The sequence below is a fragment of the Amycolatopsis sp. NPDC059027 genome (genome assembly GCF_042739735.1).
Taxonomy (GTDB): domain Bacteria; phylum Actinomycetota; class Actinomycetes; order Mycobacteriales; family Pseudonocardiaceae; genus Amycolatopsis.
The window spans coordinates 1-44,058 of record NZ_JBHYIK010000008.1 but is presented as its reverse complement, the minus strand read 5'-3'; the positions used below and the strand labels follow the sequence as shown (position 1 = coordinate 44,058).

Genomic DNA, 44,058 nt, shown 5'->3' with positions numbered 1-44,058 from the left:
GCCTTCGGTGCGCTCGATGCACCGAAGGCGTCCTTCAGCGCGGTCAATGCACTGAAAGCGTCCTTCAGCGCCCGGCCCGGCGCACTCGCCACAGCCAGGCGGTCAGCCCGACGGCCGCGACGGTGCAGCCGGTGAGCCAGGCGAAGGCCGTCCGGAACGCCGTCGCGGGGCCGTCGGGCAGCGCCTTGGCCAGCACCACCGCGAACAAGGCCGTCCCGACCGCGCCGCCGACGCGCATGACGATGTTGATCTGGGCCGTGACGTCGGGCAGCTGGGCGCGGGTCACCGCGGCGAAGGCGACCGTGCCGACCGGCATCATCAGGAACGCCGACGCCATTCCCCGCAGCACCAGCAGAACCTGGACGAACACCCCGTCGACCGGCAGGTCCGCCACCGCGAACGGCACCGTGACCGCGAGCATGGCCACACTCCCCCACAGCGCCACGAGGCCGCCGCCGTACCGGTCGGTGAGCCGCCCGGCGAACGGCAGCGCGATCGCCGCCCCGGCGCCGAGGCCGATCATCAGCAGCCCGGTGGTGACGACGTCGCTGCCGCCCAGCAACTGGAAGTACAGCGGCAGCAGGAACATCCCGCCGAACATCGCGGGCCCGGTGAAGAAGGTCGTCGCCGCGGCGACCGCGAACGCCCGGTTCCGGAACAGGCCGAGATCGAGCAACGGGTGCTCACGACGCCGGGTGCGCACGCAGAACGCCACGAGCAGGACGATCCCGGCCAGGGTGGGAACGGCCACGCGGGGCGCCACGAGCGTCCCGGTCTCACCCCACGCCGTAGCCGCGTAGATCACCGCGGGAATCCCGGTGCCGACCAGCAGGTAGCCGACGCCGTCCGGCCGATGCGCGGTCCCGCGCTCGCCCCGCGGTACGTACCGCAGGCCGAGCAGGATCCCGGCCAGTCCGATCGGGAGGTTGATCAGGAACAGCCACGGCCAGCTCAGCGAGTGCAGGATCAGGCCACCGGCGAGCGGGCCGATCGCCGGGCCGAGGCTCACGACAATGCCGAGCGTGGCCATCACCCTGCCCAGCCGCGCCGGTCCGGCGACCTCGCCGAGCACCGTCTGGCCCGCCGGGACCATCAGCCCGGCCGCGAGTCCCTGCAGTACCCGCAACGCGATGAGCCAGCCGACGTTCCCGGCGAGCGCGCACAGTCCCGACGCGACGGTGAACGCGCCCAGCGAGAGCAGCCACAGCCGTCCGGCCCCAAACCGCCGGGTGAGCCAGCCGCACACCGGCAGCGACACCGCGAGCGCGATGAGGTAGGCGGTGAACACCCACTGGACCTCGCCGAGCCCGGTGCCGAGATCGCGGACGAGCGTGTCGACGCCGACGTTGACCACGGTGGTGTCGAGCATGCCGGCGAAGGCGCCGAACACGATCACCCAGCAGACCCGCCACAGCTGGGGCGTCATCGCCGGTGTTTCTTCCGCCGTCACGACCACGGCGTTCTCCTTCCCCCTTGGTGTTTTCCGCCGCCGACGCTAAAACTTCAAGTACCCTTCAAGTCAAACCCCGGCCGCGAGAGGAGCCCGGATGCCCGAGGAGATCCGCGAACCGTGGGGTGCCTGGGACCCGGCGAGCCCGGCCGAGGCCGCGGACCTGTTCCGCGCGAGCGGTGTCCTGTGGTGGATCGCGGGCGGCTACGCGCTCGAACTGTTCGCCGGACGACGGCTGCGCGAACACGCCGATCTCGACGTGCTCCTGCTGCGCCGCGACCAGCTCGCCGTCCAGGCCGCGCTCGACGGCTGGCAGTGGTGGGCGGCCGATCCGCCCGGCGTGCTGCGCCCGTGGCGGCCGGGCGAGATCCTGCCCGCGGCCGTGCACGACGTCTGGTGCCGCCCCACCTCCACGAGTCCCTGGCGGCTCCAGATCATGTTCGACGAAAACGACGGTGACGACTGGGTTTCGCGGCGAAATCCCCTGCTACGCCGCCGAATCGGTGAGATCGGACTACTCGGAACCGACAGCGTGCCCTACCTGGTGCCGGAGATTCAACTCCTTTACAAGGCCGCGCACCCGCGTCCCAAGGACGAGACGGATTTCGCCGCCGTACTCCCGCTGCTCGACGACGTCCGCCGCCGCTGGCTCGACCAGGCCATTGCGACGACCTACGGCAAGACGCACCTGTGGCGGTCAGCTCTTCGCACCGCTCACCGGGGCGGTCGCGACGGCCTCGCCGCCGAACCGGATCCCCTTGGCCTCCTTGCCGAACGCGGTCAGGACCACCACCAGCAGCAGTGTGGGCACGACCGTCCACAGTAGAGCGGCGGAATAGCCCTGCGACTCGGCGATGGCCTGCTGGATCGGCAGGTTCAGCGCGGCGAGCAGGTTGCCCAGCTGGTACGTGACACCGGGATAGAATCCGCGGATCGCGTCCGGGGACATCTCGGTCAGATGGGCCGGGATCACGCCCCACGCGCCCTGGACCATGATCTGCATCAGGAACGAGCCGAGCGCGAGCATCCCGGCGCCGTGGTCGAACGCGAAGATCGGCACGATCGGCAGCGCCAGCAGCGAGGTGAGCACGATGGTGCGGCGCCTGCCGAGTCGTTCGGACAGCGCGCCGAACGTCACCCCGCCGATGATCGCGCCGATGTTGTACAGCACCGCGATCCACGTGCTGGTGGACGCGGCCAGCCCGGCACCGCCGTGTTCGTGTGCCTTGAGGAAGCTCGGGTAGACGTCCTGCGTACCGTGGCTCATCCAGTTGAACGCCGTCATCAGCAGGATGAGGTAGAAGAACCGGCGGATCACCTTCGGGTCGAGCAGGACGTCCTTCACCGACGTCCGCGTCACGCGCAGTTTCTCCCGCGTGGCCTCCCACACCTCCGATTCCCGCACCCGCGCCCGGATCAGCAGGCTGATCAGCGCGGGCAGGATGCTCAGCACGAAGATCCACCGCCAGTGCAGGTCCAGCGCCGAGTGGAACAGCAGATAGGCCAGCGCGGCCAGCAGATAGCCGAAGGAGTAGCCCACCTGGAGCAGTCCCGAGAAGAACCCGCGCCGCGCCACCGGGATCTTCTCCATCGCCAGCGCCGCGCCGAGCCCCCATTCCCCGCCCATGCCGACGCCGTAGACGAACCGCAGGAGCAGCAGCACGGTGTAGTTGGGCGCGATCGCGCACAGCACCCCGGCGACGGAGTAGAGCAGCACGTCCACGATGAGCGGGACGCGGCGGCCCACCCGATCGGCCCACAGCCCGAACAGCAGCGCCCCGACCGGCCGCATCACCAGTGTCGCGGTGGTGATGAACGCGAGCTGGGTCGCGCTCGCGCCGAACGAACGGTCCTTCGCGATGTCGGCCAGCACGAACACGACCAGGAAGTAGTCGAAGGAATCCATGCTCCAGCCGAGCAACGCGGCGAGGAAGGAGTTGCGCTGGTCCGGGGTCAACGGCCGCCGGGACGTCTCCGTCTTCGCCACGCCAGGCCCCCGTTCGCCGCCGGTTTCCCCCTGGCCTGGTCTACACCCGGTGCGAGCCGGGGGCAAGATCTTGCCCCCGACCGGAAATACCGGTAGGACAAGGCAAATCCGTCACAACGGGACGCGCGTGCGTACTCGCCTGCCGACGTCACGCGCCCATTCGCGGATGCGGTCCCAGTCCCGGAAGTCCCCGGCCCGGCGGCCGGAGGCGAACAACCGCGCCACCACACCCCGTGCCCGGCCGGGGTCGAGCCGGCCGCCGAACGTCGCCGTGCGCTCGGCGTCGATCCGCGCGGCGAGCAGCGCCACACGCGCGGGCAGGCTGACCCGGACGGTGCTCGCGCCGGGACCGCACGGCCCGCTGTGGAACAGCCACACCGGGCGCCGGGTGAGCGCCTCGACGTTGTTCTCCAGCAGCCGCACCGCCTCGGGACGCCAGCGGTGGAAGTACAGCGCGCTACCGAGCACGACCGCGGCGTACTCCTCCACTCCGGTGACGTCTGCGGCGTCCCGCACCCGCGCGTCGAGGCCGTGCTCGCGCAGCACGGCGGCGATCACCTCGGCGATTTCCCGGGTGCCGCCGGTCTTGCCGGCGTAGGCGACGAGGACCGCGGTCATACTCACAGTGTCCCTCGTGTGGTGCCTCGGCGCGTGACCCACACGAGTCAATCCGCCGATCGGACGCCCAGTTTCAGCCGGGCGGGACGAACGCGGGGCGCTGTGCCGGATCCGGTTCGTCGTAGTACCGGTGGAACACGGCGGTCTGGCCGCCGGACAACGGCGGGACGATCCAGCTCCAGTCGGCCCGGCAGCGGCGGCCCGCGCGTTCCTCCCGTGCCAGGTGGTCGAGGAACCGCCGCGACTCGGTGTGGTGGTCGGCGACGGTGACCCCGGCCGCGTCGAACGAGTGCTGGACCGCCAGGGTCAGTTCCACCAGTGCCCTGTCCCGCCACAGCGTGCGCTCCGACGCGGTGGACAGGCCCATCAGCTCCGCGATCACGGGCAAGAGGTCGTAGCGGCAGGCGTCGGCGAGGTTGCGCGCGCCGACCTCGGTGCCCAGGTACCAGCCGTTGAACGGGGCGGCCGGGTAGCGGACGCCGCCGATCACCAGCGGCATGTCGCTGATCGCGGGCACCGCGTGCCAGCGCAGGCCCAGGCCCGCGAACCACGCGTGGTCGGGATGGCTCAACGGCACCTCCAGCACCGCGTCCCGCGGCAGGGTGAACAGCCGCGGTTCGCCGGGTACCGACTCGACGAGCAGCGGCAGGACGTCGAACGCGCTCCGGCGCCGGGGCGGACGCCAGCCGAGCGAGCGGACCCGCTCGGTGAACGTCGCGTAGCGCGGGTCGCCGAGCACCGAGCCGTCGTCGAGTTCGTACCCGGCGTAGCGGATCAGCTGCTCGTTGCAGATTCGCGGGCCCGGCGCCGCCGGGGTGTCGGGGGCGAACACGGTCACGGTGGGCCGGATCCGCCCGCCGCGGGTGGCCTCGCGCAGGTGGAGTGCGCATTCCCGGGCGATCGCGGCGGTGCCGGAGACGTCTCGCCGGTCCCGGAGCCGCAGCCCGCGCCAGTACAGCCTGCCGATGCAGCGGGCCGCGTTGCGCCAGGCGACCCTGGCGCCGAAGGTCAGCTCGGCCGTGGTGTGCCGATAGGTCCCGGTCCGCTCGATCTCGGCGCGGATCCGGGCCAGCCGGCGCGCCGGCCGCTCGCCGGAGTACAGGCCCTCGGCGTGGCACTGCCGGACGAATTCCTCCGCCTCGGCGAATTCCACAGCGCGTTCGCCGTTTTTCCCCGGCCGGGCGATCGCCCGCTCGGTTGTCACCCGCATGGACGCCGTCGTCGTCACACCCGACCACTCTCCGATTCCGAGAACCCTTGGCACGCTGGGGAAATCCGGCCAGACGGCGAAGAGTACCCGCGAGCGCCGGCAACGGCACTCCGCCGAACGCGGTCACCACGAATTGTCGTTGAGCCGAATACAGCCCGGCGAAAAACAATCACTTTTCCGCGCCGGAAGGCGGTGATTCCCCGTTCGTGATCCGGTTCACCTTTCCGGTGGCACCCGGCGGGCCGCGAGCAGCCGATGGCCGTCCGCGACTAAAGTCGCCGCCACGGTGACGGCGACGCGAAAGGACGGCCGGTGAGTACACAGCGGATCCCCGTGGTCCTCGTCGCCGGTTTTCTCGGCGCGGGCAAGACGACCCTGCTCAACCATCTGCTCGCCAACCGCCAGGGCGTGCGGATCGGCGTCGTGGTCAACGACTTCGGCAGCGTCAACGTCGACGCGCTCGCGGTCGCCGGTCAGGTCGACACCATGGTCTCGCTCGGCAACGGCTGCCTGTGCTGCGCCGTCGACGCGAGCGGGCTCGACGCGATGCTCGGGCGGCTTTCCGGCGCCGAGGCCGGGATCGACGTCATCGTGGTGGAGGCCAGCGGGATCGCCGAGCCACGCGACCTGATCCGGCTGATGATCGCCAGCGAGAACCCCGGCATCCGCTACGGCGGGCTGGTCGAGGTCGTGGACGCCGCCGAGTTCGGGGCCGCCCGCGAACGGCATCCCGAGCTCGCCGACCACCTGCGCGTCGCCGATCTGGTGGTGCTCAACAAGGCCGACCGCGTCGGCGCCGGCGATCTCGCCAAGGTGACCGGCACCGTCGAGGAGCTGGCGCCGCGGATCCCGGTCCTGACCACCTCGCACGGGCGCGTCGACCCGACCTTGTTCTTCGACCCCGAACCCCGCGAACGCGCCGGGCAGCTGTCGTTCGACGACCTGCGCGCGATGGACGCGCACTCGCACGGCGACGATCATTCCGAGCACCTGCACGCGGCGTACCAGAGTGTCACGTTCACCAGCGGCCAACCGTTGGCGCCGCGGAAGTTCATCGAGTTCCTGGAACGGCGGCCCGCCGGGATCTACCGGATCAAGGGCCACCTCGACTTCGGGCCGAACGGCGCCCGCTCGCGGTTCGGCTTGCACACCGTCGGCGCTTTCGTGCGGTTCGACCGCTCGGGCTGGCCCGCGGATCGCCCGCGCCGCACCGAACTCGTGCTCATCGGGTCCGGAATGGACACCGAGACCGTCCACTCCGCACTCGCCGATTGCCGGGCCGAGGACGCGGACACCGTCGACGAGCGCGGCATGCTGCACGTCCTGCGCTACGTCGAAGAACCCTCCTGAGTCGTCAAGCCTGACACGCCGAAGCGGGGCAAACGCGCGGAAATCCGGAGTCCACGACGGACACTGGGACGCGGCGAACGACGTACGAGTCGAACCAGCCTCCCCGGAGGAGTTCCATGGCGAGTACCCGAACCCCGCTCACCGGCACGCCGCGCTGGTACCTCGTCGGCGCGCTGCCCGACGAGCACCCGGTCGCGCACCTGATGACCAGGTCCGAGGACCTGCGCTACCGGCGCTCGGCCTGCGGCGACCGCGAATCCCGCAGCTGGACGCCGGTGGACCTCACCGAGTCCGACGTGGCCCCGTGCCCCGCCTGCGTATCGACCCTGCCCGCTCCCCCGGCGTGCACGCGCGGGCAGGCCGGGCAGCTCTCGTTCGATCTGCCACTCGGCTAAGGGCTCACGAGTCCTTCTTCGCACGGCTCGGCGCCACGCGCGGCGGTTCGTTGGGCTGCTTGGGATACACCGGCGGCCACGGCGCGTCCATCAGCCCGTCGGCCATGTCCTTGCGTGACATCTCGAGCAGCGGTTCGATCGACTGTGGACGGTCACCGGCACCGGCCCAGGGATCGCCGCGCCCGGCCACCCGCGCGGGCACCGTGCTCAGCGTCAGCTCGTTCGGCTCGACGGTGTCCAGCTCGTCCCAGCCGATCGGCGTCGACACCTGCCCGCCGGCCCTCGGCCGCACGCACCACGCGCCGAAGACCGTCTTGTGCGGCGCGTTCTGGTTGAAGTCGACGAACACCCGCGCGCCGCGCTCCTCCTTCCACCACTGGGCGGTGATCCGCTCCGGATGGCGGCGCTCCAGCGCGCGGGCGAGCGCGACGGCGGCGGCGCGCACTTCATAGCTGTCCCACCGGGATTCGAGCATGACGTAGAGGTGCAGACCACGCGAACCCGACGTCTTGATCCGCGCCTCGATCCCCAGCTCGTCGAGGAACTCCCTGGTCAGCCCGGCCGCCTCGCGCAGCTGCTCGAAACCGATGCCCGGCGACGGGTCGAGGTCGACACGCAGTTCGTCGGTCACCTCCGGCGTGCTCGCGTGGAACGGCCATACGTGGAAACCGAGGCAGCCCAGGTTGACCGCCCAGAGGATGTGCGCCAGATCCTTCGCGACCAGCGCGTCGCTCGTCGTGCCGTTCGGCGTCGAGACGACCGTGGTGCTCAGCCAGGACGGCGCGCCCTTGGGCACGCGCTTCTGGAACCAGTTCTTGCCGCCCGCGCCGTCCGGATAGCGCTCCAGCAGCAGCGGGCGATCGCGGAGCCGATCCAGCAGCGGGCCCGCGACGGCCTGGTAGTAGCGGACGAGATCCAGCTTCGTCTCGCCGCGCTGCGGAAAATACACCTTGTCCGGACTGGTGATCTTCACCTCGACGCCGTCGACGTCGAGCATCAACGCGTCACTCATCGCGGGCCTCCCCGAACAGTTTCGCCAGCTCGGCGGGTGGCGCCTCGTCCAGCTGGGCGTAGGTACACGACGCGGGTTCACGGTCCGGCCGGAACCGGACCAGCCGCCCGCCGTGCCGGAACCGGCCGCCCTGCAGGTGTTCGTAGCGCACCTCGGCCACCCATTCGGGCCGCAGCGGTTCCCAGGACAGGTCCTTCTGCGGGGCCCAGCGGCTCATCGCGCCGGGTTTGCGGCCCGGATCCGGCTCGTATTCGGCCCACGTCCGCCAGGGATGCCCTTCGAGGGCGTTCTCCCGCAACGGTTTCAGCTCGTCGACCAGCTCGCGGCGCCGCGCCGCGGTGAAACTGCTGGCGACGCCGACGTGGTGCAGTGTGCCCGCGTCGTCGAACAGGCCCAGCAGCAGCGAGCCGACGCTCTCGCCGTCCTTGTGCCAGCGGAATCCGGCCACCACGCAGTCCGCGGTGCGTTCGTGCTTGACCTTCCACATGACCCGTTTGTCCTGCTCGTACGGCAGATCGGCCGGCTTGGCCATCACGCCGTCGAACCCCGCGCCCTCGAAACGGGTGAACCAGTCCTGCGCGAGATCGGCGTCGTCGGTGAGCGGGGTCAGGTGGACCCGCTGGAGTTCGCCGTCCGGATCGTGGGCGAGGACGCCTTCCAGCGCGCGGCGGCGTTCGCGGAACGGCTCCGCGGTCAGGTCCCGGTCCCCGAGCGCCAGCAGGTCGAACGCGATGAAACTCGCCGGTGTCTCCGCCGCCAGCTTCCGCACCCGCGACGCGGCCGGATGCAACCGCAGCTGCAACGCCTCGAAGTCCAGCCCGCCCGGCGTCACCACGACGACCTCGCCGTCGACGACGCAGCGAGGCGGGAGCGCCGCGGCCAGCAGCTCCACCAGCTCCGGGAAGTACCGCGTGAGCGGCCGGTCGTTGCGGGACCCCAGCTCGATCTCGTCGCCGTCGCGGAACACGACGCAGCGGAAACCGTCCCATTTGGGCTCGTAGCTGAGCCCGGCCGCACGCGGCACCTCGTGCACGGCCTTGGCCAGCATCGGCCGCACCGGCGGCATGACGGGCAGATCCACGCCCCGATCGTAAGCCGCCGCACGCCCCTGCGCTGGGACTTCCGCTCCGGGCCGTGCTCACCTCCGGCGCCGCTCCGGCCGTGAAGGCCTCCTTACCGGCACTCAGCGCCGGTAAGGAGGCCTTCACGGCGTAGGTTGCACACTCGGGGCGGCCGTGGTGTGACAAGGGCGTCCCGCGGCACCTCCGGCTCGCGGCCCCACGTCGCGAACGCTCCGTTCGGGACACGCTGAAGGAATGAACGGAAGATTCAGGACACCCTGAGGCCCCCTACCCAACACAGTACGGACGGGGACCGACGGAAACCGGCCAGCCCGCTCCGCGGCACCCGAGCCGCCCCGCGACACCCCGGCCCCGGACACACCCGAGGACCCACCGGGCACGCAGCCATCCCGGTCACGTACTCCAGGGGACGTGCCGTTAAGGACTCCTTACGGGCGTCTGACGCCCGTGAGGTGGCCTTGACGGCATCCGGGGCGGGGAGGGCTCAGAGGTCGGCGAGGACTAGGCCGCTGCGGGGTTTCGGGGTGAAGTAGGTGGCCTTGCGGGGCATCCGGCGGTTGGCGGCGTGCACGGCGAGGACGTCGGCGAAGGGCACCGGGGCCAGCAACAGCACGACGTCGGCGTCCGGCGGGGCCGGACGTCCCGCGGGCAGCGGCCGGACCGACGGGCCGTCCGGGTCCACACCCAGTGCCTCGCGGAGCAGCACCCGCTCGACGACGTCGTGGTCGATCACCGGCCCCGGCCCGTCCGGCACCGGCAGCGTCACCCGCACCGCCGTCTCCCCCGCGACCGCCACCACCGCGCCGGGGCACGAAGGCGCGGCCCCGTCCGACGGGCGGACGTCGAGACCGGCCGCACGCCACCGCGCGGACAGCGCCGCCACGTCGAGACCGGTGCCGGCGAGCACCCGGTGGATCGCGCCGATCTCCAGCCGCGGCCCGGCGGTCACCAGCGCGAGCAACGCGCCCCGGCCGGCGTCCCTGGCCGCGGCGACGCGGTGGTTACCGTCCGCCACCAGCAGTTCCCCGGCCGCGATCGAGGCCAGCAGGTACTCCTGCACCGCGCCGCCGGGCACCACCCACAGCTCGTGCCGCCGACCCGCCTGGTCCGAAGTGGACAGACGAGGCGAGCCGAGCGACTCGCACGCCCACTCCACCCGCGCCGTCAGCTCGGCGCCGTCCGACGCCGGGACCAGCATCGCCGCGCTGGTCGCGCAGCCGAGCCCGGCAAGCATCGCGGCGCGTTCCGCCACGACCTCGGGGTAGACCTCCTCGGTGTGCCGGACCCTCGCCAGCCCGTCCGCGCCCACCTCCGCCGGATCCACCAGGCACAGCACCCCCGCCGCGGCCCCGTCCGGCCCCTCGATCCGGTACAGCGCCACGAAATCGGACATCGGCACGTAGTGCTCGGCGATCAGCCGTTTCAGCGCCGCCCGCGCCGCGGGAAGGGCCTCCGCCACGGTGTGGCCGTGCGCCAGCGCGGCCGGGGTCCGCGCCGGGTGCTGGACCGCCAGCAGCGTGTCCCCCGCCGCGTCCGGCCCGGCGAGCGCGGCGACCACCCGGTCCGGTTCGGCGAACTCGTCGACGTCCGGACCGGGCACCCCGTCCCGCACGACCCAGCCCCGCCCGATCGCCCGCACCCAAGTACGCATCCCTCCATCTTGACCGGAAGGCCGCCGATGAAGCCGATAAATCAGTGCCGCCAACCGGGTGTCTCGTGGAATGCTTGCTTAGCCAAAGTAGTTAGTCCAGCCATGGCCCCGAGGAGCACATCGCCGATGACCACCGAGGCACCAGCCACACGGAAAGCGGTCGGTCTCCGTTCGGAGCGTGGCCCCGTCCTCGCCTCCGTCATGCTGAGCACCGGCCTCGTCGCGCTGGACAGCACCATCATCGCCACCGCGGTCCCGTCCGTGGTCAGCGACCTCGGCGGGTTCTCCCAGTTCCCCTGGCTGTTCTCGATCTACCTGCTCACCCAGGCCGTCACCGTCCCGCTCTACGGCAAGTTCGCCGATGTGCTGGGCCGCCGCCCGGTGATGTTCTTCGGCATCGCGACGTTCCTGCTCGGCTCCGTGCTGTGCGGCGCCGCGTGGAGCATGCCGGTGCTCATCGCCGCCCGCGCGGTGCAGGGCATCGGCGCCGGCGCGGTCCAGCCGATGAGCATGACCATCGTCGGCGACCTCTACACCGTCGAGGAACGCGCCAGGGTTCAGGGTTACGTGGCCGGCGTCTGGGCGGTCGCCTCCGTGGTCGGGCCGACGCTGGGCGGGGTGTTCGCCGAGTACCTCGACTGGCGCTGGATCTTCTTCATCAACCTGCCGCTCGGCGCCGCCGCGGCGTGGATGCTGTACCGGAACTTCACCGAAAAGGTGGAACGCCGTGAGCGCCGCATCGACTACCCCGGGGCCGCGCTGCTGACCGCCGCCTGCTCCCTGATCATCCTCGGCCTGCTCGAAGGCGGCGTCGCGTGGGGCTGGGCCTCGGTCCCGAGCCTGGCGATCTTCGGCGCCGGGATGGTCCTGCTCGTCGTGTTCGTCCTGGTCGAACGCCGCGCCGCCGAACCCGTGCTGCCGCTGTGGGTGTTCACCCGCCGCACCCTCGTCGGCGGCAACCTCGTCGCCGTGGTCGTCGGCGCGCTCATGATGGGGCTCAGCTCGTACCTGCCGACCTACGCCGAGGGCGTGCTCGGCAAGGGCGCGCTCGTCGCCGGATTCGCGCTCGCCGCGCTCACCATCGGCTGGCCGATCGCCGCGTCGCTGTCCGGCCGGATCTACATGCGCATCGGCTTCCGCGACACCGCGCTGATCGGCAGCGTCTTCGTCATCGCCGGCGTGGTCTCGACGACGTTCCTCGACGCGGATTCGTCGATCTGGCAGGCCGCGGCCGCCGCGTTCGTGCTCGGCATCGGGCTCGGCCTCTGCTCGAGCCCGACCGTCGTCGCCGTGCAGTCCACCGTCGGCTGGGACCGCCGCGGCGTGGTGACCGCGACGAACATGTTCAGCCGCTCGCTGGGCAGCGCGGTCGGCGCGGCGGTGTTCGGCGCCATCGCCAACGCCACCCTCGCCGCCCGCTTCGCCCATCCGCCCGCCGACGTCGCCGGGCACCTGCCGTCCAGTGTGGACGCCACGAGCCTGGTGCTGGGCGGCCACGCCGGGAACTCCCCCGCCGCCGGATACGTCCGCGGCGCGCTCGCCGACGCGACCCACCACGTGTTCCTCGCGCTCGTCGCCGTCGGCGCGCTGATCGTGGTCGCGCTGCTGCTGATGCCGCGGCACACCCGGCAACTGACATTCGACGGCGTGAACTGACCCGGCGCGCTAGTTCTGCAACGGCGCCAACTCGGTCAGGAAGTCGTCGAGGAAGTACCGGTAGTCGCCGCCGTACCCGGGCCGGATGACGAACTTCGTGATCCCCGCTTCGATGTGCCGCTCGATCAGCCGCCGTGCGTCGGCGAAACTCGCCGGCACCAGCTCCGCCGGATCGACGCCGGGACGGCGGCGCGCGGCCACCTCGGTCAGCTCGTCCGGCCTGCCTTTGGCCGCCACGACCATGCTGAGCCCGAAGTGGTCCTCCTCGATCTCCCGGCCCGCTTCCGCGGCGGCCTTCTGGATAGCCAGGCGCGCGGCGAGTGCCTGCTCCGGGGTGTGGAAACTGCCCAGCCACCCGTCGGCGAGCCTGCCCGCGCGCCGCAGCGCCGCGGGCGCGGTGCCACCGAGCCACACATCCAGCCGTTTGGCGGGACGCGGCCCCAGCCGGACGCCGTCGACCTGGAAGAACTCCCCCGAGAACGTCACCTCGTCCTGCTCCAGCAACGCGCGGAGCAACGTCAGCGATTCGTCGAACACCGCCGCGCGGCGTCCGGCGGGCACCGGGAAGAGGTCGTGCTCGGCCGGTCGCGCCGGGCGCAGCCCGAACACCGGCAGTACCCGCTTCGGCGCCAGCCCGGCCAGCGTGAGCAACTGCTTCGCGACCAGGACGGGATGACGGCCGGGCAGGATCGCGACGCCGGTGCCGACCTTGAGCCTGCTGGTTCGGGCCAGCGCGTGGGTCATCCCGATCAGTGGATCGACCTCGGGCGAATAGATCAGCTCGGACAGCCAGAGCGAATCGACCCCGGCCTCCTCCAGCACTTCCGCCAGCCCGGCGAACCCGTCCGGTCCGGTCCCCGCCGCGGGCGCGACCCCCAGCCTGATCTTCAGCTCCGCCACGTCGCAGGCTCCTCTCGCGGAGCCGCGCCCCTCGCGGCCCCCGCAGGGTGCAACGCGCCACGCCGGACGGAATTCCGCACCCGTCTTCGGCACAATGGGCGAGACGGCTCAGGACAGGGGGACGAAGATGACGGCTGTCGCCGACAGCGCGAAGTGGCTGCGCCGGTACCTGCCCGCACCGGAGGCCGGGACACGCCTGGTGTGCTTCCCGCACGCCGGTGGGGTGGCGCGGTTCTACCGGGGCATGGCGACTGCGCTGGCGCCCGCGGCCGAGGTCCTCGCGGTGCAGTATCCCGGCAGGCAGGACCGGTTCGCCGAACCGCTGATCCCGGACGTGCGGGGCATGGCGGAGCGCATCGCCGACGTCCTCGTCGCCGAACTCGGCGAACCGCCCGCGCTGTTCGGCCACAGCATGGGCGCGAGCGTCGCGTTCGAGACGGCGCGGCTGCTCGAAAAGCGCGGGCTCGGGGTGGTGGCGCTGTTCGTGTCCGGCAGGCGCGCGCCGCGTCTTCCGTTGAGCGGGCGGTCGTTCGACAACGACGAGGACCTCATCGCGGCGGCGAAGGCGCTCGGCGGCCCCGACCCCGAGGTGCTCGACCACCCCGAGATCCTGCAACTCGTGCTGCCCGCGTTGCGCAACGACTGGCACGCCGCGATGACGTACGTCTACCAGGAAGGGCCCGACCTCAGCTGCCCGGTCGTCGCGCTGACCGGCGACGCCGACCCGCACGTCGACGTCGGTCTCCTCGACCGCTGGGGCGAGCACACGACCGGGCCGTTCACCCGGCACGTCTACCCGGGCGACCACTTCTACCTCACCGCGCACGAGGCCACGGTGTGCGGCGTGGTCACCTCGACCCTCGGGTCGCTCGCGCGGTAGCTCAGGCGGTCGCGTCGATGACGCGGGTGAGCACGGCGTGCAGCGCCTCCAGCTCACCGACCTCCATACCGAGCGTTTTGACCACGCGGTAAGGGATCTTCTCCGCCTCCTTGCGGAGTGCGCGCCCCTTCGCGGTGAGCTCGACGGTCAGCTGCCGCTCGTCGGAACGGCTCCGGCCCCGTGTGACGTACCCGATCGCCTCCAGCCGCTTCAACAGCGGCGACAGCGTCGCCGGTTCGGCCCGCAACGTCGTGCCCAGCTCCTTGACCGAACGCGGCTCGCGCTCCCACAGCGCGAGCATCACCAGGTACTGCGGGTGGGTCAGGCCGTAGGGCTCCAGCAGCGGCCGGTAGACGGCGATGACGCTGCGCGACGCCACCGACAGCGCGAAACACACCTGCCGGTCCAGCTTCAGCGGGTCCTCACCCAGGTCGATGTCCGCCACCACGTACCTCTCGGTCCTCGTCATCAGTGCTGCGGCCCCACCCTACCGTGGTTCTGGCGACACTAATGATTAGTGTGCTAACTATTAGCGTATTATCAAACCGTAGCGAGAGGAGGATCCCGATGGATCGGCCACGACCGGGTGTGTTCCGCTGGTTCTGGTACGCGGTGGGCGGCCGCCTGCCCGAGCGGTACGCGCCCTGGGTGCTGCACGACATCACCGGCCCGCGCTGGAAGACGCGCCACGTGGCCCGCAGCACCGTCGGGATCGCCCCGTTGTGCCTGGTGTGGCTCCTGCTGCCGGGTTCGCTCACCCTCCGGCTCTCGCTGGTGCTGATGGCCGCGCTCGTCGCGTACTTCTATTCCTGCGCCTACATGGAGGAAAGCGCCGAGCACCGGCTCACCAAGCACGGCTTCCCGCACGGCACCGGGCGACGGCGGCGGGCGGAACTCGCCGAGGCCGCCGACGCCGAGGCGAAGGCCCGCTACGTCGCCCGCTACCGGCAGGGCTGATCACGCGCCCGGTTATCCTCGTCCCACGATGAGACGTAAGCTCCGCCCGCCGCTGCCGCCCCGCCACGGGCTGGACCCGGCTCGGCTCAAACTGCCCGACGAGGGCCCGTGGCGGACGCTGCTGGAGCATCTCGTCGAACGGCTGCCCCGGCTCGAACCGGACCGCATCGAACAGATGCTGCGCGAGGAACGGATCTTCGGCCAGGACGGGCCGCTCGGTGTCGACACGCCGTTCGCCCCCGGCTCGTTCATCTGGTTCCACCGCGACCTGCCCGACGAGGTGCCGGTCCCCTTCGACGTCACCGTCGTGCACCGCGACGAACATCTGCTGGTGGTCGACAAACCGCATTTCCTCGCGACCATCCCGCGCGGACGGCACGTCCTGGAGACCGCGCTCGTGCGGCTGCGCCGCGAACTCGACCTGCCCCAGTTGAGTCCCGCCCACCGGCTGGACCGGGTCACCGCGGGCCTGGTGATGTTCGTGATCACCCCGGAAACCCGCGGCGCGTACCAGACACTGTTCCGGGATCGCAAGGTACGCAAGGAATACGAGGCGATCGCACGGTACGACCCCGCGCTGCGCCTGCCGGCGACCGTGCGCAGCCGGATCGTCAAGGAGCGCGGAGTCCTTGCCGCACAAGAGATTCCGGGAGAGCCGAACGCCGAGACGTACATCGAGCTGCTGGAGCATCGCGACGGGCTCGGCCGGTACCGGCTGGCCCCCGCGACCGGCCGCACCCACCAGCTCCGGGTGCACATGAACGGTCTCGGCGTCCCGATCCTCGGCGACACGTTCTATCCGGACCTCACCGAAACTCCGCTCGACGATTTCACGCGGCCGTTGCAGCTGCTGGCGAAAACGCTCGAATTCGACGACCCGGTGAGCGGGAAACCCCGCCGCTTCACCAGCGGCCTGAAACTGCGCGCGTGGACGTCGCTGGCGGAATGGGCGGCACCGCCGTCGTGACCGGCGGCGCCGCCCGCGCTTCCCTCACTCGGCTCACTTGTGCCAGAACCTGATGTTGCTCCATTCCGCGGTGATCGGGCCCGCCCCGCTCGCCGTGCGATAGGTGCCGAACTTGTCGTAGTAGCTCCCGTCCGGGCTGTCCACGGTCTGTTTCAGCGAGCCGTTGATGTACACCTGATGGTTCTTGCCCACCTGGTTGATCGTGTTGACCCGCACGGACGTGCCGACGGTGGCGCCACTGGCGATCGTGTCCCCGCCGTGCACGGCGTAGAGCCTGCCGCCCTTTTCCACGGCCAGCATGAAATACGGGCCCGCGGTGGGGGCGTCGCGGAAGGTCTGTTTGAGACTGATCCGCGAACCGCCCATGCTGGTGATCTTGAAGTAGCCCTCGAACTGATGCGTGCCACCGGTGTAGGTCGCGTACCGGCGTTCGGCGCGCTGATCGCCACTGGTGTCCGAACAGGTCAGGGAGAACGTCGACCCGGATGCCTTGCCGCAGCCCCGTTGCTGGGTGCTGTAGGACGGCGAATCGGCGATCCAGCCGCCCCCGCCGACCTGGGCCGACGCCGCGGGGGCGCCCACCGCCAGACCACCGATCACCGCCATGAGAACCCCGCCTGCGCGAAGCCTTTTGCGCACGTGCCAACCTCCTGGACAACTCAGGGCGGCGGGTTTGTGGTCAAGGGTCCAGACCATTCACGGACGGGACCCGGGAGCAGACTGTACGAGACGCACGGCACACCGGCAAGGGGCCGGACGGCTTCTTTCGCTTAACCCCAGTGCCTTTCGCAGGCACCCGTGAGCGTGGATGTGTCCAGACGGGCCGGCGTGGCGCCGCGCCAGTACTCCCGAGCCGCCGTGCTGGCGGGTGGTCCGTGAGGCACTGTGGCCGCACGCGCCGACGGACGCCGCGGGACGCCGCAGCTGCCGGACGTGGTGGTGGGCACCGGTGTTCGTGGCCGGACTCGCGGCGCTGCAGCTGCTTCCGCTCAGCTTCCCCACACCGGCCGGTCACGCCCTGCTCGCCCCCCCGGCAGCAGGGAGGTCCTGAGCGGAAACTCGCCCGATGTCGCGAACGCTCCGTTGCCGACGATGAACGTCCCGAACGGAGCGTTCACGACACACGCCCCGGACCCACCGCATGCAGCGCCGAGTCCGCCGCTCCGCCCAACATCGCGGGAGTTTCGCCGATCGCTGGTGCGACAGGGGCACGAACAACCAGACAGGCCCAGATGCGAACACCTGTTCGATCCGTGCGCTACAGTGGGCTCATGGCACAACCGCTCCAGGCTTCGCTGTTCGACACGGCCGGGCCGATGACGCTCGGCCCGCTGACGGACCTCCGCCGCACCACGCTCGGGCGGGGCGCGTGGATCGACGTGCTGCCCGGCTGGCTCACCGGTGCCGAGCAGCTCTTCGACCGGCTGGCCGGGGACGTGCCGTGGCAGGCCGAACGGCGCCGGATGTACGACCGCGTCGTGGCGGTGCCGCGCCTGCTGTGCTTCTACGGCGAACAGGCACCGCTCCCCCACCCGATCCTGGCCGAGGCACGGGAAACGCTGTCCGAGCATTACGCAGCCGAGCTCGGCGAGCCGTTCCGCACCGCCGGGCTGTGCTACTACCGCGACGGCCGCGACAGCGTCGCCTGGCACGGGGACGACCTCGGCCGAGGCCGCACCGAGGACACCATGGTCGCGATCGTGTCGGTCGGCGCGCCGCGGCAGCTCGCGCTGCGGCCGCGCGATGGCGGCGAAACACTCCGGTACGCGCTGGGGCACGGCGATCTGATCGTGATGGGCGGCTCGTGCCAGCGCACCTGGGAACACGCCATCCCGAAGACCGCGAAGACGGCCGGGCCGCGCATCAGCGTCCAGTTCCGCCCGCGCGGCGTGCGTTAGTTGCCCAGGATCATCACCGACACGGGCGGCAGCTCGGTGGTGTGCGGGGATTTCTCGACCGCCCGCGCCGCCGCGTCCAGCACCGCCTTGTCGACGGCGCCCGTCTCCAGCTTGAGCAGGATGGTGACCTTGTCCGGCGGCCCGGCGTAGGAGGTGCGGTAGGCCGTGCCGGGGCCGGTCCGCTCGAACGCGTTCTGCCTGCCGCTCTTGAGCGCGTTCGCCGCCCGTTCCAGCGCGCTCTTGACGTTGGCGGCGACCAGTTCGGGCCGGGCCTCGCTGATCCCCTTGACCTGGATCCACTCGCCGCCCCTGATCCGCCGGTCGACGATGACCGTGCCCCCTTTCGTCTCCGTGGTGACCGCGACCGTGGTGGCTCCTTCGAACAGGTCGAACCCGGCGGCCTTGGCGGACATGGGTTCCGCGTTCGGGCGGAGGTCGGCGATCTGCTTTTCCACCACCCGCTCGCCGTGGCTGCCGATATTGCCCGCGTAGTCGGCCGGATGTTCCGGCTCGATGTGCGGAGGCAACTGGTGGCTGGGCGGGGTGTAGTCCGCCTGCGCGGGTCGCAGGGTCGGCACCGGATGTTCGGGCCGGGCGGCGTCCGGATGCGATGTCGTACGCGGGGCTGGGGCGGGCGGCGCCTCGGGTGCCGGGCGCCCGGCACCCGGAACGTGGGTCGCGGGTACTCCCGACGCCCCGCCCCGGCGTGGTGCCACCGCCGGATTCGCCGAGCCGGTGATCGGTTTCCCGGTCGGGTCCCCCATGCTGAGCAGATTGCCGAGCATCCGCCAGGCCGCCGACCGGTTCGCCTCGCGCTGGCGGCGCGTCAGTTCCGCCGGGGTGCCGCGCTCGTAGGTCGAGACGTACCCCATGTCGTCGTCCGACCAGCGGGTGATGGTCCGGCCGGCGATCTGCTGGTCCTTGGGCGTCGCGGACACCGAGGGGCCCGGCGGTTCGGGCAGCAGGCCACGGGCGCCGAGGTACTCGAACAGCCGCTCGTCGCTGACCACGAGCGGGACCCCGAGCAGTTCCCTCAGCTGGGTGCTGTCCTTGGCCACGCTCAGGAACGTCAGGACCTGGTCGTCGGTGAACCGGTCGGCGGCGGCGAACAGATCGACCGGTGCCTGTCCCCCCGGTTGCGGCGAACGCACCGGGGTCCGGGCGAAGTCCGTGCCCAGCAACGGCCCGTAGGGCTGCCGGTCGTGGGGATCCGCCTGCTCGGCGGAGCGTTTCAGCCACTCACGAACGACAGGTGGCAGGCGCGCCTTGTCCTCGGGAACCCGTCCGGCGAAGTCCATGCCGCCCTGTGTAACGAGACGGTGTCACCGCCACGTCACGGCGGCGGCCGGTCCTAACGCACCAGCACCGGGAGCGCGTCGAGGCCGTAGACGATCGACACCTTCCGGAACGCGAGCTGGTCCGGTTCGACCGCGAGGCGCAGGTTCGGGAACCGGCGGATCAGCGCGGGATACGCGGCCCGCAGCTCCATCCGGCCCAGTTCGGCGCCGACACACCGGTGGATGCCGTAGCCGAACGCGAGGTGCGAGGACGGGTCACGGGCCGCGTCGAAGCTTTCCATGCCGTCACCGAGCGCGGCGTCGCGGTTGGCACCGGACAGCGACACGATCACGATGTCGCCCTCGCTGACGGAGACACCGCCGATCTCCATGTCCTCCTTGGCGAACCGCGGGAAAGCCATCTGCACCACCGTGAGGTAGCGCAGCAGCTCCTCGACGAACCGGTGCACCGCGTCGTCGTCCCCGCGCACCGCGGCCATCGCGCCCTCGTCGCGCAGCAGCACCAGCGCGCCGAGCGCGAGCATGCTGGCGGTCGTCTCCAGGCCGCCGGTCAGCACGCCGTCGGCGAGCCCGGCCAGCTCGCGGTCGTCGATCTCGTCGCCGTGCTCCTTGATTAGCATGCCGAGCAGGCCGTCGCCCGGCTGCTCCCGCTGCTTCTTGACGATCTCGAGCAGGTAGGACAGCGACTCCGACATCGCACCGAGCGAGGCCCCGGCTCCGCCGAACAGGTCGAACCGGGCCGTGCTCAGCCGCTGGAAATCCGCCCTGTCCTCATAGGACACCCCGAGCAGCTCGCAGATGGTCAGCGACGGGATCGGCAGCGCGAACGACGTCCACAGGTCGACCGGGCCCTCGGCGGCGTCCATCGCGTCGAGCTGCTCGGCGATGATCTCGTCGATGCGCGGGGTCAGCCGGGACAGCCGCCGCATGGTGAACTCCGGCGTGAGCAGCTTCCGCAGCCGCGTGTGCACCGGCGGATCCGCGAAGCCGAGGCCACCGGGGTTCTGGTCCTCGGTCACCCCGGCGTTCCCGACGAGGTTGGTGAAGTCGCTGCTGAAACCGTTCGCCTTGCCGAGGACGGCCTTCGCCTCCTCGTACCCGGTCACCAGCCAGGCGTTCATCCCGAACGGCAGGTCGAGCTTGCTGATCGGCGCCTCTGCCCGCTTGGCGCCGAGCTCGGGCAGCGGATCGAGGCCCTCCCGCTTCAACGGCATTAGTGCCGCGTCGGGCAGGAAGGCCATCTTCGACAGGTCGAAGCCCTTCTTCTGTTGGCGCGCAAGGTAACGACGCCCCACCCAGCCGAGGACACGCGTGCGGAGACTCCCCATGGACCCGACACTACCCCACTAGCCCGTACGGCCTACGAGGCCCTTCGTACTGGTCAGCGTCCCGGTGCACCACAACCATTCCCGTGACGACGACATACGGCACCAGTGACTCCCGTCACCCGTCTCGCCAGTCGGCCTGGATCAGGTGACCTGCGCGAGTTCGTCCCGCAGCTCGGCTACGAACGTCCGGAGACGGCCGGACCGGACTTCCGTCGCCCGTGACTCCGCCTGATCGACGAGGCTAGCGGCCTCGCCGAACTCGCCCTGACCGATCCTCACTCGCGCGAGCTTGACAAGCAGATGCGCCTTGGCGCGGTTTCTGTCCTGGCCGAACGTGTCGAACGCGCTCGTCAACCTCGCGGCGGCCTCCTCGAACACTGGCACGGCCCGCCGCCTGTTCATCGTCTGGGCGATACGCATGAGCACACCCCCGGCGACCGAGTCCAGGTGACCCGAAGTGCGGAGAAAGCCCACCGACGGGGGCGGTTCGGCATGAGGGGCGCGGCTTGCCAGTTTCTCCCCTGTTTCGAAACACCCCATGGCTTCGCCGGGACGACCGTCATTGGCCAGCATCCGAGCACTGGCGTAGTGCATGTTCGCACGTTCCAGCGGATAAATGTCCTTATCGGACAGCGCGGCCCGCAGGATGCTCACGCCGTCACCGGGCGAAGTTTTCGCCGTGAAAGACGCAATATCGATCAGTACATGAGCGCGCAGCGACGGATCGCCGCCTTCACGTGCAGCTCGTACGGCGAGTGCCGCGGCTCTGTATGCCTGTGTCCGGCGTTCCGAGTCGTGCAACGAGTACGCGACACGGTCCGCGAGGGACGCCACGGCGCCGGAGAGCGCGGTTCGGGTGCCCACGCTCATCGAGCCGTCCATGAGGCTCACAGCCCAGCGGAGGGACTCGACACCCACGCGGGCGGCCACTTCACCGCCGAGCCGGAAATCCATGGACGTGGCGAAGCGTCCAGCTTCCCGGACCGCGTCGACTTCGGCCATGCCGACGCGTGGCGTGGCCGGAGCAGCGGGAGCGGACAACCCGTCGACCAAGCGGAGAAGGGGCTCTGTCGCGGCGAGACCAGCCGCGGCCATCAGTAACTCTCTGCGATTCACGTCCTCGTCCAAACCGGTGACGCCCAGTGCCCGCTCGTAGGCCCGAACCACTTCGGGTTGCACCCTCCGGACGCCTGTCTCCATATGGCCCAAAGTGGAACGGCTGAAGTGTGTTCGTTCCGCCATCAGGGTAAGACTCACACCAGCTCGCAGACGAGCCTCACGGAGCACCGCACCCATCATCTGTAGAACCTCGTAGACACCTGGACCGTTCCGTTCACAGCCTGTCGTTGGCAGGCTACTCGGAGAGAAGTTCACCGGCTCAGCACTCCACACAGCCCACGAAGAGCCGCCTGTGGCGCACACGGCACTCGCGCCCGCACGAAAGGAGATGAGGCGACAAACGTGAGGAGTATTCGCTGATCCCGATTTGACACTCGTGGAATACTGGACAATGCGAATAGGGAGCACCTGTGACTATCGTAGCGAAAGAGAAGACCGGGCAGAGCCTGATCTCGGAAAAGCTGTTCGACCGGCTGACCAGTCGTGTTCAGATCGAACAGAGCATGGATCGCGAACTGGCCTCCAGGATAACCGACCAGGCTCTCGCGTTCCTCGGAACGTGCGCCGTCTGCACCGTACCACTATCGCCTTCCGTACAGGTTGACATCGGATGGCACACGTTCCTCATGTACACGCGAGAGTATCGGGAATTCTGCACCAAGGTGGCCGGTCGATTCATCGACCACGAACCACAGGATGCCGAAGACAGGTCACCGGCGCTTGCGACCACAGCAACCAATCGTACCGTTACGGAAATTCTCAAAGCGGGGTACGCCGTGGATCAGGAGTTGTGGGGAGTCCTCGCAGCGAAGTGCAACGACGGCGAGAAGTGCCGTGCCTCCGGGAAGGACGGGAACGAGAACACCGATACGAACGACCCAGAGAAGCGATAGCGAATTTCACCGAGAGGACTGATGTGCCAACCACTTACGCGTGGGCCGACCTTCCCGATGCTGTGCGTGGCGCCGTAGAAGCCCACATCGGCCCCGTGATCGAGGCAACGGCAATCACGGAAGGCCAGACCTGCGACGTAGCCACTTCACTGCATGTCCAGAACGGTAAGCGGGTTTTCCTCAAGGGTGTTCGCGGCGTCAGTCGTCGAATGCGTTTCTTACGAAACGAGGCCGCGGCCGGAGACTTGGCTCTCGAATTGACACCGGCGGTCTTGTTCCACGAGGACATCGAGGCCGACAGCGAAGATTGGCTCGTAGTCGGTTTCGAGCACATTGTCGGCCGGGCCGCGAGCCTCGCGCCCGGCTCGTCCGATCTTCCCCTCGTCGCCGCCACGGTGAACAGCATCGCCGAACTGCCCGCGAACGGATTCGGAACCCTCAGCGATCGATGGTCCGGCGGGAGTTCGTGGCATGACCTCGTCAACGCCGACCCCGGCACGACCGCATCCTGGAACCTCCCCGTGAGCGAACTGATCGAGTGGGAGGCGAAGGCGCCGGACGCGGTTCACGGCGACCGCCTCACTCATACCGATCTGCACAAGGACCAATTCATCATCGACAGTACCGAAACCGTCCATGTCATCGATTGGGGATTTCCGGCCGCCGGCGCGTCCTGGGTGGATTCCGCGTTCTTGACGATTCGGCTTGTCGGCGCCGGCCACCGGTCAGCGGAAGCCGAAGCGTGGGCGCGAACCCACCTGCGGCTGTCCGAAGCGACAAACGAGCAGCTAACGTCGTTCGCCGCATACGTCGCGGGACTGTGGAGCTATTGGGCGTCCACCGACGGAGAGCCGGGTGCACCCCAGCGGGCACGGATGGCACGTGAATACGTGGCCTATCGACTTGGAGCCAGGCTCTGAAACAGCCCCACGGAGACACCCGACCAGGTCCACGGGAACACGCACCCGAGGCTTCAGCGGCCGCCGATCTCGTGGTCCGCGGTGATCAGCCCGTGTTTGCTCGCGACGTAGTGGAAGTAGGGCCGTCCCCGGTCGTCCGGTCCGGTGTAGAGGGTCCGCGAGCTGCCGTCCGACCCGGTCGTGACGCCGTTCGTCCTGGTCAGCGTCCCGGTGGACCACAGCCATTCCCGCGACGACGACTTCGGGCGCCAGTGACTCCCGTCACCCGTCTCGTCGGTCAGCTGTTTCGTCATGTCCACCGTGCCGCCGAGTTCGAAGTTCTGGTCGTCGGTCAGGGTGAGCGGCGAAGCGTCCACGGTCAGCGGATAGGACCAGGAATGCCGGTCGGCCGCGATCACCCGCCCGTCCACCCGGGACACCGAGGTCTGCTGCCCGTGGTCGGCCTGGACCAGGTGCTGGGCGTTCGCGTTCCGGGTGATGTCGTCGCTGTTGCGGTAGTCGCGAGTCCGTTCGACGCGGGTGAAGACGCGCCCGGCGGAGGTGTCCAGGTACCCGGCCGTGACGTCGTGGCGCTTCGCGGTCACAGTGGCATTGACGCCGTCAGCGGTGTCCTTCACCAGGGTCGTCTTGTCCGCCACCGGGGCGACGTCGTCCTGCGTCAGCGCCCCGGACGTCCGTTCGGCGTGCTGATCGGTGTACAGGAACAGCGTCGGCACGATGCTCCAGCTACCACCGATGTCCGGCACGGTGAACGACAGGTCGTGGCTGCCACCGTCGACGAGCCGCCCGGCGAACGGCGTGATGTCGAACGTCTCGGCGTGCAGGCTGAACGTGTCGATCGCCACGATCGGCCGCCACAGCGTCGGCACGACGCCGCCGGAGTAGATGTGCGGGAAGGTGTGCACGCCGCCGATCGGCGCGCCGTCGAGCGACGCGTTGGCTTCACGGAACGGACCGTGCCCGCACAGTCCCGCCTTCGGGTACTTCGCGACGACCTCGTCCGGGACGGCACTGAACCACTGCTCGTCGCAGGCACCGCCCTCCAGCGTCACCTCGAGGTAGGCGCGGGTGATGTTGCGCGGCAGGTCCTTCGCGGTGAAGTGGACCGTACCCGCGCCGACATTCGCGTCGGCGTGGCCGAAGCCCGCGACGCGGTCGGGCACCGCGGGCGCCGGGTGCGCGCCGTCGGCCCGGTAGTAGGTGATCGTCACGGTCTGCTCGTACACCCCGGTGTAGACCGCCGAGGTGTAGTTCCCGATCCCGCCGCGGAACGGCTGCGGCGTGCGCAGCAGCGAACTGTAGGCTGTCAGATCCTTGTCGAAGTGGTAGGTGATGGGCCGCCTGCCCTCCCCGCTCGGCTCCTCTGTGGTACCCCACCAGACCTCGGTACCGCCGATAGAGAGATCGCCGATCCGGTCGTACTGCCGCCCGCTGACCGTGACCGTCTGGTCGAGCACGACCTTCGACCACGGGCCCGCGCACTCCTTCGGTGGCGCGAGCGTGCCTTCGTAGAAGCGCTGCGAGCCGTCCGGCGCGTTGGACCGGAACTTGTCGGCCAGTGTCACGGTGCAGTGCGCGGTGTCCGGCCGGGTGACCGCGGGCGCCGGGGTGACCGGATTGTCCGTGTCCCCTTCCAGCACGGGATCCGCCGACGCGACCGTCGGGGCGAACAGCAGCAGGAGGGCAGCGAGCAGGACCGCGAATCTCTTCACGCGCGAAGCCTAGCCAGAACACGGTCCGACGAACGGTGATCGTTACCCGTTCAGCCCAGCAGCTCCGCCAGGATCGCCTTCGCCTGACTTCCCTTGCCGCCGATGTCCTTGCGCGCCAGGAAGACCGGCAGTTCGGCGGGCTCGGCGTCCAGGTAGGGCGCGGAACGGCGGGCGATGTCGGCGGCGTCGGTGCCCAGCCCGTGCTCGACCAAGACGTCGACGACCTCGGCCCACAGCTCGGACGCGTCGATCACGTCGCGAACCGTCTTGACCGCACGCTCGCCCGGCACGCACGGGTCCGCCCAGGTCCACGTGTGCCTCCCGGGTCCCACCGCGATCCGTTCACCGGCGGGCGAATGCACCGTCGCCGTCGTTCCCGGCGGAATCTCGACGTCGAGGACGAACTTCCCGTCCGCGCGGTGCCAGCCCGCATACGCTTCGCCGTAGGGTGTTTCGTGCCGTGCCCAGGCGTGCGCCAGCGCCGCGTCCGGCACCGGCCGCACGACGATCTCGCGGTACCCGGGAGCGCCGGGCGCGAGCCCGGCCACCGTGCGGTGCATCCAGTCGGCCACCGCGCCCAGCGCGTAGTGGTTGAACGAGGTCATCTGGCCGGGGTTGATCGTGCCGTCGGGCAGCATGCTGTCCCAGCGTTCCCAGATCGTGGTGGCGCCCATCGTGACCGGGTACAACCACGACGGGCAGCCCCGTTCGAGCAGCAGGCGGTAGGCCAGGTCCGGGATGCCTGCCGAGGTGAGCGCGTCGGCGATGAGCGGAGTGCCGACGAACCCGGTGCCGATCCGGAAACCGTTGCCCCGCACCAGATCCGCGAGCCGCTCCCCCGCCTTCCGCCGTTGCCCGGCCGTCGGCAGGAGCGCGAACTCCAGTGCCAGCGCGTACACCGTCTGCGCGTCGCTCAGCACCCGGCCCGCCGCCGTGACGTACTCGTTCGCGAACGCGGCACGGGTCCGCTCGGCCAGCGCGCCGTAGTCCTTCGCCTCTTCGGTCTTACCGAGGAGTTCGGCGGTGTCCGCGACGATCTGCGCCGACCTCGCCAGGTACGCCGTGGCGACGACGTCGGGGTCCGCCTTCGCCGCGAAGGGATCGTCCGGTGGCGCCGACGGGTCGAGCCAGTCGCCGAACTGGAACCCGCCCACCCAGAGGCCGTCGGTGCTCACCGCGGTGATCCGGTCCACCCACGCCCGCATGCTCGCGAACTGCCGGGCCAGGATCTCGACGTCCCCGTAATGCCGGTACAGCACCCACGGCACGATCGTCGCCGCGTCGCCCCAGGCGGTGGCGGCCGGGGTTTCGATGGACAGCACGTCCGACAGCACGTCCGGGATCACGAACGGCACCGAACCGTCCTCGTGCTGCTCGGCCGCGAGGTCGGCGAGCCACGAACCGAGGAACCCGGCGGTGTCGTAGAGGAAGCTCGCGGTCGGCGCGAACACCTGGATGTCGCCGGTCCAGCCCAGCCGTTCGTCCCGCTGCGGGCAGTCGGTGGGCAGGTCGAGGAAGTTGCCGCGCATGCTCCAGACGACGTTCTCGTGGAAGCGTTCCAGCGTCGGGTCCGAGCAGCCGAACCAGCCGGTGCGCCGCAGATCGCTGCCGATCACGACGGCCTCGACATCGGCGGGCGCCAGCTCCGGGACGCCCGTGACCTCGGCGTAGCGAAACCCGTGGAACGTCAGGCTGGGTTCGAGCACCACGTCATCGGCGTCCGCGAGCACGTAGGTGTCGGTGGCCTTCGCACCGCGCAGCGGCCGCACACCGAGTTCGCCGTGTTCGAGCACCTCGGCGTGCCGCACGACGATCTCCTGTCCCGCAACGGTTTTCCCCACTTTCAGCCGGACCCAGCCGACGAGGTTCTGGCCGAAGTCGACGAGCGTCCGGCCCGACGGTGACGTCGAGACCGACACCGCGGGCACCACCTCGGTGACCCGCACCGGCGGCCCGTCCGGAGAGACCAAAGTGGACAGATCAGCCTCGACGACCTCCACTCCGTCCACAACGGACCGATGCGTCCGGAGATCGGTGTGCTGCCCGTCGTAGAGATCGTTGTCGAGGACGCCGCTCTCCCGCGCGATCCACCGCTCGTCGGTGCCGATCACCTCGCTCGTCCCGTCGGCGTAGGCGATCTCCAGCTGGGCGAGCAGCGCGACCCGGTCACCGTAGACGCCGCGGTTCCCGGTCCAGCCGAGGCGCCCCCGGTACCATCCGTTGCCCAGCAACGCTTCCAGCGTGTTCTCGCCGGGTTTCAGCGCCGCAGTGACGTCGTGAGTCTGATACCGGAGCCGGTGCGGATAGCTCGTCCACCCCGGCGCCAGCACCTCGTCCCCGACACGGACGCCGTTCAGGGTGACCGAATAGACCCCGTGCGCGGTGACGTAGAGCCGCGCGGACGCGACCGCCCCGCGCGGGGTGAAGGTCCGGCCCAGTATCGGCGCGCGTTCCCCGATTCCGCCGATCCTGGCGGGGGCGACGAACCGCGCCGACCAGTCATCCCCGGCGAGCAGTCCGGTTTCCACTGTGGACGGTGCGCTCCACTCGCTCCACCGCTCGCCCGCGGCGACCCGGATCCGGACGGCGGCGCGGGTCCGGGACGCCAGCGGGGCGAACGGCCAGGCTACGAGGACCTGTTCGGCCGAGTCCACCCGTACCACGGTGTGACCGTTCGGTTCGAGGCACTCTTTACCGCCGAGAACGCATCGGCACAGTTCGACCTCGTAGGCGGTCTGGGCCCATCCGGGGTCGTCGGTACGCACCTGCCAGGACAGCCGCGGTGCCGCGGTGCCGACGCCCAGCGCGTCCTCGTGGTGTTCGAAGCGGACTCGGGTGACGAGCAAGGGATTCTCCTTTACGCGAGGGCGCGTTCGGTTTCGATCTGCTCCAGCGACTTGCCGGAGGTGTCGGGCATGAACAGGTAGCCGACCAGCCCGCTGATCAGCAGGAACAGCGCGAGCAGCGCGGCGACCGGGCCGATCCCCGCCTCGGCGAGCACCGGCACGAAGAAGCTCCAGACGCCGAGGATGGCGCGAGCCACCCCGAAGGTGATGCCCTGCGCCGTGCCACGCAGCATCGTCGGGAACAGCTCCTGGCTGAACACCTTGTAGAAGGCCTCGCCGGCGAGCGCGCCGCCGACCGCGAACATCACCATGTTCGCGATGATCACCGGCACGGTGAACGGGAACACCAGGTACAGCACGAAAGCGACGAACTCGGTGACCGCGCCGGCCGCCCACATCACGCGGCGCGCGCGGTAGCCGCGGTCCGCGAACCGCATGAACCCGGCGGCGGTGACGATCGCGGTGACCACGAAGCTGGAACACGACAGCGCCACGCTCGCCGCCTGCGTCCCGGCGTTGAGCGTCTTGATGATGTACGGGGTGAAGATCCCGGCGGTACCCGCGGCGAGGTTCCAGAACAGGTAGATCGTCGCGGTCCAGACGAGCGCCTTGAGGTGGGCGCCGGTGAACAGGCTCCGCAGCCGGTGCCGCACGGCGCTGTCCGAAGTGGACATCTCCGCCGCCGTCCGCCAGCGCGCGGACTCGGCCAGGTTGCGGCGCAGCGCCCAGGTCACCAGCGCGACCACGAGCAGATGCGCGAACACGATCCGGATGCCCAGCAGGCCGAGCGAGGACAGCGCGAGCGCGAGCAGCAGCACCACGATCGGCCCCACGCTCCACGCCACCTGGGTGAGCCCCAGCAGTTTGCCCCGCGCCTTCGCCGGGGAGAACTCGCCGACCAGTGCCAGCGACGTCGGGACGTCGGCGCCGACGGCGACGCCGACCACGAACGTGCCGATGAAGAGCATGGGCGCGTTGACCGACAGCGCGATGCACAGGATGCCCGCCGCGTAGACCAGCAGGTCGTACTTGTAGATCCGCTTACGGCCGAGCTTGTCGCCCAGCCTGCCACCGATCAGCGCGCCCACCGCGCAGCCCAGCGCGTTCGGCCCGATCGCCGCCAGCGCGCCCACCGCGCCGGCGGACAGTCCGAGATACGCCTGGAACAACGCCAGCCCCGCGCCGAGCGCGACGATCGACCCGGCGTCCAGATAGGACGCCATCCCGGCCAGGACGGTCCAGTTCCAGTGCCTGCGGCTGACCACCTCGCCGTCAGGGGCCGGAGTGACGCCGACTGCTTCGGGGGAAGTCATGGGATCTCCTAGTCGCCGTTGAGCTAGGCCTGATCATTTTTGAAACGTATCAATCGTCCGGTGCGCACGAGAGTAACCACTGTTTTCGCGGCGGACAAGGTGTACCCGGGTAACGATGAAACCTCTCCCGGGAAGCAGGAAGCGAACGGCGCCGAAGACACCGTCACATCATCGCGGCTCGTACCGCCGTGGCGGCCGGACTCGCGCGATCCGGGCACGCATCGTGGCCAGATCACCCTCGACGGCGCCGTGCGCGCGGGCCTGGACGAGCACGTTGCCCAGCGCCGTCGCCTCCACCGGACCGGCGAGCACCGGCAGGCCACACACGTCCGCCGTCAGCTGACACAGCAGGGCGTTGCGGGCGCCGCCACCGACGACGTGAACGACGTCGATGTCCTTGCCGGACAAGCGAACCGCGTCGGCCAGTGCGCGGCGGTAGGCCTCGGCGAGGCTGTCGAGCACACACCGGGTGAACTCCGGCGGGTCGCGGGGCACCGGCTGCCCGGTCTCCCGGCAAGCCGCCGCGATCCGGCCCGGCATTTCGCCCGGCGGCAGGAAACGCGGATCATCGACGTCCACAATGGACTTTCTGCGCAGCCGTGAAGCCGCCTCCAGCAACGGTTCGACCTCGGCGATTCCCCAGACCCGCTGGCATTCCTGCAGCAACCACAGACCGGTCACGTTCCGCAGGTACCGGACGGTGCCGTCGACACCGAGTTCGTTGGTGAAGTTGGCTTTCCGGCTTTCCTCGGTGAGCACCGGCGCGGCCAGCTCGACGCCGACCAGCGACCAGGTGCCGGAAGAGATGTAGCCGAACCGGTCCGTGACCGCCGGGACCGCCGCGACCGCCGATGCCGTGTCATGGGACCCCACGGCGTACACCGGTGTCGAGCCGAGTTCCTCCCTCGTCGTCCCCGCCCGGTCGCCGGGCGACCGCAAGGGCGGGAACTTGCCGACGTCGATATCCGCCCGCTCCGCCACCGCGGCCGCCCAGTTCCCGGTGCGCGGATCCAGTAGCGCGGTGGTGGACGCGTTGGTCCGCTCGGTGCCCAGCTCGCCGGTCAGCCAGTAGGTCAGCAGATCCGGGATGAGCACGATCCGCGCCGCCTCGGCGGCACGGCGGTCCGCGGCGAGCTGGAACACCGTGTTGAACGGCAGGAACTGGATCCCGGTGGCGGCGTAGAGGTCCGGCACCTTCGCCAGCACCGCGCCGGCGACGTGCTCGGTCCGGCGATCGCGATAGTGCACCGGATTGCCGAGCAGCACGCCGTCGTCGTCGAGCAGGCCGTAGTCGACCGCCCAGGAATCGATCCCGATCGCGTCGACGGGCCCCGCCGCACGCAGCCCTTCGAGGACCTCCCGGTACAGCGCCAGGATGTCCCAGTGCAGTGTTCCGCGGACCTCGACCGGGCGATTCGGGAACCGGTGCGCCTCGGTCGGTTCCAGCCCCCGCGTCAGGTCGCCGACCATCACCCTGCCGCTGGACGCGCCGAGATCGACCGCCGCGAACCTCATCGCAGGACCGTCATCGTAGAAACGCCGCCGCGACCCCGGCGTCCACCGGCACGTGCAGCCCGGTGGTGTGCGACAGTTCCTTGCCCACCAGCACGAACACGGCGTTCGCGACATGCTCGGGCAGCACCTCGCGTTTGAGGATCGTGCGCTGAGCGTAGAACGCGCCCAGTTCGGACTCCTCGACGCCGTACACCGCCGCACGTTGCGCGCCCCAGCCGCCGGCGAAGATCCCGGACCCGCGCACGACGCCGTCCGGGTTGACGCCGTTGACGCGGATGCCGTGCTCCCCCAGTTCCGCGGCCAGCAGCCGCACCTGATGGGCTTGATCCGCTTTGGCAGCCCCATAGGCGACATTGTTGGGCCCGGCGAACACCGCGTTCTTGCTGACGACGTAGACGAGATCGCCGCCGATGCCCTGGGCGACCATCGTCCTGGCCGCTTCCCTGGCGACGAGGAACGACCCGCGCGCCATCACGTCGTGCTGGACGTCCCAGTCCTTTGCGGACGTTTCGAGCAACGGTTTCGAGATGGACAGCCCCGCGTTGTTCACCACCAGGTCGACGCCGCCGAAAGCCAAGGCCGCCGCCGCGAACGCGTTCCTGACTTGATCCTCGTCGGTGACGTCCGTGGTGACCGCGATGGCTGTGCCCAGCTCTTCCGCGACACTGCTCGCGGCCTCGGCGTCGAGATCGGCGACGACGACGCAGGCGCCTTCGGCCGCGAGCCGCCGGGCGATCGCCTTGCCGATGCCCGAACCGGCGCCGGTGACCAGCGCGACCCGGCCGGTCAGCGGTTTCGGGGCGGGACGGCGGCGAAGTTTGGCCTCCTCCAGCGCCCAGTACTCGATGCGGAACTTCTCGCGCTCGTCGATCGGCGCGTACGTCGACACCGCTTCCGCGCCACGCATGACGTTGATCGCGTTGAGGTAGAACTTCCCCGCGACCCGCGCCGTCTGCGCGTCGGCGCCGAAGGAGAACATCCCGACGCCGGGCACCAGCACGATCGCCGGATCGGCGCCTCGCATCGGCGGCGAGTCCGCCTCGGCGTAGCGCTCGTAGTAGGCGCGGTAGTCCTCGCGATAACGCTCGTGCAGCTCCTTCAACCGCGTGATCGCCTCGTCCAGTGGCGCGGTGGGCGGCAGATCGAGGACGAGCGGGCGGACCTTGGTGCGCAGGAAGTGGTCTGGGCACGACGTGCCGAGCGCGGCCAGGCGCGGATGTTCCGAGCGGGCAAGGAAATCGAGGATCGGCTCGGTGTCGGCGAAGTACCCGATCTGCCGCCGGTCGGTGGACGCGAGCCCGCGCAGGACCGGGGCGAGCTCGGCGGCACGTCCCCGGCGTTCGGCCTCCGGGAGCGCGCCGTAGCCGTCGAGTTCCGGCCCGAACGGCTCCGGTTTTCCGTGCTCCGCCAGGAATTCCGCGGCGGTGCGGATGATTTCGAGCGAGCGGGCCTCGGCCTCGTCGCTGGTTTCGCCCCAGGCGGTGATGCCGTGGCCGCCGAGGACACAGCCGATCGCCTGCGGATTCCCGGCCTTGACGCGGGCGATGTCCAGGCCCAGCTGGAAACCCGGCCGCCGCCAGGGCACCCAGACGACGCGATCGCCGAAGCACTGTTCGGTGAGCTTCTCGCCGTCAGCGGCGGTGGCGAGCGCGATCCCGGAGTCCGGATGCAGGTGATCGACGTGCGGCGCGTCGACGAGCGCGTGCATCGCGGTGTCGATCGACGGCGCCGCGCCACCCTTGCCATGTAAGCAGTAGTCGAACGCGGCGACCATTTCGTCCTCACGCTCGACGCCAGGATAGACGTCCGGCAGCGCGCGCAGCCGGTCCAGCCGCAGCACCGCCAGCCCGGCCTCGGTGAGCGTCCCGAGATCTCCCCCGGATCCCTTGACCCACAACAATTCCACGGGTCGCGCGGTCACCGGGTCGACCGCGGACCCCTTCGCCGAGGTGTTGCCTCCGGCGTAGTTCGTGTTGGCCGGGTCGGCGCCGAGCCGGTGCGAGCGGGCGAGCAGTTCTTCGACGGGCTTCGGTGTCACGCGCCCCACCCCGCCTGGTTCCCGCCGACGCGGTTCGCGGCGATGCGCTCGCCGTACCCGGACCGCCGGTAGGCCGCCACCGGATCCGGGTCGAGGCCCTGCTCCGACCGCAGTTCGGCGAGCATCGGCCGGACGTCGGTGTGGTAGGCGTCCATGAACACGTCGTGCGCGGCGAGCACGTCACCCGAGTACTGCGCGGCGGTGAGCGCGTCGCGGTCGATCAGCAGCGCCTTGGCGGTGGCCTCCTGGACATTGCACACCGAGCGGATCTGGGCGGGGATCTTGGCCTCGATGTTGTGGCACTGGTCGAGCATGAACGCGACGCCGGTCTCCGGGTCGAGCCCGCCGCCGCGGGCCACCTCGGCCATGATCCGGAACAGCTGGAACGGGTCGGCGGCCCCGACCATGAGATCGTCGTCGGCGTAGAAACGGGAGTTGAAGTCGAACGCGCCGAGCTTGCCGTCGCGCAGCAGCACCGCGACGATGAACTCGATGTTGGTGCCCGGCGCGTGGTGCCCGGTGTCGAGGCAGACCTGCGCGCGGTCGCCGAGCCGCAGGCAGTGCGCGTACGCGGTGCCCCAGTCGGGGACGTCGGTGGTGTAGAAGGCGGGCTCGAACAGCTTGTATTCCAGCAGGAGCCGCTGATGCGCGCCGAGCCGTTCGTAGACCGCGGCGAGCGCCTCGGCGAGGCGGTCCTGACGCGTGCGGATATCGTCCTGGCCCGGATAGTTGGTGCCGTCGGCGAACCAGAGCTTGAGATCGCGCGAGCCCGTCCGGTCCATGATGTCGACGCAGTCGAGCAGGTGGTCGAGCGCCTTCCGCCGGATCACCCGGTCCGGGTTCGCGACACTGCCGAGTTTGTAGTCGTCGTCCTGGAACACGTTCGCGTTGACGGTGCCGAGGCGGATTCCGGCGGACTCGGCGTATTTCGCGAGCCTGCCGTAGTCGTCGGCGCGGTCCCACGGGATGTGCAGTGCCACGGTCGGCGCGACCCCGGTGAAGGCGTGCACCTGGGCGGCGTCGTCGATCTTCTCCTCCACGGTCCGCGGCACGCCGGGCTGTGTGAACACCTTGAACCGCGTGCCCGAGTTGCCGTACGCCCACGAAGGAGTCTCGATCCGTTGTCCCCGTAGCCGTTCCTTCACCACCGTCGCCGGTACCACCATGGTCCGCTCACCCCGGTCTTCGTGTTTTGAAACGTTTCACTCGCATGGTAGGCTCGCGCTCTCCTCCAGAGCAAGGGGCCAGATGGTCGGAATCAAGGATGTCGCGAAACGCGCGGGCGTCTCGATCGGCACGGTGTCCAATGTGGTCAATCGGCCCGAGGTCGTCTCGGCGGCCACCCGCAACCGGGTGCTCTCGGTCATCGAGGAACTGGGCTACGTCCGCGACGAATCGGCACGGCAGCTGCGCGCCGGGCGCAGCCGCATCATGGCGCTGGTGGTGCTGGACCTGGGCAACCCGTTCTTCGTCGACGTGGCACGCGGGGCCGAGGAGGCCGCGCATGCCCACGGGCTCAACATCATCACGTGCAACAGCGGCCAGCGGACCGAGCTGGAGGCCTCCTACCTCGCGATGCTCGCGGAACAACGCGTCCGCGGTGTCCTGCTGAGCCCGGTCGACACCTCCGGCGAGGCATTGCAGGCCTTCCGGCGCAGTGGAATCCCCTACGTGTTGGTGGACCGCAAGGTGCCCGCCGACGAGGCCAGCTCGGTGTCGGTCGACGACGTCGCGGGCGGCGCCCTGGCGGGACGTCACCTCGCCGAAACCGGACATCGGCGGATCGCGTTCGTCAACGGACCGACGTTTCTGGCCCAGTGCCGGGACCGGGAGGCCGGACTCCGGTCCGCTTTGGACGGTGCTTCGGTTTCCCTGTCGGTGCTGGAGGCATCCGGCCTGGACTTCGCCTCCGGCCGGGACGCCGGGGCGCGGCTGCTCGGGATGAGCCCCCGGCCGACGGCGGTGTTCTGCGCCAACGACCTCCTGGCGCTGGGGGTGCTCCAGGCGATGGTCGGGGCCGGGGTCAAGGTCCCCGGGGAGATGGCGATCGTCGGCTACGACGACATCGAGTTCGCCGGAGCGGCGGCGGTGCCGCTGACGTCGGTGCGGCAGCCCGCGCGCCGCCTGGGACGCACCGCCGCCGAACTACTGCTCGCGGAGACCTCCGACGGCGCGTCGGTGGAGCACCAGGGCGTGGTCTTCGCCCCGGAACTGGTCGTCCGCGAATCCACCCGCATCCGGCTTTGACACGCCCCCTGTCCTTTGTGGACTTCAGTACGTGAGGGCGCTGAGCGCCGTGAAGGACCCCTTCACCGCATTCGATGTGCCTCGCAGTGGCGCGCGGGGACGTAACTCGCGTGATTGAGCACGTAACTCATGTGATGGGAGACGGTCCGGCTCTGGTCACGCGAGTTACGGGTCTGGTCACGCGAGTTACGCGTCCTGTCACCGGGGCTGCTGTCGGTGGTTTCCGGGTGACGTGCCGGGTCGGGGGCACGGCACGTCACCCAGGCGTCTCAGCCGCTCTGCGCGGAATCGCCGAGGGCGAGGGCGACGGCACCCAGCAGCGCCGCGTCCTGGTCGAACCGGGCGGCCACCAGTTCCGGCGGGAACGGCGCGGCGTGGGTGAGGCGGTCGCGCAGGGCGGGCAGCAGCAGATCCGCCGAGCGGACCAGGCCGCCGCCGACCGCGATCCGCTGCGGGTCGAGCGCGATGGCCAGGTTGGCGACGTGCATGGACAGCTCGTCCAGTGCCGCCGTCACCAGTTCCTTGGCCTCCGTGTTCTCCCTGGCCAGCCCGAACAGCTCGCCCGCGGTGACCGGACGGCCGAGCAGGATGCTCGCCCGGCCGCCCAGCCCACGTCCACCGACGGCTTCCTCCAGCGGCGCCGCTCCGCCGGCGAAACCCTCGGTGTCCTGCGGCGAGAGCAGGTTGTACCCGATCTCGCCCGCAGCCCCGTTGGCGCCGGTCAGCAACCGGCCGCCGACCAGTACCGCCGCGGCGATCCCGGTCCCCAGCGAGAGGAACACGGCCGGGTCGGCCCCGGCCAGCGCTCCCCACTTCCACTCCGCCAGCGCCGCCGCCTTCGCGTCCGTGCCGACCGCGATCGGCACCCCGGTGAACTCGGCGGCCACCAGCTCACGCAGGTGCAGCCGTTCCCAGCCCGGCACGTTCGGCGCGAGCAGGATCTCCTCCGGCAGCACGATTCCCGGGCTGACGACACCGATCGCGGTGATCCGGTCCGTCGCGCCCTCGTCGGCCAGCAGGCTCTTCGCCCCGGCGAGCGCGCGCGTCACCACCTGATCGGCCCCCGCCTCCGCGTCGGTGTCCAGCCGGCGCGTGGCCAGCAGGGTCCCGTCCCGGTCGGCAAGCCCCAGCGCCACTTTCGTGCCGCCGAAGTCGATCCCGAGAATCAAGTCCGCGCCTGTCACTCCCTGGTCCCCTCGATCCGCGGCGCCAGCGCCGCGCCCTGTTCGTCATGATGGCCGGAACCGCCCGCGCCGACCACGATCCGGCCTGTGTTGAACCCGTCGACGCTGACCACCGGCACCGCGCCCTTGAGATCGGCCGCCTTGTAGGTCACCGTCAGCGTCTGCGACTGGCCCGGCCACAACGTGATGTCGTTGTCGTCCCACGTCGCCCGCGCCAGCTGGTTGTCGCCGGACGCCTCGTGCCCGTCCGCCGTCCCGCGGCGCACGTCGGCCCGCAGGAAGAACCCGACCGCCGGGGTCTTCGACGTGTTGGTGACGGTGACCGTGGTGACGGTGTCGTCCCCGTTCGGGCCCGGCGCGGCCTTCGTCACGGCCTTCGCGCTCACCTGCGACTTCGGCAGGTCCTGCAACGCCTGCAGGTTGGCGTACTGGCTCATCGTCGCCTGCGGCTGCGCGTCGTTCGGGCCTTCGAGGGTCTTGGCCCAGTCCACCACGTCCTTCTGGGTGGACATCCAGTACACGTTCCGGTCGACGACCTTCCCGCCCTGCTTGACCTGCAGCTCCACGAAGTACGTCTGCGCCTTCGCCGGTGGCTTGGTCTCGGCGGGGACCTTCGGCTTGAGGACGCCGGTCTTCACGGCCTGGCTGCCCAGCGAGATCCCGTCCGCGGTCTGGTCGTCGAGCACCTTGCCCGCGGTGTCGTACACCTTGGCCTGCACCGAAACGCCGCCCTGGTGGCCCGTGCCCAGGTTGTCCACGGTCACCGTGCCGGTGTCGTAGCCGTACAGCGCGTGCAGCGGCTTGTTCGCCTTCTTGGCGCCGTAGAACGAACCGGCTTGGTCACCGTCGTTGTTGTACAGCGACCAGAGCAGCGTCGGCCAGCCCTTGTTCAGCTGCCAGTACACGACACCGGTCGCCGGGTTCTTCTTGTCCGTCGAGTGGTGCAGGAACGACTCGAACTGCGAGCGGGTGTTCTCGTAGTTCGCCAGCTGGGCGAGCTTCACGTACGACTCGAGCGAGTCCCACTTGCCGTACCGCTCGGTGATCGACTTGTCCAAAGTGTACAGAGTGCCGAAGGCGTAGCCGCCGTGCCCGGATTCGAAGTTGGCGTGGTACTGGTTGTATTCCGGATCGGTCCACAGTTTCCGCTGTTCCTCGGGCGAGAGGAACCGCTTCAACGAGTCCAAAGTGGGCACCGTGTGCCCGGCGCTCTGCTCGCTGGCGAAGCCCCACGCGCCACCGGCGTTGGTGCGGCTCTTGTCCTTCTTCGAGTAGTTCGTGGAGTACCAGTAGGTCGGCGGGACCCAGTCGTACGGTCCCTCCTTCTCCCCGGACACCCCGAGCGTCGGCGTGCTCTTGTATTCCGCGGACGCCACCAGCGGGACGTCGAAGTCCGACTCCTTGAACGCCTTCAGCGTCTCGCTTTCCTGGCGCGGCACCGGTTCGTTGTCGCTCCAGCCGTAGTTGAAGACGCTGGGGTGGTTCCGTTCCATCTGCCCGATCGTGTAAGCCGAATCGTGCATGATCCGGTAGTCGCGGTCGGTCAGCTTCGCCGCGTCCTCCGGCTGCCACGCGTCACAGCACAGGAACCCGCCGATGATCAGCAGCCCGGCGCGGTCGGCCTGGTCGTAGAAGTCCTGCGGCATGTCGTGGCCTTCGAGCCGGATGCCGTTGAGGCCGAGGTTCTTGATCAGCGCGATCTGGTGCGCCGCGTCGGCCTTGTCGTAGCGGAGGAACAGGTCCGGCGCGTACCCGCCACCGCGGAACACGAAGTCCTTGCCGTTGATCCCGAACTGACGCGCGCCCTGCGGCAGTTGCGGGGACTTGCCGACCAGCCGCGAATTCACCGTGCGGATACCGAAGGTGCTCTGCGACGACGTCGAGACCACGCCGTCCTGGGAGACCGAAGTGGACAGTCCGTACAGGGGCTGGTCCCCCATCGAGTAAGGCCACCACAGCTTCGGTTCGCTGATCTTCAGCGCGCCGAACTTCGCCGGAGTGAACGTCACGGTCTGCTTCGAGTTCGCCGGCACCTTCACGGTCTGCTTGACGACGATCGGCGCTCCCCCACCGGCGGGCGGCGTGACGGTCGCGGACACGTCACCAGTCTGCGCGGCAGGCGAGTTGTTGGTGACGTCGACCTTCACCGTCAGCGACGAACTGCTCATGTCGGCGGCGTTCGCCTGGACGACGTGGGCGTTGTCACCGGTGAGCGCGTCGGAGATCTGCAACTGGGGAGCGAACTGGATGCCGGTGTTGTTGTCCGGCGGCAGCTGGCCCCAGTCGACCGTGTCGACGGTGTACATCGTCTTCGGGTCGTTCGGGTACACCTTGACCGCCAAGGTGTTCTTGCCCTGCCGCAGCAGCTTCGTGATGTCGAAGGTGTGCCCGGCGAAGGCACCGCTGACAAGGTCCTTGCCCGCCACCTGCGTGCCGTTGACCCAGACGTCGCCCTCACCGACGATGCCAGGGATGGTCAGCTTCGCGTTCTGCCCCTGCTTGAACGCGGGCGTGAAGTCGGTGCGGTACCACCACGGATCCTTGAACGGTGCCGTGGTGACGGGGCCGAGCTTGTCGATGTACCCGAAGCATTTACGCATGTTGTCCGCGTAGAACACATCCGGGCACTTGCCGTTTTGTACCAGCGCGTTGATCTCGGTGCCGGGCGCGCCTTCGTCATCGGGTTTCACCGGCAGCCAGCCCTGGGTCGCGTAGCCGGGCGTGGAGACCTTGTCCCCGCCGTCCTTGACGCTCGCCGTGGTGAGCACCTGCCAGCCTTCGGTGCCGATCTTGGCAGGCTGTTGCCTGACCGCGGCGACGGCGTCGCCCTGATCCTTGCCGGAGGTGTCGGCGGACGCCGGAGCGGCCACGGACAGCACCCCCGGCACCAGGATCAGCGCGGCGCAGGCCGCGACCCGTGCCTTGAATGTCCTTGTCATGCTTCGGTTCCCTTGTTCTCGGTGACACCGGCGGTGAGGAACGTTTCGCGGATCTCCTTGGGGCCGAACGGCCACGTCTTCTCCGCCCTGGCCCAGACCAGGAAGATCAGCAGGCCGAACACGACCCAGCCGATGGCGAGGTACTTGCTGAACGAATCGTTGGAGAAGACGAAGATGTAGAGCCAGCCGATGGCGGCGACGATCGTCGGGACGGGGTACAGCCATTGCCGGTACGGCCGTTTCAGCCCCGGTTGCCTGCGCCGCAGCACGACGATCGCGGCTACCTGCGAAAGCGACTGGAGCAGGATCAGGCAGGCCAGCGCCGCGTTGATCACCTCGGAGAGGGAGAACAGCGAGAACAGCGCTGTCAGGAAGCCCATGGTGATCACGCCGAGCGTCGGCATGTGCAGCTTGGGGTGCAGTTTGCCGAAGGCACGCAGGAACACCTTGTCCCGCGCCGCTTCGTACGGCACCCGTGAACCGCCGAGCAGCCCGGCGAACACCGAGCCGATCGCGGCGACGACGATGAGGATCGTGAGCGTCTTGGCGACACCCGAGCCCCACGCCTGTTCCAGCACCGTGGACGCGACCGACGTCGCGCTCTTCAGCTCTTCCAACGGGATCGAGCCGAGTACGCCGACCTGGAGCAGGAAGTAGAGGCTCATGATGCCGAGGATCGAGAACACGATCGCGCGCGGCAGTGTCTTACCCGGCGCGCGGACCTCGCCGCCGAGGTAGGCGGCGGTGTTGTAGCCGAGGTAGTCGTACACCGCGGTCAGCAGGCCGGAGGCGAGACCGGCCCAGAACGCGCCGCTCGGGAAGCTGAACGCGCCGGGGGTGAACGCGAACGCCTGGCCGGCGTCGAAGTGCGAGAACGCGGCCACGATGACGGCCAGCGCGGCGAACAGCATGACCACGAACAGCACCGTGGTCAGCTTGCCGATCTGGCCGATCTTGCGGAACAGCGCGAGGACGATGACGAGCACGATCGCGATGCCGACGATCTTGCCGAGCGGCGACACCCCGTTGCCCTCGACCACCGCCGGGAACAGGTAGCCCAGGTACTGGACGAGGCCGATGATGCCCGAGGACATGATCAGCGGGATGAACAGCACCGCGCTCCACACGAACAGGAACGGCATCATCCGGCCGGTCCGGTACTGGAACGCCTCACGCAGGTAGATGTAGGTGCCGCCGGCGCCGGGCATCGCCGCGCCGAGCTCGGCCCAGATCAGGCCGTCGGCCAGCGCGATGATCGCGCCGACGATCCAGCCGAACATCGCCTGCGGACCACCCAGCGCCGACACGACCAGCGGAATCGTGACGAACGGGCCGATCCCGCACATCTGTGTCATGTTGATGGCCGTGGCCTGCAGCGGGCCGATCCTGCGCTCGAGGCCGGCGGGCGGCGGTGGTGCCGCCGTCCCGGGGTCCCCCGGCCGGGTGGGTGAACTCACGTCGTGCCTCCGTCCGATAGTTAGTAAAGTTTCTTAACATAAATCAGGCGGGTGAGGAAGACCTCACTTCGTAAAGTTGCGGCAATGCGAGAGACGAGGGGCGGGACTGACGTGGCCGACAAGGGGCCGCAGGTGGGGACGCCGGCCGGGATGCGCGAGCTGAACCAGCGCCTGGTGCTGGAAAGACTTCGCAAACAGGGCGCGGCGACACGACCGCGGATCGCCGGGGACACCGGTCTGTCGAAACCCACGGTCGGGCAGGCGCTGCTCGATCTCGAACAGCACGGGCTGGTGCGCGCGGCGGGGCACAGCGTGCCGGGCCCCGGCCGGGCCGCGGTGGTCTACCAGGCCGCGCCGGACGCCGGGCACGTCGTCGGCGTCGATATCGGCAGGCGCTCGATCCGGATCGCGGTGGCCGATCTGGAGGGCAGCATCGTCGCCCGGCTGGACGAGCCCAACCGCTGCCGTTCGGCGGGGGCGCTGATCAGGACCGTCCGCGACAGCGCGGCCAAGGCGGTGGCCGAAGCCGGGCTCTCCCCCGCCGACGTCGTGTCGACGGTCGTCGGTACCCCGGGCATCCCCGACCCGCGCACCGGCACCGTCCACCGCGCGCCGAACCTGCCCGGGTGGGAACGCAAGGGGCTGCTGCGCGAACTGGAATCCGCGCTCGGGCCGGATCTGGTGGTGGAGAACGACGCCAACCTCGCCGCGGTCGGCGAGCACGCGCTCGGCGCGGCACTGGGCGTGGACGTCCTGGTGTGCCTCACCGTCGGCACCGGCCTCGGCCTCGGCGTGCTGATCGGCGGCAAGCTGTTCCGCGGCGCGAACGGCGCGGCGGGCGAGATCGCCGACCTGCCCTACGGTCAGGATTCCACGGCACGAGCGCGGCGGCCCGGCCCGATGGAGGACGCCGCGGCCGGGCACGCCGTCGTCGCCGCGGCGCAGGCACGCGGTCTCGCCAAGGCTCGCAGCGCGAAGGACGTCTTCGCGCTCGCCCGCGCCAGGAACCCGGCCGCGCTGGAGGTGGTCGAGCAGGAGGCGGTCAAGCTGGCCTACGTCGTCGCCTCGGTGACGGCGGTGCTCGATCCCGGGCTGATCGTGCTCGGCGGCGGCATCGGCGGCAACGCCGATCTGCTCGCCGGGCCGATGCGCGAGGCGCTCGCCGCGACGACGCCGTTCGCCCCGGACATCGTGGCGGGTCAGCTCGGCGAGGACGCCGTGCTGGCCGGGGCGATCGCGACCGCGCTGGACACCGCGCGCGACCTCGTCTTCGACCGGCGCGAACAACGCCGCGCCGCGCGCGGGGCGTAGCACGGGAGATTTCACCCCGGCGTGCCGAGGAGGCGGTTGGCGCCCGGTTTCGGTGACCCCATAGGGTTTTCGCGGCTGCCACCCGGAGGTGAACCCGAAACGTGCCCGAGGTCGACTACTACGACGTGCTCGGCGTGGGCAGGACGGCGTCGCCCACGGAGATCAAGAGCGCCTACCGCAGGCTGGCCAAGACGATGCACCCCGACGCGGGCGGCACGGTCGGCACGTTCCGGATGCTCCGGGAGGCCTACGACACGCTGAGTGACCCCGCCCTGCGCGCCGGGTACGACGCGGGCGCCGCCGTGGCGCGCACGATCCGCGTTCCCGCGCGGCCCCGGCCGCGACGCCGGTTCGGCGAGGAGCCCGGGTTTGTCCCGGAAACCCCCGATCTCGCCCCGGAAGAGCTGGACTGGTGGGATTTCGCCGGTCAGGACGCCCGTGTCCGGCACGGCCGCCGTCGCGGGCCGGGACACACGCCGGTGGTCCTCGCGGTGGGCGGGATGGTGCTGGTCCTGCTCCCCCTGCTGACGGGGGTCGAGTTCTCGGCGCCGATGCTGATCGTGTGGCTGCTGCTGACCGCGGGCACCGCGGTGCTCATCGGTCACCTCGCCCGCGGCTACCTGCGGGTGTCCCGCGCGCGGGAGGCGTACGCCGAGGAGTTCGGCGGGCGGCTGGTGTTCGGCACGCCGGGCGGCGAACCGGACGAACTCGCCCAGCGGCTCACCGCCGACCTGCTCGCGCGGTACTTCACCCGGCTGCCCGGCGCGCGGATCTTCCACGGTCTCGCGTGGCCGGGATCGGTGTTCGCCGACGTCGACCACGCCGTGCTGTGCGGGAAACGGCTGGTGCTGATCGAGTCGAAGACGTGGCTGCCGGGGCACTACGAGACCGACGACGACGGACGGCTGCTGCGCAACGGCCGGACCTTCCTCGGCGGCGGCAGCAGGCTCGCCGAAAGCCTCGCCGCCTACCGCGACCTCCTGCCGGGGATCACCCTGCGCGGCGCGATGGTGGTCTATCCGAGCCGCTCCGGCGAGCTGACCACCGAGGACCCCGGTGACCTCCCCTCCCCGCCGATGACGCCGGAGGCGTTCCTGCACGAGATCGGCGCCTGGCTGTCGGCCGAACCGTCCACTGTGGACCATGAGGCGCTGCGCGCGGTGCGTGCCCAGGTGACCGGCGCGACTACTTCCCGGTGATGACGCCGACCGCGACGCCAAGCGTCGCGGTGTTGTAGAGGAACGCGAGCACGGTGTGCGCGAGCACCCGCCGCCGCACCTTCGTGGTCAGCGTTTCGACGTCCGAGACGGCGAAGGAAGTGCCGAGGGTGAACGAGAAGTAGACGAAGTCCGGGTAGGCAGGGCGTTCCGTGCCCGGGAAGTCCAGGATCCGCTCGGGCAGGGCGGCGTAGTAGTCGCGCGCGTACCGTTCCGCGTAGCCGAAGTGCAGGATCGCCCAGGCGAGCAGCACCGCGGGCACGGCGAAGACCTTCGCCGCCGTGGCCTCCTCGGCGGTGTCCCCGCCGACCACGATCGTCAGCGCCGCGCCGACGCCGGTGAAACTGGCGAACAACGTGAACAGCAGGGCGCTGCGGCGGTCGGGCAGATCCTTGAGCCATTCGCTGGGCTCCCCGGCCTGCCGTTTGCCCGCGCGGAGATGGCCGACGCGGATCGCCAGGTAGACGACGGCGAGCAGATCCCACAGCGCGAGGTAGAGCAGTTCGTCGTTCACGACCGCGATGACGATGCCCAGGATGACGAGCGAACCCTCGATGAACCTGGAGACCAGGCGCGAAATCTTGCGGAGCACGCTCGGAGAGTAGCCACGCTCCGGACCTCCCGCCTGTCGAAGCAGCCGGGTCCTGCACGTCGCGAACGCCTCTCGAACGTCGTGAAGGGGGCCTTCACAGCGCTCAACGCTGTGAA

At 70.0% G+C, this 44,058-nt stretch carries 35 protein-coding genes and 1 pseudogene; 13 read left to right on the top strand and 23 right to left on the bottom strand.

Annotation, left to right across the window (positions count from 1 at the left end; all coding sequences use genetic code 11):
• Positions 1 to 64 precede the first annotated feature (64 nt).
• Positions 65 to 1,456 carry an MDR family MFS transporter gene (locus ACFWY9_RS07760; RefSeq protein ID WP_378331538.1) on the bottom strand — a complete coding sequence of 464 codons (1,392 nt, stop codon included), beginning with the start codon at positions 1,454 to 1,456 and terminating at the stop codon, positions 65 to 67.
• A 91-nt stretch (positions 1,457 to 1,547) separates the two neighbouring features.
• On the opposite strand from ACFWY9_RS07760, the pseudogene ACFWY9_RS07755 reads away from it, so the two are divergent.
• Positions 1,548 to 1,745, top strand: a pseudogene (locus tag ACFWY9_RS07755) (nucleotidyltransferase domain-containing protein); the annotation flags it as partial.
• Between the two features lie 402 nt (positions 1,746 to 2,147).
• Here the strand turns inward: ACFWY9_RS07755 and ACFWY9_RS07750 are convergent.
• The 3 genes from ACFWY9_RS07750 to ACFWY9_RS07740 all read right to left on the bottom strand — a co-directional run bounded on the left by ACFWY9_RS07750 (position 2,148) and on the right by ACFWY9_RS07740 (position 5,265).
• The gene (locus tag ACFWY9_RS07750) at positions 2,148 to 3,437 is read right to left on the bottom strand and encodes an MFS transporter (RefSeq protein WP_378331537.1); all 1,290 of its coding nucleotides are present in this window, start codon (positions 3,435 to 3,437) and stop codon (positions 2,148 to 2,150) included.
• Positions 3,438 to 3,548: 111 nt separating this feature from the next.
• Entirely contained in the window at positions 3,549 to 4,055 is a 507-nt protein-coding gene (locus ACFWY9_RS07745) for a flavodoxin domain-containing protein (protein ID WP_378331536.1), read from the bottom strand.
• Positions 4,056 to 4,128: 73 nt separating this feature from the next.
• The gene (locus tag ACFWY9_RS07740) at positions 4,129 to 5,265 is read right to left on the bottom strand and encodes a nitric oxide synthase oxygenase (protein WP_378331535.1); all 1,137 of its coding nucleotides are present in this window, start codon (positions 5,263 to 5,265) and stop codon (positions 4,129 to 4,131) included.
• 312 nt (positions 5,266 to 5,577) lie between these two features.
• On the opposite strand from ACFWY9_RS07740, the gene ACFWY9_RS07735 reads away from it, so the two are divergent.
• Both ACFWY9_RS07735 and ACFWY9_RS07730 read left to right on the top strand, forming a co-directional pair.
• Entirely contained in the window at positions 5,578 to 6,615 is a 1,038-nt protein-coding gene (locus tag ACFWY9_RS07735) for a CobW family GTP-binding protein (protein ID WP_378331534.1), read from the top strand.
• 116 nt (positions 6,616 to 6,731) lie between these two features.
• Complete coding sequence (locus tag ACFWY9_RS07730) at positions 6,732 to 7,010, top strand: hypothetical protein (protein WP_378331533.1); 279 nt, start codon at positions 6,732 to 6,734, stop codon at positions 7,008 to 7,010.
• A 4-nt stretch (positions 7,011 to 7,014) separates the two neighbouring features.
• On the opposite strand, the gene ligD is transcribed toward ACFWY9_RS07730, so the two are convergent.
• From ligD to ACFWY9_RS07715, 3 genes are all read right to left on the bottom strand, one after another.
• Positions 7,015 to 8,022: a non-homologous end-joining DNA ligase gene (gene ligD / locus ACFWY9_RS07725; RefSeq protein WP_378338442.1), complete on the bottom strand. Its 1,008-nt coding sequence runs from the start codon at positions 8,020 to 8,022 to the stop codon at positions 7,015 to 7,017.
• The gene (locus tag ACFWY9_RS07720; RefSeq protein ID WP_378338441.1) at positions 8,015 to 9,103 is read right to left on the bottom strand and encodes an ATP-dependent DNA ligase; all 1,089 of its coding nucleotides are present in this window, start codon (positions 9,101 to 9,103) and stop codon (positions 8,015 to 8,017) included. Before ACFWY9_RS07720 ends, ligD begins: the two co-directional genes overlap by 8 nt.
• A gap of 485 nt (positions 9,104 to 9,588) precedes the next feature.
• Complete coding sequence (locus tag ACFWY9_RS07715) at positions 9,589 to 10,755, bottom strand: DUF1015 family protein (protein WP_378338440.1); 1,167 nt, start codon at positions 10,753 to 10,755, stop codon at positions 9,589 to 9,591.
• 126 nt (positions 10,756 to 10,881) lie between these two features.
• On the opposite strand from ACFWY9_RS07715, the gene ACFWY9_RS07710 reads away from it, so the two are divergent.
• Entirely contained in the window at positions 10,882 to 12,411 is a 1,530-nt protein-coding gene (locus ACFWY9_RS07710) for an MDR family MFS transporter (RefSeq protein WP_378338439.1), read from the top strand.
• Between the two features lie 9 nt (positions 12,412 to 12,420).
• Here ACFWY9_RS07710 and ACFWY9_RS07705 read toward each other — a convergent pair whose 3' ends face one another.
• On the bottom strand, positions 12,421 to 13,302 hold the full coding sequence (locus tag ACFWY9_RS07705; RefSeq protein WP_378338502.1) for a TIGR03854 family LLM class F420-dependent oxidoreductase: 882 nt from the start codon (positions 13,300 to 13,302) through the stop codon (positions 12,421 to 12,423).
• A gap of 136 nt (positions 13,303 to 13,438) precedes the next feature.
• Here ACFWY9_RS07705 and ACFWY9_RS07700 point away from each other — a divergent pair, with 136 nt between their 5' ends.
• Positions 13,439 to 14,191: a thioesterase II family protein gene (locus tag ACFWY9_RS07700; protein ID WP_378338438.1), complete on the top strand. Its 753-nt coding sequence runs from the start codon at positions 13,439 to 13,441 to the stop codon at positions 14,189 to 14,191.
• Between the two features lies 1 nt (position 14,192).
• Here the strand turns inward: ACFWY9_RS07700 and ACFWY9_RS07695 are convergent, their stop codons facing one another.
• Positions 14,193 to 14,660 (bottom strand): MarR family winged helix-turn-helix transcriptional regulator, encoded by a 468-nt coding sequence (locus tag ACFWY9_RS07695; RefSeq protein ID WP_378338437.1) that lies wholly within the window; start codon positions 14,658 to 14,660, stop codon positions 14,193 to 14,195.
• 98 nt (positions 14,661 to 14,758) lie between these two features.
• Between ACFWY9_RS07695 and ACFWY9_RS07690 the strand changes: the two genes are divergently transcribed.
• A complete protein-coding gene (locus ACFWY9_RS07690) occupies positions 14,759 to 15,148 on the top strand; it encodes a DUF5313 domain-containing protein (RefSeq protein WP_378330686.1) in 390 nt (129 codons plus the stop codon).
• 28 nt (positions 15,149 to 15,176) lie between these two features.
• A complete protein-coding gene (locus tag ACFWY9_RS07685; RefSeq protein WP_378338436.1) occupies positions 15,177 to 16,115 on the top strand; it encodes an RluA family pseudouridine synthase in 939 nt (312 codons plus the stop codon).
• A gap of 33 nt (positions 16,116 to 16,148) precedes the next feature.
• On the opposite strand, the gene ACFWY9_RS07680 is transcribed toward ACFWY9_RS07685, so the two are convergent.
• On the bottom strand, positions 16,149 to 16,721 hold the full coding sequence (locus tag ACFWY9_RS07680; RefSeq protein ID WP_378338501.1) for a hypothetical protein: 573 nt from the start codon (positions 16,719 to 16,721) through the stop codon (positions 16,149 to 16,151).
• Positions 16,722 to 17,386: 665 nt separating this feature from the next.
• Here ACFWY9_RS07680 and ACFWY9_RS07675 point away from each other — a divergent pair.
• On the top strand, positions 17,387 to 18,013 hold the full coding sequence (locus ACFWY9_RS07675; protein WP_378338435.1) for an alpha-ketoglutarate-dependent dioxygenase AlkB family protein: 627 nt from the start codon (positions 17,387 to 17,389) through the stop codon (positions 18,011 to 18,013).
• Here ACFWY9_RS07675 and ACFWY9_RS07670 read toward each other — a convergent pair.
• From ACFWY9_RS07670 to ACFWY9_RS07660, 3 genes are all read right to left on the bottom strand, one after another.
• Complete coding sequence (locus ACFWY9_RS07670; RefSeq protein ID WP_378338434.1) at positions 18,010 to 19,311, bottom strand: hypothetical protein; 1,302 nt, start codon at positions 19,309 to 19,311, stop codon at positions 18,010 to 18,012. The two genes, ACFWY9_RS07675 and ACFWY9_RS07670, sit on opposite strands and share 4 nt — an antisense overlap.
• Before the next feature lie 53 nt (positions 19,312 to 19,364).
• Entirely contained in the window at positions 19,365 to 20,639 is a 1,275-nt protein-coding gene (locus ACFWY9_RS07665; RefSeq protein WP_378338433.1) for a cytochrome P450, read from the bottom strand.
• A 141-nt stretch (positions 20,640 to 20,780) separates the two neighbouring features.
• A complete protein-coding gene (locus ACFWY9_RS07660) occupies positions 20,781 to 21,935 on the bottom strand; it encodes a helix-turn-helix domain-containing protein (RefSeq protein ID WP_378338500.1) in 1,155 nt (384 codons plus the stop codon).
• A gap of 233 nt (positions 21,936 to 22,168) precedes the next feature.
• Between ACFWY9_RS07660 and ACFWY9_RS07655 the strand changes: the two genes are divergently transcribed.
• Together ACFWY9_RS07655 and ACFWY9_RS07650 are read left to right on the top strand one after the other, a co-directional pair.
• Entirely contained in the window at positions 22,169 to 22,651 is a 483-nt protein-coding gene (locus ACFWY9_RS07655) for a glycine-rich domain-containing protein (protein WP_378338432.1), read from the top strand.
• A gap of 23 nt (positions 22,652 to 22,674) precedes the next feature.
• A complete protein-coding gene (locus ACFWY9_RS07650) occupies positions 22,675 to 23,571 on the top strand; it encodes a hypothetical protein (protein ID WP_378338431.1) in 897 nt (298 codons plus the stop codon).
• Between the two features lie 53 nt (positions 23,572 to 23,624).
• Here the strand turns inward: ACFWY9_RS07650 and ACFWY9_RS07645 are convergent, their stop codons facing one another.
• The 6 genes from ACFWY9_RS07645 to rhaI all read right to left on the bottom strand — a co-directional run bounded on the left by ACFWY9_RS07645 (position 23,625) and on the right by rhaI (position 34,161).
• Positions 23,625 to 25,283: a peptide-N4-asparagine amidase gene (locus tag ACFWY9_RS07645; protein WP_378338430.1), complete on the bottom strand. Its 1,659-nt coding sequence runs from the start codon at positions 25,281 to 25,283 to the stop codon at positions 23,625 to 23,627.
• Positions 25,284 to 25,333: 50 nt separating this feature from the next.
• Positions 25,334 to 28,129 (bottom strand): family 78 glycoside hydrolase catalytic domain, encoded by a 2,796-nt coding sequence (locus ACFWY9_RS07640; RefSeq protein ID WP_378338429.1) that lies wholly within the window; start codon positions 28,127 to 28,129, stop codon positions 25,334 to 25,336.
• An 11-nt stretch (positions 28,130 to 28,140) separates the two neighbouring features.
• Positions 28,141 to 29,442 (bottom strand): MFS transporter, encoded by a 1,302-nt coding sequence (locus ACFWY9_RS07635; RefSeq protein WP_378330677.1) that lies wholly within the window; start codon positions 29,440 to 29,442, stop codon positions 28,141 to 28,143.
• A 168-nt stretch (positions 29,443 to 29,610) separates the two neighbouring features.
• A complete protein-coding gene (locus ACFWY9_RS07630; RefSeq protein WP_378338428.1) occupies positions 29,611 to 30,957 on the bottom strand; it encodes a rhamnulokinase family protein in 1,347 nt (448 codons plus the stop codon).
• Between the two features lie 10 nt (positions 30,958 to 30,967).
• The gene (locus ACFWY9_RS07625) at positions 30,968 to 32,995 is read right to left on the bottom strand and encodes a bifunctional aldolase/short-chain dehydrogenase (RefSeq protein ID WP_378338427.1); all 2,028 of its coding nucleotides are present in this window, start codon (positions 32,993 to 32,995) and stop codon (positions 30,968 to 30,970) included.
• Positions 32,992 to 34,161 carry an L-rhamnose isomerase gene (gene rhaI / locus ACFWY9_RS07620; protein ID WP_378338426.1) on the bottom strand — a complete coding sequence of 390 codons (1,170 nt, stop codon included), beginning with the start codon at positions 34,159 to 34,161 and terminating at the stop codon, positions 32,992 to 32,994. The genes ACFWY9_RS07625 and rhaI overlap by 4 nt, the downstream gene beginning before the upstream one ends.
• An 82-nt stretch (positions 34,162 to 34,243) precedes the next feature.
• Between rhaI and ACFWY9_RS07615 the strand changes: the two genes are divergently transcribed.
• A complete protein-coding gene (locus tag ACFWY9_RS07615) occupies positions 34,244 to 35,242 on the top strand; it encodes a LacI family DNA-binding transcriptional regulator (protein WP_378330673.1) in 999 nt (332 codons plus the stop codon).
• 269 nt (positions 35,243 to 35,511) lie between these two features.
• Here the strand turns inward: ACFWY9_RS07615 and ACFWY9_RS07610 are convergent, their stop codons facing one another.
• The 3 genes from ACFWY9_RS07610 to ACFWY9_RS07600 are packed head-to-tail and all read right to left on the bottom strand — an operon-like array spanning position 35,512 to position 40,822.
• Positions 35,512 to 36,426 carry an ROK family protein gene (locus tag ACFWY9_RS07610; RefSeq protein WP_378330672.1) on the bottom strand — a complete coding sequence of 305 codons (915 nt, stop codon included), beginning with the start codon at positions 36,424 to 36,426 and terminating at the stop codon, positions 35,512 to 35,514.
• Positions 36,423 to 39,365 carry a beta-mannosidase gene (locus ACFWY9_RS07605; RefSeq protein WP_378338425.1) on the bottom strand — a complete coding sequence of 981 codons (2,943 nt, stop codon included), beginning with the start codon at positions 39,363 to 39,365 and terminating at the stop codon, positions 36,423 to 36,425. Before ACFWY9_RS07605 ends, ACFWY9_RS07610 begins: the two co-directional genes overlap by 4 nt.
• On the bottom strand, positions 39,362 to 40,822 hold the full coding sequence (locus ACFWY9_RS07600) for an APC family permease (protein ID WP_378330670.1): 1,461 nt from the start codon (positions 40,820 to 40,822) through the stop codon (positions 39,362 to 39,364). The genes ACFWY9_RS07605 and ACFWY9_RS07600 overlap by 4 nt, the downstream gene beginning before the upstream one ends.
• Positions 40,823 to 40,906: 84 nt before the next feature.
• On the opposite strand from ACFWY9_RS07600, the gene ACFWY9_RS07595 reads away from it, so the two are divergent.
• Both ACFWY9_RS07595 and ACFWY9_RS07590 read left to right on the top strand, forming a co-directional pair.
• Positions 40,907 to 42,133: an ROK family protein gene (locus ACFWY9_RS07595; protein WP_378330669.1), complete on the top strand. Its 1,227-nt coding sequence runs from the start codon at positions 40,907 to 40,909 to the stop codon at positions 42,131 to 42,133.
• A gap of 101 nt (positions 42,134 to 42,234) precedes the next feature.
• On the top strand, positions 42,235 to 43,332 hold the full coding sequence (locus ACFWY9_RS07590) for a DnaJ domain-containing protein (protein ID WP_378330668.1): 1,098 nt from the start codon (positions 42,235 to 42,237) through the stop codon (positions 43,330 to 43,332).
• Here the strand turns inward: ACFWY9_RS07590 and ACFWY9_RS07585 are convergent.
• The gene (locus ACFWY9_RS07585) at positions 43,319 to 43,942 is read right to left on the bottom strand and encodes a DUF1345 domain-containing protein (RefSeq protein ID WP_378330667.1); all 624 of its coding nucleotides are present in this window, start codon (positions 43,940 to 43,942) and stop codon (positions 43,319 to 43,321) included. The two genes, ACFWY9_RS07590 and ACFWY9_RS07585, sit on opposite strands and share 14 nt — an antisense overlap.
• Positions 43,943 to 44,058 lie beyond the last annotated feature (116 nt).

Coding starts and splice junctions, on each gene's coding strand:
- ACFWY9_RS07745 (WP_378331536.1), bottom strand. CDS start 4,055: ATGACCGCGGTCCTCGTCGCCTACGCCGGCAAGACCGGCGGCACCCGG.
- ACFWY9_RS07740 (WP_378331535.1), bottom strand. CDS start 5,265: ATGCGGGTGACAACCGAGCGGGCGATCGCCCGGCCGGGGAAAAACGGC.
- ACFWY9_RS07730 (WP_378331533.1), top strand. CDS start 6,732: ATGGCGAGTACCCGAACCCCGCTCACCGGCACGCCGCGCTGGTACCTC.
- ligD (WP_378338442.1), bottom strand. CDS start 8,022: ATGAGTGACGCGTTGATGCTCGACGTCGACGGCGTCGAGGTGAAGATC.
- ACFWY9_RS07715 (WP_378338440.1), bottom strand. CDS start 10,755: ATGCGTACTTGGGTGCGGGCGATCGGGCGGGGCTGGGTCGTGCGGGAC.
- ACFWY9_RS07710 (WP_378338439.1), top strand. CDS start 10,882: ATGACCACCGAGGCACCAGCCACACGGAAAGCGGTCGGTCTCCGTTCG.
- ACFWY9_RS07700 (WP_378338438.1), top strand. CDS start 13,439: ATGACGGCTGTCGCCGACAGCGCGAAGTGGCTGCGCCGGTACCTGCCC.
- ACFWY9_RS07695 (WP_378338437.1), bottom strand. CDS start 14,660: ATGACGAGGACCGAGAGGTACGTGGTGGCGGACATCGACCTGGGTGAG.
- ACFWY9_RS07690 (WP_378330686.1), top strand. CDS start 14,759: ATGGATCGGCCACGACCGGGTGTGTTCCGCTGGTTCTGGTACGCGGTG.
- ACFWY9_RS07685 (WP_378338436.1), top strand. CDS start 15,177: ATGAGACGTAAGCTCCGCCCGCCGCTGCCGCCCCGCCACGGGCTGGAC.
- ACFWY9_RS07680 (WP_378338501.1), bottom strand. CDS start 16,721: ATGGCGGTGATCGGTGGTCTGGCGGTGGGCGCCCCCGCGGCGTCGGCC.
- ACFWY9_RS07675 (WP_378338435.1), top strand. CDS start 17,387: ATGGCACAACCGCTCCAGGCTTCGCTGTTCGACACGGCCGGGCCGATG.
- ACFWY9_RS07670 (WP_378338434.1), bottom strand. CDS start 19,311: ATGGACTTCGCCGGACGGGTTCCCGAGGACAAGGCGCGCCTGCCACCT.
- ACFWY9_RS07665 (WP_378338433.1), bottom strand. CDS start 20,639: ATGGGGAGTCTCCGCACGCGTGTCCTCGGCTGGGTGGGGCGTCGTTAC.
- ACFWY9_RS07660 (WP_378338500.1), bottom strand. CDS start 21,935: ATGGGTGCGGTGCTCCGTGAGGCTCGTCTGCGAGCTGGTGTGAGTCTT.
- ACFWY9_RS07635 (WP_378330677.1), bottom strand. CDS start 29,442: ATGACTTCCCCCGAAGCAGTCGGCGTCACTCCGGCCCCTGACGGCGAG.
- ACFWY9_RS07630 (WP_378338428.1), bottom strand. CDS start 30,957: ATGAGGTTCGCGGCGGTCGATCTCGGCGCGTCCAGCGGCAGGGTGATG.
- rhaI (WP_378338426.1), bottom strand. CDS start 34,161: ATGGTGGTACCGGCGACGGTGGTGAAGGAACGGCTACGGGGACAACGG.
- ACFWY9_RS07615 (WP_378330673.1), top strand. CDS start 34,244: ATGGTCGGAATCAAGGATGTCGCGAAACGCGCGGGCGTCTCGATCGGC.
- ACFWY9_RS07605 (WP_378338425.1), bottom strand. CDS start 39,365: ATGACAAGGACATTCAAGGCACGGGTCGCGGCCTGCGCCGCGCTGATC.
- ACFWY9_RS07595 (WP_378330669.1), top strand. CDS start 40,907: ATGCGAGAGACGAGGGGCGGGACTGACGTGGCCGACAAGGGGCCGCAG.